This window comes from Streptomyces sp. NPDC006384, from assembly GCF_042870695.1.
In the GTDB taxonomy this organism is placed as follows: Bacteria; Actinomycetota; Actinomycetes; order Streptomycetales; family Streptomycetaceae; genus Streptomyces.
In genome coordinates, this window is the sequence record NZ_JBIAHR010000008.1 from 282,442 (window position 1) to 331,059 (window position 48,618).

At 72.2% G+C, this 48,618-nt stretch carries 48 protein-coding genes and 2 tRNA genes (1 of these 50 only partly in view); 24 read left to right on the plus strand and 26 right to left on the minus strand.

Features of this window, described 5'->3' with window-relative positions:
- Nucleotides 1–887 carry the 3' portion of an EAL domain-containing protein gene (locus ACFYOJ_RS13620; RefSeq protein WP_356557596.1) on the plus strand. It extends 991 nt beyond the left edge of the window, so the window shows 887 of its 1,878 coding nt (coding positions 992–1,878); the start codon falls outside the window, past its left edge; the stop codon is at nt 885–887.
- Here ACFYOJ_RS13620 and ACFYOJ_RS13625 read toward each other — a convergent pair.
- The 3 genes from ACFYOJ_RS13625 to ACFYOJ_RS13635 form a co-directional block, all read right to left on the minus strand.
- Entirely contained in the window at nt 863–1,963 is a 1,101-nt protein-coding gene (locus ACFYOJ_RS13625; RefSeq protein WP_356557595.1) for an LLM class flavin-dependent oxidoreductase, read from the minus strand. The two genes, ACFYOJ_RS13620 and ACFYOJ_RS13625, sit on opposite strands and share 25 nt — an antisense overlap.
- An 84-nt stretch (nt 1,964–2,047) precedes the next feature.
- A complete protein-coding gene (locus tag ACFYOJ_RS13630; RefSeq protein WP_356557594.1) occupies nt 2,048–2,242 on the minus strand; it encodes a DUF397 domain-containing protein in 195 nt (64 codons plus the stop codon).
- An 8-nt stretch (nt 2,243–2,250) separates the two neighbouring features.
- Complete coding sequence (locus ACFYOJ_RS13635; RefSeq protein ID WP_356557593.1) at nt 2,251–3,102, minus strand: DUF5753 domain-containing protein; 852 nt, start codon at nt 3,100–3,102, stop codon at nt 2,251–2,253.
- A 223-nt stretch (nt 3,103–3,325) separates the two neighbouring features.
- Here ACFYOJ_RS13635 and ACFYOJ_RS13640 point away from each other — a divergent pair, with 223 nt between their 5' ends.
- Nucleotides 3,326–3,760 carry an ATP-binding protein gene (locus ACFYOJ_RS13640; protein ID WP_356557592.1) on the plus strand — a complete coding sequence of 145 codons (435 nt, stop codon included), beginning with the start codon at nt 3,326–3,328 and terminating at the stop codon, nt 3,758–3,760.
- An 86-nt stretch (nt 3,761–3,846) separates the two neighbouring features.
- Here ACFYOJ_RS13640 and ACFYOJ_RS13645 read toward each other — a convergent pair whose 3' ends face one another.
- Both ACFYOJ_RS13645 and ACFYOJ_RS13650 read right to left on the minus strand, forming a co-directional pair.
- Nucleotides 3,847–4,683 carry an alpha/beta fold hydrolase gene (locus ACFYOJ_RS13645; protein WP_356557591.1) on the minus strand — a complete coding sequence of 279 codons (837 nt, stop codon included), beginning with the start codon at nt 4,681–4,683 and terminating at the stop codon, nt 3,847–3,849.
- Between the two features lie 269 nt (nt 4,684–4,952).
- A complete protein-coding gene (locus ACFYOJ_RS13650; protein WP_356557590.1) occupies nt 4,953–5,426 on the minus strand; it encodes a pyridoxamine 5'-phosphate oxidase family protein in 474 nt (157 codons plus the stop codon).
- Nucleotides 5,427–5,583: 157 nt separating this feature from the next.
- On the opposite strand from ACFYOJ_RS13650, the gene ACFYOJ_RS13655 reads away from it, so the two are divergent.
- Nucleotides 5,584–8,508, plus strand: a complete 2,925-nt coding sequence (locus ACFYOJ_RS13655) for a LuxR C-terminal-related transcriptional regulator (protein WP_356557589.1) — start codon at nt 5,584–5,586, stop codon at nt 8,506–8,508.
- A gap of 24 nt (nt 8,509–8,532) precedes the next feature.
- Here ACFYOJ_RS13655 and ACFYOJ_RS13660 read toward each other — a convergent pair whose 3' ends face one another.
- Complete coding sequence (locus ACFYOJ_RS13660; protein ID WP_356557588.1) at nt 8,533–8,985, minus strand: DUF1801 domain-containing protein; 453 nt, start codon at nt 8,983–8,985, stop codon at nt 8,533–8,535.
- Between the two features lie 198 nt (nt 8,986–9,183).
- Nucleotides 9,184–9,918 carry a decarboxylase gene (locus ACFYOJ_RS13665; RefSeq protein WP_356557587.1) on the minus strand — a complete coding sequence of 245 codons (735 nt, stop codon included), beginning with the start codon at nt 9,916–9,918 and terminating at the stop codon, nt 9,184–9,186.
- Between the two features lie 428 nt (nt 9,919–10,346).
- Here ACFYOJ_RS13665 and ehuB point away from each other — a divergent pair, with 428 nt between their 5' ends.
- From ehuB to ACFYOJ_RS13695, 6 genes are all read left to right on the plus strand, one after another.
- Complete coding sequence (gene ehuB / locus ACFYOJ_RS13670) at nt 10,347–11,144, plus strand: ectoine/hydroxyectoine ABC transporter substrate-binding protein EhuB (RefSeq protein WP_356557586.1); 798 nt, start codon at nt 10,347–10,349, stop codon at nt 11,142–11,144.
- Nucleotides 11,141–11,845 carry an ectoine/hydroxyectoine ABC transporter permease subunit EhuC gene (ehuC, locus tag ACFYOJ_RS13675; protein WP_356557585.1) on the plus strand — a complete coding sequence of 235 codons (705 nt, stop codon included), beginning with the start codon at nt 11,141–11,143 and terminating at the stop codon, nt 11,843–11,845. Before ehuB ends, ehuC begins: the two co-directional genes overlap by 4 nt.
- The gene (gene ehuD, locus ACFYOJ_RS13680; protein ID WP_356557584.1) at nt 11,842–12,492 is read left to right on the plus strand and encodes an ectoine/hydroxyectoine ABC transporter permease subunit EhuD; all 651 of its coding nucleotides are present in this window, start codon (nt 11,842–11,844) and stop codon (nt 12,490–12,492) included. The genes ehuC and ehuD overlap by 4 nt, the downstream gene beginning before the upstream one ends.
- Nucleotides 12,482–13,267, plus strand: a complete 786-nt coding sequence (gene ehuA, locus ACFYOJ_RS13685; RefSeq protein ID WP_356557583.1) for an ectoine/hydroxyectoine ABC transporter ATP-binding protein EhuA — start codon at nt 12,482–12,484, stop codon at nt 13,265–13,267. Before ehuD ends, ehuA begins: the two co-directional genes overlap by 11 nt.
- Nucleotides 13,268–13,501: 234 nt before the next feature.
- Nucleotides 13,502–14,266, plus strand: coding sequence for an IclR family transcriptional regulator C-terminal domain-containing protein (locus ACFYOJ_RS13690; protein WP_356557582.1), 765 nt, complete (start codon nt 13,502–13,504; stop codon nt 14,264–14,266).
- Nucleotides 14,267–14,359: 93 nt separating this feature from the next.
- Nucleotides 14,360–14,433, plus strand: a tRNA-Lys gene (locus tag ACFYOJ_RS13695).
- A 55-nt stretch (nt 14,434–14,488) separates the two neighbouring features.
- Here ACFYOJ_RS13695 and ACFYOJ_RS13700 read toward each other — a convergent pair.
- From ACFYOJ_RS13700 to ACFYOJ_RS13710, 3 genes are all read right to left on the minus strand, one after another.
- On the minus strand, nt 14,489–15,094 hold the full coding sequence (locus tag ACFYOJ_RS13700; protein ID WP_356557581.1) for a lytic polysaccharide monooxygenase auxiliary activity family 9 protein: 606 nt from the start codon (nt 15,092–15,094) through the stop codon (nt 14,489–14,491).
- Between the two features lie 139 nt (nt 15,095–15,233).
- A complete protein-coding gene (locus ACFYOJ_RS13705) occupies nt 15,234–16,418 on the minus strand; it encodes an SPFH domain-containing protein (RefSeq protein WP_356557580.1) in 1,185 nt (394 codons plus the stop codon).
- 100 nt (nt 16,419–16,518) lie between these two features.
- Nucleotides 16,519–17,598: a peptidoglycan-binding protein gene (locus ACFYOJ_RS13710; RefSeq protein WP_356557579.1), complete on the minus strand. Its 1,080-nt coding sequence runs from the start codon at nt 17,596–17,598 to the stop codon at nt 16,519–16,521.
- Between the two features lie 200 nt (nt 17,599–17,798).
- Here ACFYOJ_RS13710 and ACFYOJ_RS13715 point away from each other — a divergent pair.
- From ACFYOJ_RS13715 to ACFYOJ_RS13725, 3 genes are all read left to right on the plus strand, one after another.
- Nucleotides 17,799–17,872 (plus strand) — tRNA-Lys (locus tag ACFYOJ_RS13715).
- 279 nt (nt 17,873–18,151) lie between these two features.
- Nucleotides 18,152–20,185 carry a glycosyltransferase family 2 protein gene (locus tag ACFYOJ_RS13720; RefSeq protein ID WP_356557578.1) on the plus strand — a complete coding sequence of 678 codons (2,034 nt, stop codon included), beginning with the start codon at nt 18,152–18,154 and terminating at the stop codon, nt 20,183–20,185.
- A complete protein-coding gene (locus ACFYOJ_RS13725; RefSeq protein ID WP_356557577.1) occupies nt 20,182–22,119 on the plus strand; it encodes a kelch motif-containing protein in 1,938 nt (645 codons plus the stop codon). The genes ACFYOJ_RS13720 and ACFYOJ_RS13725 overlap by 4 nt, the downstream gene beginning before the upstream one ends.
- Before the next feature lie 121 nt (nt 22,120–22,240).
- Here ACFYOJ_RS13725 and ACFYOJ_RS13730 read toward each other — a convergent pair whose 3' ends face one another.
- The 12 genes from ACFYOJ_RS13730 to ACFYOJ_RS13785 form a co-directional block, all read right to left on the minus strand.
- The gene (locus tag ACFYOJ_RS13730) at nt 22,241–23,275 is read right to left on the minus strand and encodes a glycoside hydrolase family 6 protein (RefSeq protein WP_356557576.1); all 1,035 of its coding nucleotides are present in this window, start codon (nt 23,273–23,275) and stop codon (nt 22,241–22,243) included.
- 49 nt (nt 23,276–23,324) lie between these two features.
- Complete coding sequence (locus ACFYOJ_RS13735) at nt 23,325–24,062, minus strand: class F sortase (RefSeq protein ID WP_356557575.1); 738 nt, start codon at nt 24,060–24,062, stop codon at nt 23,325–23,327.
- Between the two features lie 2 nt (nt 24,063–24,064).
- On the minus strand, nt 24,065–24,631 hold the full coding sequence (locus ACFYOJ_RS13740) for a hypothetical protein (protein ID WP_356557574.1): 567 nt from the start codon (nt 24,629–24,631) through the stop codon (nt 24,065–24,067).
- Nucleotides 24,632–24,734: 103 nt separating this feature from the next.
- Nucleotides 24,735–25,514 (minus strand): HAD-IIA family hydrolase, encoded by a 780-nt coding sequence (locus ACFYOJ_RS13745; RefSeq protein ID WP_356557573.1) that lies wholly within the window; start codon nt 25,512–25,514, stop codon nt 24,735–24,737.
- Between the two features lie 77 nt (nt 25,515–25,591).
- A complete protein-coding gene (locus ACFYOJ_RS13750) occupies nt 25,592–26,668 on the minus strand; it encodes a 2-aminoethylphosphonate ABC transporter substrate-binding protein (protein WP_356557572.1) in 1,077 nt (358 codons plus the stop codon).
- Nucleotides 26,669–26,732: 64 nt separating this feature from the next.
- The gene (locus ACFYOJ_RS13755) at nt 26,733–27,530 is read right to left on the minus strand and encodes an ABC transporter permease subunit (RefSeq protein WP_356557571.1); all 798 of its coding nucleotides are present in this window, start codon (nt 27,528–27,530) and stop codon (nt 26,733–26,735) included.
- Nucleotides 27,517–28,389 (minus strand): 2-aminoethylphosphonate ABC transporter permease subunit, encoded by an 873-nt coding sequence (locus ACFYOJ_RS13760; protein WP_388596864.1) that lies wholly within the window; start codon nt 28,387–28,389, stop codon nt 27,517–27,519. Before ACFYOJ_RS13760 ends, ACFYOJ_RS13755 begins: the two co-directional genes overlap by 14 nt.
- A 25-nt stretch (nt 28,390–28,414) precedes the next feature.
- Complete coding sequence (locus ACFYOJ_RS13765) at nt 28,415–29,473, minus strand: ABC transporter ATP-binding protein (protein WP_356557570.1); 1,059 nt, start codon at nt 29,471–29,473, stop codon at nt 28,415–28,417.
- Entirely contained in the window at nt 29,473–30,186 is a 714-nt protein-coding gene (locus ACFYOJ_RS13770; RefSeq protein WP_356557569.1) for a phosphonatase-like hydrolase, read from the minus strand. The genes ACFYOJ_RS13765 and ACFYOJ_RS13770 overlap by 1 nt, the downstream gene beginning before the upstream one ends.
- A gap of 8 nt (nt 30,187–30,194) precedes the next feature.
- Nucleotides 30,195–31,319 carry a TIGR03364 family FAD-dependent oxidoreductase gene (locus tag ACFYOJ_RS13775; RefSeq protein WP_356557568.1) on the minus strand — a complete coding sequence of 375 codons (1,125 nt, stop codon included), beginning with the start codon at nt 31,317–31,319 and terminating at the stop codon, nt 30,195–30,197.
- A gap of 140 nt (nt 31,320–31,459) precedes the next feature.
- On the minus strand, nt 31,460–32,215 hold the full coding sequence (locus tag ACFYOJ_RS13780; protein ID WP_356557567.1) for a GntR family transcriptional regulator: 756 nt from the start codon (nt 32,213–32,215) through the stop codon (nt 31,460–31,462).
- A 122-nt stretch (nt 32,216–32,337) separates the two neighbouring features.
- Complete coding sequence (locus tag ACFYOJ_RS13785; RefSeq protein WP_356557566.1) at nt 32,338–33,192, minus strand: hypothetical protein; 855 nt, start codon at nt 33,190–33,192, stop codon at nt 32,338–32,340.
- A gap of 185 nt (nt 33,193–33,377) precedes the next feature.
- On the opposite strand from ACFYOJ_RS13785, the gene ACFYOJ_RS13790 reads away from it, so the two are divergent.
- The 4 genes from ACFYOJ_RS13790 (at nt 33,378) to ACFYOJ_RS13805 (ending at nt 36,559) form a co-directional block, all read left to right on the plus strand.
- Nucleotides 33,378–34,469, plus strand: a complete 1,092-nt coding sequence (locus ACFYOJ_RS13790) for a Gfo/Idh/MocA family oxidoreductase (protein WP_356557565.1) — start codon at nt 33,378–33,380, stop codon at nt 34,467–34,469.
- Nucleotides 34,466–34,969, plus strand: a complete 504-nt coding sequence (locus ACFYOJ_RS13795) for a heme-degrading domain-containing protein (RefSeq protein WP_356557564.1) — start codon at nt 34,466–34,468, stop codon at nt 34,967–34,969. Before ACFYOJ_RS13790 ends, ACFYOJ_RS13795 begins: the two co-directional genes overlap by 4 nt.
- 93 nt (nt 34,970–35,062) lie before the next feature.
- Entirely contained in the window at nt 35,063–35,935 is an 873-nt protein-coding gene (locus ACFYOJ_RS13800) for an LLM class F420-dependent oxidoreductase (RefSeq protein WP_356557563.1), read from the plus strand.
- Between the two features lie 102 nt (nt 35,936–36,037).
- Nucleotides 36,038–36,559: a hypothetical protein gene (locus tag ACFYOJ_RS13805; protein WP_356557562.1), complete on the plus strand. Its 522-nt coding sequence runs from the start codon at nt 36,038–36,040 to the stop codon at nt 36,557–36,559.
- Nucleotides 36,560–36,697: 138 nt separating this feature from the next.
- On the opposite strand, the gene ACFYOJ_RS13810 is transcribed toward ACFYOJ_RS13805, so the two are convergent.
- From ACFYOJ_RS13810 to ACFYOJ_RS13820, 3 genes are all read right to left on the minus strand, one after another.
- Nucleotides 36,698–37,555, minus strand: a complete 858-nt coding sequence (locus ACFYOJ_RS13810) for a fumarylacetoacetate hydrolase family protein (protein WP_356557561.1) — start codon at nt 37,553–37,555, stop codon at nt 36,698–36,700.
- Between the two features lie 209 nt (nt 37,556–37,764).
- Nucleotides 37,765–38,484 (minus strand): membrane protein insertase YidC, encoded by a 720-nt coding sequence (locus ACFYOJ_RS13815; protein ID WP_356557560.1) that lies wholly within the window; start codon nt 38,482–38,484, stop codon nt 37,765–37,767.
- A gap of 266 nt (nt 38,485–38,750) precedes the next feature.
- A complete protein-coding gene (locus tag ACFYOJ_RS13820; protein ID WP_356557559.1) occupies nt 38,751–39,062 on the minus strand; it encodes a DUF6412 domain-containing protein in 312 nt (103 codons plus the stop codon).
- Between the two features lie 139 nt (nt 39,063–39,201).
- Between ACFYOJ_RS13820 and ACFYOJ_RS13825 the strand changes: the two genes are divergently transcribed.
- Both ACFYOJ_RS13825 and ACFYOJ_RS13830 read left to right on the plus strand, forming a co-directional pair.
- On the plus strand, nt 39,202–40,218 hold the full coding sequence (locus tag ACFYOJ_RS13825) for an SEC-C domain-containing protein (protein ID WP_356557558.1): 1,017 nt from the start codon (nt 39,202–39,204) through the stop codon (nt 40,216–40,218).
- Between the two features lie 376 nt (nt 40,219–40,594).
- A complete protein-coding gene (locus tag ACFYOJ_RS13830) occupies nt 40,595–41,236 on the plus strand; it encodes a MerR family transcriptional regulator (RefSeq protein WP_356557557.1) in 642 nt (213 codons plus the stop codon).
- 130 nt (nt 41,237–41,366) lie between these two features.
- On the opposite strand, the gene ACFYOJ_RS13835 is transcribed toward ACFYOJ_RS13830, so the two are convergent.
- Nucleotides 41,367–42,014 (minus strand): methyltransferase, encoded by a 648-nt coding sequence (locus ACFYOJ_RS13835; protein WP_356557556.1) that lies wholly within the window; start codon nt 42,012–42,014, stop codon nt 41,367–41,369.
- A gap of 226 nt (nt 42,015–42,240) precedes the next feature.
- Here ACFYOJ_RS13835 and ACFYOJ_RS13840 point away from each other — a divergent pair, with 226 nt between their 5' ends.
- The 6 genes from ACFYOJ_RS13840 to ACFYOJ_RS13865 all read left to right on the plus strand — a co-directional run bounded on the left by ACFYOJ_RS13840 (nt 42,241) and on the right by ACFYOJ_RS13865 (nt 48,552).
- Entirely contained in the window at nt 42,241–42,879 is a 639-nt protein-coding gene (locus tag ACFYOJ_RS13840) for a VTT domain-containing protein (RefSeq protein WP_356557555.1), read from the plus strand.
- Between the two features lie 105 nt (nt 42,880–42,984).
- Nucleotides 42,985–43,338, plus strand: a complete 354-nt coding sequence (locus ACFYOJ_RS13845) for a hypothetical protein (RefSeq protein ID WP_356557554.1) — start codon at nt 42,985–42,987, stop codon at nt 43,336–43,338.
- On the plus strand, nt 43,332–44,774 hold the full coding sequence (locus ACFYOJ_RS13850; protein WP_356557553.1) for an MMPL family transporter: 1,443 nt from the start codon (nt 43,332–43,334) through the stop codon (nt 44,772–44,774). The genes ACFYOJ_RS13845 and ACFYOJ_RS13850 overlap by 7 nt, the downstream gene beginning before the upstream one ends.
- Nucleotides 44,775–45,171: 397 nt before the next feature.
- Nucleotides 45,172–45,624, plus strand: a complete 453-nt coding sequence (locus ACFYOJ_RS13855; protein WP_356557552.1) for an SRPBCC domain-containing protein — start codon at nt 45,172–45,174, stop codon at nt 45,622–45,624.
- A gap of 660 nt (nt 45,625–46,284) precedes the next feature.
- On the plus strand, nt 46,285–46,752 hold the full coding sequence (locus ACFYOJ_RS13860) for a very short patch repair endonuclease (RefSeq protein WP_356557551.1): 468 nt from the start codon (nt 46,285–46,287) through the stop codon (nt 46,750–46,752).
- Between the two features lie 174 nt (nt 46,753–46,926).
- Nucleotides 46,927–48,552, plus strand: coding sequence for a DUF262 domain-containing protein (locus ACFYOJ_RS13865; RefSeq protein WP_356557550.1), 1,626 nt, complete (start codon nt 46,927–46,929; stop codon nt 48,550–48,552).
- Nucleotides 48,553–48,618: the final 66 nt, after the last annotated feature.

Below are 48,618 nucleotides of genomic sequence, written 5' to 3' on the forward strand. Positions count from 1 at the left end.
ACGCCAGCCGCATGACCCGCCAGGCCCTCGCCGCCACCCTGCGCCCCGCCATCGACCGGGGCGAGTTCGCGCTCGAGTACCAGCCGCTGGTGGGCATGGACGACGGCCGGGTGCGGGGCGTCGAGGCGCTCATCCGCTGGAATCATCCTCAGTTCGGCGTACTGGCGCCGAATCGGTTCATCGCACTGGCGGAGGAGGACGGCTCGATCGTCCCCCTCGGCCGCTGGACCCTGCGCACCGCCTGCCGGCAGGCCCGCCGCTGGCAGCTCGACCACCCCGCCGGGCCGCCCCTCTTCGTCAGCGTCAACGTCGCCGTCCGCCAGGTGTGGGACTCCGACCTGGTGGCGGACGTGGCGGCGACCCTGAAGGAGACGGGCCTGGCCCCGCACCTGCTCCAGCTGGAGCTGACGGAGTCCGCGGTGATGGGCTCGGCGGGCCGCCCGCTGGAGGTCCTCAAGGCCCTCAGCGACATGGGCGTCCGCATCGCCATCGACGACTTCGGCACCGGCTACTCGAACCTGGCCTACCTCAGCCGGCTGCCGGTCTCCGTCCTGAAGCTGGACGGCGCCTTCGTGCGCGGCTTCCAGTACGGCGGGGTCTCCGCCGGCGCCCCGGACGCGTCCGGTACCGCCGACGCCGCCGACGCGTCCGCGAGCCCGGCCGACGAGGTCATCGTCGAGGCGATGGTCCAGCTCGCCCACCGCCTCGGCCTCACCGTCACCGCCGAGTGCGTGGAGACCTCCGACCAGGCGACCCGGCTGCGCCGCATCGGCTGCGACACCGGCCAGGGCTGGCTGTACTCCCGGCCGGTGGCGCCGGACCGCATCTCCGCGCTGCTGGACGCCTCGGGGACGCCCGGGATTCAGGCCGGCGCCGGCAAGCCGTAGGCGTCGGCGATCAGCTCGTAGGAGCGCAGCCGCACGTCACCGCCGTGGGCGTTGGCGGTGAGCATCAGCTCGTCGGCGCCGGTGCGCTTGTGCAGGTCGTCGAGGCCCGCGCGGACCTCGTCGGCGGTGCCGTGGACGACGTTGGCGTTCCAGGACCGCACGAACTCCCGCTCCATCGGGCTGAAGTCGTACGCCTCCGCCTCCTCGGGCGTCGGCACCAGCCCGGGGCGCCCGCTGCGCAGCCGGACCATGTTCAGCGCAGCGGCCAGCACCTGCCGGCGTGCCTCCTTCTCGTCGTCGGCGGCGAGCGCGGCGACGCCGATCAGGGCGTACGGCTCGTCCAGCACGGCCGACGGGCGGAAGGACTCGCGGTACAGGTCCAGCGCCGGGATCGTGTTCTGCGCGGAGAAGTGGTGCGCGAAGGCGAAGGGCAGCCCCAGGGTGCCGGCCAGCCGCGCGCTGAAACCGGACGAGCCCAGCAGCCACACCGGCGGCCGGTGCGGGGACTGCACGCCCCCGGGGGACGTGGCCTGCACGGGGCCCGGCACGGCGTGGATCCGGCGGTAGGGGTGCCCGTCGGGGAAGTCGTCGTCCAGGAACCGGATCAGCTCGGCGAGCTGCTGGGGGAAGTCGTCGGCGCCCTCGTGCAGCCGGTCGGTGCGGCGCAGCGCGGCGGCGGTCGCCCCGTCGGTGCCGGGCGCCCGCCCGAGCCCCAGGTCGACGCGCCCCGGCGCCATCGCCTCCAGCGTGCCGAACTGCTCCGCGATCACCAGCGGCGCGTGGTTCGGCAGCATCACGCCGCCCGAACCGAGCCGGATGCGCCCGGTGTGCGCGGCGAGGTGCGCGAGGATCACGGCGGGCGAGGAGGAGGCCACGCCCGGCATCGAGTGGTGCTCGGCCACCCAGTACCGGTGGTACCCGCGGGCCTCGGCGAGCCGCGCGATGTCCACGCTGGTCCGCAGCGCGTCCGTGGCGGTACGGCCGGCCCCGACGGTCACCAGGTCCAGCACGGAGAGGGGTACGGGAGCGGTGCCGTGGGCGGTGCCCCGGATCTCCTCTGCGGCGTCTGCGGCCATGGCGGGGTGCCTCCTGTGTGTCGTACCGGTTCGCTGCGGGTCGCTGCGCTGGCTAACAGGAGGGTGCCTCCGCTTATTCCCCGGTCATTCCCCGGCGGGGTCCTTGAGGCTGTCCAGGAACGCGGCGAAGGCGGGGGCGGGGAAGGCGAGGGTGGCGCGGGCGGGGTCCTTGGAGTCGCGTATGGCCACCCGGACGGGTCCCTCCGCGATCTCCACGCAGGAGTCGCCGTCTCCGGGACCCGAGTAGCTCGACTTCCGCCAGTTATCGAGGGTGTCCACGAGATGCCTCACAACTCTTTCGCCAGCTTGTGGATGAGCTCACGCGACCGTCCGGGTTCGAGCGACGCATCCTCCACCTTACGGAAGAGTGTTCGGAAAGAGGCGAGTTGCGCTTCGGAGTCCAGGAAGGCCGCGCCGTGCGGCGCATCGCGCACGACGGTGTCCAGCTTGGACACCGGGCCCTCCGCATACGTCATCGCACTGCCGGCCCCCGCGAAGCCCTCCAGCTCGAAGGGGATGATCCGCACGGTCACGTGTTCCGCTTCGGAGAATTCGGCAAGGTGCGCGAGTTGAGAGCGTGCAGCGGCACGGTCGCCGACCATGACGCGCAACGCCGCCTCGTGGATGACGGCCCAGTACGGGGTGGGAGCAGGGCGTTCCAGGATCACCTTGCGCTGCATGCGGTGCCGGACGCGCAACTCGATGTCCCCGCAAGGCAGTTCTGGAACCCGGTAGGAGTAGACCGCGCGGGCGTAGTCCTCCGTCTGCAACAGGCCGGGTACGTAGAGGAACTGGACCTCCCTCAGCGAGACCGCGTAGTGCTCCAGCTCCGCGAGGTCGAGGAAGGGTGTGGGCAGCACCCCTCGGTACTGCTCCCACCAGCCGCGCTCCCGACCGGTCGCCATGACGACCAGGGCATCGATCAGCGCTTCGTCCGAGCACATGTAGTGGGCCGCGAGACGGCGCAGCCTTTTCTCACTCACACCCGCGAGGCCCGCTTCGATCTGGCTGATCTGCGCCGAGCTCACCCCCAACAGAGCGGCAGCCTCACGGGCCGCGAGACCGGCCGCGTCACGCAGCCGGCGCAGCTCGACCGCCAGACGCATCTGTCGCGCCGTCGGCTCCCGCCTCAGTGCCATCCGCAGATCCTCCCAACGCGCCTGCGCGCGCTACTCGTTCGAGGGGCAGATTACGCGACCGGCTTGCCAGACTTAAAATTCTAGGTCTACCGTCGGTGACACGCCGCGCACTCTGCGACACTCCGGGGCACCGGAAGCGCACCGCTCCGTCGTGCCATGACGGACGCGGCACTGCCACCGCGCCCCACCCCCCACCCCTCCGCCGTCTCGACAGGAGCGAGCCGTGCCCGAAAGCGAACCGTGGGAGTACTCCCTCCACATCCCCAACGACCCCAGAGCCGTCACCGTCTGTCGCCGCACCCTCCGCCTGATCCTCACCGTGCACGGACTGATCCGCCTGGTCGACGTGGCGGAGCTGCTCGCGACGGAGCTGGTGGGCAACGCCGTCCGGCACACCAAGGGGCCGGCGGCCCTGCGGGTGCACTGGTCGGGGACGGGAGTCCTCCGCCTCGGTGCCTGGGACGCGGACCCGTCCCCGCCCGAGCCGCCGCAGCCGCTGGACCACGCCCTGGACCGGGAGGACGGGCGGGGCCTGGCACTGGTGCGGGCCTGCGCCGACACGTGGGGCTGGCAACCGCTCGGGCGAGAGGGCGGCCAGGGCAAGTACGTCTGGTGCGAGCTCGGCACGGCGCCGGCTGCCGTGCCCCTCACGGCGTGACCCACCGCCCCTTCTCAGGTCACCCCTCGGCGGGGCGGCCTCCCCCCGCACCCGTGCGGGCCCGCCGAACCGCTCGAACCACAAGCTCACCCCTTGATGAATTCGGTGATCCGGGGGGCGATTTTCCTCGGGGCCATGACGACGGCGCCGTGGTTGAGGCCGGGCAGGGTGCGGTGGTCTGCCTGCGGCAGGATCTCCGTGAGGGCGCGGGCGGCGCGCTGGAAGGCCGCCGGGCTCTTGCCGCCGGTCAGTACCCGGGTACGCGCGGTCACCCCCTTCCACTCCTCGGCGTCGAGCGGCCTGCCCTGCTGGGTGTCGCCCATGACCGCGATGTCGTAGGGCAGGGTGCGGGCCAGCCCGGTGAGGTTCGCCCATGTCTTCGGCATGAGCCTCATGAAGGACACGGCTATGCCGGGCATGCCCTGCACCTTGGTCATGAAGTACTTGACCGCGTCGCTGTGCCGGCCTTCCGCGAGCAGTGCGGTGATCTGCTGCGCGAGATCCCCGGGCGGCGCCTCGTCGCCTTCGGCGACGACGAACGGCGGCTCGTACAGGGCCAGGCGGTCGACGTTCAGTCCGGCAGCGGCCGCGCGCAGGGCGAGGACCGCTCCGGAGGACGAGCCGAACAGCGACGCCGAACCGCCGACGTGTTCGATCAAGGCGGCGATGTCCTCGACCTCGCGGCCGGGGGCGTATGCGTCGGCGTCACCGCTGGCCCCCCGTCCACGCCGGTCGTAGTTGATGACGGTGAAGTGCCGGGCGAGGAGGGCCGCGAGTTCGGCGGTGTCGGAGCGGTCGGCCAGCGCTGAGGCGACCAGGACGACGGCCGGCCCGCTTCCCGACTGCTCGAATGCGATCTCGGTGCCGTCGGCGGAGACGACGCGGGACTCGGCCATGGCCGACTGCTCTCGAGCTGTTGTCATCTTCCCTCTCCCGGTTCACGTAAGAGCCGTGCTGTTGTGGCGTGCGTTGCCGCCGGTGAGACTCCCGCGGGACAGAGAACTCATCGGTGCCCGCGGACTGAAGGCGCCCTCGGTCCACGGGGGTTGGCACCTCCTTACGGGGACCCGAACCAGTCGATCCCCTCGACGCCGCCCAACCGGTACACCGACGCCGTCGCGTCGCCCCCCAGCCGAAGCCGCCGTCCGTCGCCATGCCGGGCAGCCTGGCTTCCGGCACCGGCACCGGGGTGTCAGGCGAGCCAGTGGCCGTCGCGCATCAGGAGGCGGCCGGTCAGCTCGTTCTCCTCGCGCCAGGCCTGGACGCGGCGCGGGACGAGCCGGAACCAGCGGTACGCCGTGGCCGACGCGCGCGGGTCGAAACCGGTGCGCGCGGCGAACCTGTCGGCCCGCTCCGGCGGCAGCGCGTCGAGCTCCAGGACCTCGGCATCGGCGTCGATCACCGTGACGTCACGGGTGTGGCCGAGGGCGAGCCGGGCGGTCCGGGTGGCGGCCAGGTTCCTGCCGGTGGGGCTGTCCGCCGGTGTGGCCACCAGCAGCGCCTCGCCGTCCCGGTCGAAGGAGAGCGGTACGAGGTGCGGGGCGCCGTCCGCCGAGGCGCTGGCCACCCAGACGTCGACGTCGTGGGCGAGCCGGTGCTCGGTGTCCTCGCGGCGCCGGGCGCGGGAGCGAGGGGCGGCGGTGGCGGTGGCGGTGGCGGTGCTCATGGTCGCTCCTGTCGGTCGCGGGTCGCGGGTCGCGGCCGCCCGGTTCCGTCCGGGCGGGCCGTCGTGGTCCGAGCCTCTCCCGGGCCGGGTGCGGGGCGCTTCCGTGCCGGCCACGGAAACCGCCACGGACGGTGAACCGCCCCCGGATAATGGCCCGGTGACCAGTCCAGGGATATCGGCGCGGGAAGCGGAAGTGCTCGCGCTGCTCGGAGAGCACCTCAGCAACGCGGAGATCGCGGCCCGGCTGGTCCTCTCCGTACGCACCGTCGAGTCGCACGTCTCCTCGCTGCTGCGGAAGACGGGACTGCCGGACCGGCGAGCGCTCGCCCGGCACGCGGGCGAGACGGCGCGGGCGGAGCGGTCGCGGACGGCGCCGCCCCTGCCGGCGCCGTTGACGGCGTTCGTCGGCCGGGTGCGGGAGCGCGGGGAACTCGCCGAGGCGGTGAGGACGCACCGGCTGGTGACCGTCACCGGTCCGGGCGGGGTCGGCAAGACGCGGCTCGCGCTGGCGGTGGCGGCGGACGTGGCCGGTGACTTCGCGGACGGCGTGTGGTTCGTCGACCTCGTTCCCGTGACCGAGCCGGACCGGGTGGGGGCGGCGGTCGCGGTGGCCGTCGGCGTGGGCGAACAGCCCGGGCGTGGTGTCGACGACGCGGTGCGGGCGGCGCTGGCGGACCGCCGGGCGCTGCTGGTGCTGGACAACTGCGAGCAGGTCCGCGACGGTGTGGCGCCGTTCCTGGAACGGCTGTTGGCCGCGTGTCCAGGGCTGCGGGTGCTCGTGACGAGCCGGGTGCGGCTGACGGTGCCGTTCGAGCGGGTGCTGCCGGTGCCGCCGCTGTCCGTGGAGGGCGGTGAGGCGTCGGAGGCGGTGGCGCTGTTCACGGACCGGGCCGCCGCCGTCGGGCAGCCGCCCGGTCCGGCGGCGGGCGACGGGGTCGTGGCGATCTGCGAACGGCTCGGCGGCATGGCGCTGGCGATCGAGCTGGCCGCGGCACGCTGGTCCACGCTCGGGCTGGACGGTCTGACGGCCGGGCTCGCCGATCCGCTGCGGCTCCTCACCGGCGGGCCGCGCGCCGACGAACGGCACCGGTCGCTGCGGGCGGTGCTGGACTGGAGCCACGACCTGCTGGACCCGTGGGACCGGGCGCTGCTGCGCCGGGTGTCGGTGTTCGTCGCCCCGTTCACCGCCGAGGCGGCCACCGAGGTCGCCGGGTTCGCCGCGGAGGCGGCCGACGACAGCACCGCGGAGACGGCCGACGACAGCACCGCCGAGACAGCCACCGGCCGCACCGCCGAGGCGGCCCACGACGGCGCCGGAGCGCCCGCCCCCGGCACCGGAAGCGTCCCGCCCGACCTCGCCGCGGTCGTCGACGGGCTCGGCCGGCTCGCCGAGCACAGCCTCCTCACCGTGGTGCCGACGGCCACCGGCACCCGGTACCGGGCGCTGGAGCCCATCCGCCGGTACGGGACGGAACGGCTCGCCGACGCCGGTGAGCTGACCGGGGTGCGCCACCGGCACCTGCGCTGGTGCCTGGAGGCCGCGACCGTTCTCGGGGACGTGTCGGACAAGGACTGGCGGGCCCGGTTCGACGCGCTGGCGGACGACCTGCGGGCCGCCCTCGCCTGGGCCGCCGGCCGGCCCGAGCGGCGCGCGGACGCGTACCGGCTCGCCGTGTCGCTGGCCGGCCTCGCCTTCTCCCGCACCCTGCTCGGCGAGTCCCAGCGGCGCCACGAGCAGGCCGCCGCCCTCGCCGCCGACGACGGCGCGCGGGCCGAGGCGCTGCGGCAGGCCGCCGCGGTGGCCGGGTGCCGCCGGCTCGGCGACGACATGTACCGGCTGCACCGCGCCGCCGCCGAGGCCGCCCTCGGCGCCGGGGACCGTGCGGGCGCGTGCCGCGACCTGGCGGCGGCCGCCATCGTCGCGTACCGCTTCTCCACCCTGTTCACGCGGATTCCCCCCGTGGCGGAGGCGACGGCCCTTCTCGCCGGGGCGCGCGAGCACGCCGACGGCACCCCGGCCACCGAGGCGGCCGTCGCGCTGGCCGAGGCGGCGGTGCTCGGCGACGCGTACGGCGCGGTCCAGGGCGCCGCGGAGAACACCGTGGACGACACGGTCGTACGCGCCGAACGGGCCGTCGCGCTCGCCCGGCGCACGGGGGACCCGGTGGCGGAGTCCGCCGCCCTCGACGCGCTGTCCGGCGCCCGGAGCTGGACCGGTGACGCCTTCGCCGCCGCGGCGGCCGCCCGGCGCCGGGTGGACCTCCTCGTCTCCCTCCCGCCGGATCCCGCCCGTACGCACGAGGCGATGGACGCCCTCGCCATGGCCGCCGGCACCGCCGTCGGCGTGGGCGGGCTGCGGGACGCCCGGCGGTGGGGGCGGCAGCTCGCCGGGCATCCGCTGCTGGCCGGGGCGGGCCACCACGCCACGTCCTGGCTGCTGGTCGCGGACGCGTTCGCCGGGCACGGCCACGAGGTGCTCGGCCGCAGCGGGCGGTTCCTGGAGGCGTGGGAGCACAGCGGTCGCCGGCCGTCGCTGTCCCTGGGCGCCGCGGCCGCGTCGGTCGCCATGGTGCACGGCCTGCGCGGCGACCACGACGCCCGGACGGCCTGGCTCGCGGTCGTCGGCCGGGCGGACACGGCCCGGGAACAGCACCGCCTGGGGTACGGCGCCGTTCTCGACGCCATGGTCATGCTGCACCACGGGGACGCGGACGCGGCGCTGGACCGGCTCGCGCCGGAGGCCGAGGAGGTGTGGAAGTGGGTGTGCTGGATCTGGCTGCACTGGTACGTGGCGCTCCGGGCGGAGGCGGCGGTGCTCGCCGGACATCCGGACGCCCGGGACCGGGTCGCCGCCGCCCGGAGGACGGTCGCCGGCAACCCGGTCGCCACCGCCCTGGCGGACCGCGCCCGGGCGCTGCTCGACGGTGACCTGCCGGGGCAGCTCGCCGCGGCGGCGGCCCTCGACGCGGCCGGCTGCCCCTACCAGTCGGCGCGCACCCTGCTGCTCGCCGGCGGGGAGCACGCCGCCGCGGGCCGGGCCGCGCTCACCGGGCTGGGCCTCACGGCACCGCCCGCCCGGTGACCGCCCGCCGACGCGCCGCGGTCCTCAGCTCACCGCCTGCTTCACGAGGGCGGCGATGCGGGCCTCCACCTCGGGCGTGACCTCGGTCAGGGCGAAGGCGGTCGGCCACATCGCGCCGTCGTCCAGCCTGGCCGGGTCGTTGAAGCCGAGCGTGGCGTAGCGTGCCTTGAACTTCGCCGCGCTCTGGAAGAAGCAGACGACCTTGCCGTCCAGCGCGTAGGCGGGCATCCCGTACCAGAGCTTCGGCGCGAGCTGGGGGGCGGTGGCCGTGACGACGGCGTGGACGCGCTCGGCCATGGCCCGGTCGGCGCCCTCCATCTCGGCGATCTTCGCGAGCAGGTCCCGCTCGGCCTCCGCCGCCTTGTCCGCCTTGGAGCCGCGGCGGGCCGCCTTCTTCTGCTCCTGCGCGTGCTCCTTCATCGCGGCCCGCTCCTCGGCGGTGAAGCCTTCGTACGCGCCGTTCTCGATGGTGGTCATGGTCGCTCCCCTGGTCGTGGTTCCCCGCCGGCCGGTGTGGACGTACCGGCCCGGCCGCTGTGGTCACAGTCTTCCGCGGCCGGGGCACGCACGCCTCCGTGCCGACCACGGAAAGCACCACGGAGGCGCTACGGGAGGCACCGCGCGGAGCACCGCGGAGCTCCCCCGGTCCCGTCGGCGGGACCGGGGTGCCCCGTCTCACATCTGCACCACCGGCTCCCGGGTGAACAGCGCCCCCAACTGCGGTGCGTTGACGCGCCGGTCGGCCAGGCGCAGCCCCTCCCAGACGGTGACCTGGTTGGCGGTGAGGACCGGCTTGCCCAGCTCCTTCTCCAGGAGCGGGATGTGCGCCGCCGTGTGCAGGGCCGTGTCGGGCAGGAGGACCGCCTCCGCCTCGGGGCGGTCGGCGGCGCGGGCCAGCGCCAGCACCTCGGCCCCGGTCCAGGCGGCGACCTCCGCCGCCGTGCCGACGCCCGAGCCGGCGACGGCCACGGTCTCCAGTCCGGCGGCGGCCAGGAAGTCCGCGAAGAGCCGGGCCACGTCGTCCGGGTACGTCGCGCCGACCGCGACCCGGCGCACTCCGATCTCCCGCGCCGCGTGCACGAAGCCGAAGGAGGTGGAGGAGGCCGGCAGGCCCGCCGTCCGGGCCAGGTGGGTCACCTGTTCCTGGGCGCCCTCCCAGCCGTGGACGAAGCCGCCGCTGGTGCAGGCCCACACCACGGCGTCGGCGCCGGCCAGCCGCAGCCCGGCCGTGCCCTCCTCCAGCCGCTGCGGGGAGCCCATCTCGCGCAGGACGTCCAGCTCCCGGTGCGCGCCCTCGCCGATGTCGGTGTGCACCAGGTCCACCCGGACGTCGCTGCCCAGGAGCTGCTCGATGCGCGGGTAGTCGTCCTCGCCGGAGTGGCCCGGGTACAGGAATCCCAGTGCTGTCATGTTCACCCTTCCCGCTGCTGTTCCGTGCCGGTGCCAGGAACGTCCGGTGTCCCTCGCGTACGGGACCGGCCGGTCCGGTGCCCGCCGCGGTCCCACGGCACGGGTACCCCGCCGGCGCGGTGCCGCCCCCCTCGTCACCGGGTTGGCCGAGATCCCGCCGGGCGGACGGCTGTGCCGTCCGGGAAGCCGAGGGGGTGCCGTGACGTGGGAGGACTCGGCCCCGTATCGGACCGAAAAAGATCGGCATAACCTCCGGGGCTTCGGGTAGCTGCGCGCCCATGGCTCCACCACACAGAACCCCTCCATGGGGCATATCCGTAAATGAACAAGGGACCTCGAGGACTTCGGGGATCGCACGCCCCGCACGCCGGTCGCTGCTCGCGGGGGTCGCGGCGCTCGGCGCGACGGGGGCCGTCGGCTGCTCACGGGTGGCCACCGCGTCGGACGTGAAGGGCGGCGACCTGCTCGACCGGCTGCGGGCCCAGGGCGTGGCCCGGCTCGGCATCGCCGGCGAGATCCCCTTCGGGTACATCGACAAGGACGGCGAACTGACCGGCGAGGCACCGGAGTTGGCGAAGGTCATCTTCAAGCGGCTCGGCGTGGACCGGGTGCAGCCGGTGCCCACGGAGTTCGGCTCTCTCATCCCGGGCCTGGCGTCACAGCAGTTCGACGTCGTGGCGGCCGGGATGTACATCAATCCGGACCGCTGCGCACAGGTCGTCTTCTCCGACCCCGACTACCAGATGCTCGACTCCTTCATCGTGCGCAAGGGCAACCCGCTCGGGCTGCACGACTACGAGGACGTCGTCGCGAAGAAGGCCAGGTTCGCCACCGGCACCGGTTACGCCGAGATCGCCTACGCGGTGGAGGCCGGCTACAAGGAGAGCGACATCCTGATCGTCCCCGACCAGGTGGCCGGCCTCAACGCCGTCGAGGCCGGGCGCGTGGACGTCTTCGCGGGCACGGCGCTGACCACCCGCGAGGTGGTGAAGAAGTCCAGCAAGGCCGAGGTGACCGAGGCGTTCAAGCCGATCGTGAACGGCAGACCGCACGTCGACGGCGGCGGTTTCGCCTTCCGGCCGACCGAGACCAACCTGCGGGACGCCTTCAACGTCGAGCTGCACAAGCTCAAGAAGAGCGGTGAACTGCTCCGCATCCTGAAGCCGTTCGGGTTCACCGAGGACGAGATGACCGATCTGACCGCGAAGGAGCTGTGCGGCGGATGACATCCGGACTGTGGGAACTCGTGCTCCGGGGCGTCTGGGTCACGCTCCAACTGCTGGTGTACAGCGCGCTGCTGGCGACGGCCGTGTCCTTCACGGTCGGTGTCGCGCGCACCCACCGGCTGTGGATCGTCCGCTTCCTCGCGGGCTTCTACACCGAGGTGTTCCGTGGCACCTCCGCGCTGGTGATGATCTTCTGGGTGTTCTTCGTGCTGCCGCCGGCCTTCGGCTGGCAGCTCGTGCCGATGTGGGCGGGCACCCTCGCGCTGGGCCTGACCTACGGGGCGTACGGCGCCGAGATCGTGCGCGGCGCGCTCGCCGCCGTGGACCCGGCGCAGCGGGAGGGCGGCATCGCCCTCAGCTTCACGCCCTGGCAGCGGATGAAGCTGATCCTGCTGCCGCAGGCGGTGCCGGAGATGATCCCGCCCTTCTCCAACCTGCTGATCGAGCTGCTCAAGGGCACCTCCCTGGTGTCGGTCATGGGCATGGGCGATCTGGCGTTCAGCGGCAACCTGGTGCGCCTCGCGCTGCAGGAGAGCGCGGAGATCTACACGTACGTCCTGCTGATCTACTTCGTGATCGCCTTCCTGCTCACCCGGATGATGCGCGGTCTGGAGAAGAAGCTGAAGGCGGGCGTCGGCAGGGCGGCCCCGAGGCGGAAGGCCGTCGCCCCCGAGCCGGCCGGGATCGGGGGTGTCCGATGACGTGGGACTGGAACGCGGTCTCCGAGTTCATGCCGCACTTCCGGGACGGCCTGCTGGTCACCCTGCAGATCCTGGTGCTGGGCTCGCTGATCTCCTTCGTGCTCGGCCTGGTGTGGGCGCTGCTGATGCGGATGCCGTCCCGCTTCGTGACCTGGCCCGTCGGGGTGGTCACCGAGTTCGTGCGCAACACCCCGCTGCTGGTGCAGCTGTTCTTCCTCTTCTACGTGCTGCCCGAGTGGGGCGTGACCGCCTCGGCGCTGACCACCGGCGTGATCGGCATCGGCCTGCACTACTCGACGTACACGATGCAGGTCTACCGGGCCGGCATCGAGGCGGTGCCGGCCGGGCAGTGGGAGGCGGCGACGGCGCTGAGCCTGCCGCCGGGCCGGACATGGACCGCGGTGATCCTGCCGCAGGCCGTCCGCCGGGTGGTGCCCGCCCTCGGCAACTACGTGATCTCGATGCTGAAGGACACGCCCCTGCTGATGGCGATCACGGTGCTGGAGATGCTCGGCGAGGCGCGCCTGTTCTCGCAGCAGAACTTCCAGTTCACCGAGCCCCTGACGGTGATCGGCGTGGCCTTCGTCATCGTCTCCTACCTGGCCTCCCTTGCCCTGCGAGCCCTGGAGCGACGCCTTGCCCACTGACACTCTCCCCCACCCCGAGAAGAGCCCCGAGCGCAGCTCCGGCGAGCTGATACGCCTGGAGCAGGTCACCAAGCGGTTCGGGGACAACACCGTCCTCGACCATCTCGACTTCTCCGTCGACGCCGGCAAGCACGTCACCCTGATCGGCCCCTCCGGGTCGGGCAAGACGACGATCCTCCGGCTGCTGATGACGCTGCTGAAGCCCGACGAGGGCACGATCACCGTGGACGGGAAGAAGCTCTTCCCGGCGACCGAGAAGGAGCGCCGCGAGGCCCGCAAGCAGATCGGGATGGTGTTCCAGCAGTTCAACCTGTTCCCGAACATGAGCGTGCTGCGCAACATCACCGAGGCGCCGGTCACCGTGCTCGGCATGTCCAGGGACGAGGCCGTGGAGCGGGCCGAGGGGCTGCTCGACCTGGTGGGCCTGGCCGACAAGTGCGACGCCCGCCCGGCCCAGCTCTCCGGCGGTCAGCAGCAGCGGGTGGCGATCGCACGCGCGCTGGCGATGCGGCCGAAGGTGCTCCTCCTCGACGAGGTGACCTCGGCGCTCGACCCCGAGCTGGTCGCGGGCGTCCTCGACCTGCTGCGGGACATCGCGCGCAGCACCGACATCACCATGCTGTGCGTGACCCACGAGATGAACTTCGCCCGGGACATCTCGGACCAGGTCCTGATGTTCGACTCGGGCCGGGTCATCGAGGCCGGCGCGCCGGAGAAGATCTTCAGCGAGCCGGAGCACGACCGCACACGGGAATTCCTCAGCGCGGTGCTGTGACGGCGGAACACACTCGCCCCCGGCGTTCGACGTCGGCCGTCAGTCGTCAGTCGTCAGTCGTCCGAGGTCGGAACGCCGGGGCATTCCTCTGGCATATGCCAGAGGGTCGGCGCCGCAGTTGGGAGGGCGCACGGACTCCCCAACAACCCCTCGCCCCAAGCCGCTTGGCGGTTATCGTGAAGAGGACCCGCTGACCGGACAGGGCCTTCGAAGCGAGCGCAGGGGGAGACCACCGTGGCGCTGCAGCACAAGCCGACCGCGCCGCACCACTCGGCCCAGGACGCCCTGCGCGCCCTGGAGGCGGTGGCACGGCGCGGCACCGGGATCACCGGCACCGAACTCGCCCGGCACACCGGCCTCGGCCCGGAGCGCCTGGCCCCGCTCCTGCGCATGCTGCGCCGCGAGGGCTACGTCGAGCAGGCCGCCGACGGGACCTACGTCACCGGCGACGTCCTGGCCCGCCTGGGCTCGGCGCACGACCGCGCAAAGGCGCTGCGCGACAAGCTCCGGCACACCCTGGGCCGCCTGCGCGACTCGGTCGGAGCCGCCGTCTACCTCGGCCGGTACGTCGACGGCGAGGTCAGCGTCGCCCAGTACGCCGACGGCCCGGCCACGCCCCGGGTGCACGAGTGGGTCGACTTCCGCGTCTCGGCGCACGCCACCGCGGCCGGCAAGAGCCTGCTGGCCCAGCTGGACCCCGCGGGCCGCCGCGACCACCTCGCCCGGCACCGGATGGTCCGGCTGACCTCGCACACCCTCACCAGCGACCGTCTGCTGCTGTCCCGCCTGGAGTCCCAGCCGCCCACCGCGCCCGTCCTCGACCTCCAGGAGTACGCGGTCGGCACGGTCTGCGCGGCCGTCCCGCTCACGTCGGCTTCCGCCACGGGCTGCCTGGCCCTGTCCCTGCCGGTGGCGCACGCGCACCGGCTGCGGCGGGCGGCGGAGGCCCTGAACCGGGGCGCGGCGCCGGTCCTGCTGTCGCTGGCGATCCAGGGGTGACCCGGACCGCGCGGGCGGTGGTCGTGAGCACCCCCTCGGACCGGGTAGTATTTTTGTCGTCGCCGGCCGCGGGAAGCGGAAGGCGGGAGTCATGCGCCGCTAGCTCAGTTGGTTAGAGCAGCTGACTCTTAATCAGCGGGTCCGGGGTTCGAGTCCCTGGCGGCGCACAGAAGAGGGCCCCCTCGCACACGCGAGGGGGCCCTCCTTCGTACGGTGGGCCGCTCAGAAGGTCACGTCCGAGCAGGCGTAGAACGCGTTGCCCGTGTCGGCGACCGTCCACACCGAGAGGATCACGTGGTGCCCGCTCAGCCCGGACGGCAGGGTGCCGCTGTGGGAGAGGGTGGCCGGCGGCCGCTGACCGCCGTAGGGCACCGTGAAGAACGGCGTGAGGTTGAGGTCGGAGCGGGACAGGTTGTGGTCCTGGTTCCAGCCCGGCTTGGTGATGTAGTACCGGAAGTCGGTCGTGGCGTGCCGGGCGGTGAACTGCCAGCGGAAGGTGTAGTTCTGTCCGCCGTTCACCTTGGTGGTCGGCCAGGCCTGGCCGTTGGGTTGCCGGGGCGCGTCGAGCGCGGAGAACGGTCCGTTGCCCGCCGAGCAGATCCTGCCGTCGGCCGGTCCGGCGGCGGGGAAGCCCTTGGGGCCCTCGACGCTCTGCGGTTCCCACTGGATGGCGCCGCAGCCGCTGACGGTGCCGTTCTGGCACAGCTTCTGCCGGCTGACCGGGAGGTCGGTGTAGCCGTGGCCGCTGGCGCCGCCGGACGAGAGGACGAGGGCTCCGGTGGTGGCTATGCCCACCGCGGCGGCGGACAGCTTGGTCCTTGTGCGCATACTGCTTCTCCTGTGACGTGGGGGAAGTGCAGCGAGCTTCTTGGTCTAGACCAAGTCTCAGATTATGGGTGACGGTTGAACATGTCCATACCAATCGCAGAACTCGGCGCCGGCCTCGCTCACGGCCTCCGCCCGCCGCTCACGGCCCCGCCTCGCCCCGTCCCGCGCAGAACGCCACCGTCAGGTCCTTCACCAGCGCCTTGCGCTCGTAGTCGTCGAGCTCGACCAGCCCGCGCGTCGTCAGCCGGGTCACCGTGTCCTCCACCGAGTCCACGACCGAGCTGAGCACGCTCGCCCGCTGCGCCGCGTCCAGCGCCGCGATCCGCCGCCGGTGCATCGCGGCGGCCACCTCCGGCGCGTACTCCACCCGCACCGGCCGCACCGAGAACACCTCCAGCCCGACCGGCGCCGCGTCCGCCGTCACCAGCCGCGTCAGCGTCTCGCCGGCCACGTCCGCCGCGCCCCGCACCGTGCCCGGCGGCTCCACCGGCACCCGGGCCAGCGCCGCCTCGACGCACTCGCGCAGATACGTCTCGTGGTCCTCGACGCCCAGCGTGGCCTTCGCGGTGTCCCGCACCCGCCACACCACCAGCGTCACCGCCCGCAGCGCGACGCCGTTGCCGTCCGCCGCGGGCATCGGCTCGCTGCGCCAGTGCCGCAGCCGCACGTCCACCCGGCGGCGCAGCAGCAGCGGGTTGACCCACATCAGGCCGGTGCGCCGCACCGTCCCCCGGTAGCGGCCGAACAGGCCGAGCACCCAGGCCCGCCCGGTCCGGCCCCTGGCCAGCCCGCCGAAGCCGAACAGCCCCAGCGCCCCGGCGGCCGTGTACGCCGCCCACTGCGCGGGCCCGAGCCCGGCGCCCGCCTGGGCCGGCAGCCCCAGCGCCTCGACGGCGAGCGGCGGCACGATCCCCGCCCACCAGGAGGTGGCCGCGCAGCCCGCCGCCCCGCAGGCCCCGGCGGCGACCCCCGCCGCACCGGGCAGCACCCGTGCCGGACGCTCCGCCAGCTCCGGGTCGACCACCGGCGCCGGACGCTGCCGCGCCGCGGTGGGACGACCCGGCCGCGGGTGCTCCCCCGCACCCTGCCGGCGTCCGGCGACCGCGGGCCGCGGCGGCACCGGGTCCGCCGCCGGCACCGGTTCGGGGTCGTCCCGGAACAGCAGGTGGACGGGGATCTCGGTGGTGGCCTCGTTGTGGATCAGCCGGACGGACCGGACCGCGCCCTCCGCCCGCTCACCGCCCCCGGGAGCCGTGGCGGACGCCGGCGCCGGGGCGGACGCGGGAGACGTGGTCGAGGGGGTCGTCGAAGAGGTCGTACTCATGCGTGCTCCAGCCTCCGCGCCAGATGCGCCATGCGTCATGTGTCATGCGCCGTGCGACATGAACGGGTGGTCACGAGCGGTGGCCCCGCCGGGCGGACGGTCAGGAGAAGAGCCGCCGCCAGGTCTCCGGACCCGGGTGGCCGTCCGCCGCGCCGCCGCGCCAGCCCTGGGCGCGCTGGAAGGCCTGGACGTTGCGCCGGTCCGCCTCGCTCCAGCGCGGCCCCGGACCGCTCGTGTAGTGCGTGCCGAACCCCTTCCTCACCAGTTGCCGGCCGAGCCGGGTGACGTACTCGTTCTCCGCGCCCGGCCTGAACAGCGCCCGTCCCGGATAGCCGGGCACCCCGTGCGAGGCGGGGCCCGCCGCGCCGGACACGGCGCCCGCCGCGGTGCCCGCCCCGGTGCTCGTGGTGCCGGAGGTGAGTCCTTTGTAGCGGTACGGCACGTACCGGGCGGAGTTGTTCCAGTAGGCGTAGGGCGTGGACCGCGTGCGGGTGTGCGGCGGGGTCTGCTCGTAGGCCGTGTAGGAGGTGCGCGCGGCGTCCGTCCAGCCGCCGAAGATCACCACGTGGGAGCCGTTCTGCGGGTCGGCCGCGTTGTGGAACAGGAGGATGTCGCCGGGCTGGAGCTCCTCCTTGGTGATGCGGTCCGCGAAGGCGGGGAGGCTGCCGGTCCACTCGTTCGTCGTCAGGTTCCACGCCATCGAGACGTAGCCCGAGCAGTCCTGCCGGTAGCCGTCGGACCAGTAGGCGGTCGTGCTGTAGGGGACCTTCGCGGTGACCCAGGTCCGGGCCCGGTCGATGATCTCCGTGCGGGTGACGGCGGGCAGTACCGCCCCGGCCTCGGGGAGCGCCGGCCGGCCCGCCGGGCCGTACAAGGGCGCCCTGGTCCCCTGCGGCGTGGCGGGCACCTCTTCCGCGGGCACCTCTTCCGCGGGCGTCCCGCCCACGGGAACGCCCGGCCGGTGCGGGGCGTGGACGGCGGCCGGGGCCGCCGCCGCCTGGCCCGCGCCGAGGACGGCCACCGCCCCGGCGGCGGTGGCCGCGAGCAGGACGCGGTACGCGGCCGGATGGGCGGGGGCGCGGCCCGCCGGGGAGTGCGGCAGGACGCCGCGCCAGTGCCGGCACCCCGGACAGTCGCAGTCGCTCGCGGGATCGATCTCCTCGAAAACCGGAGTCTCCATGCGATTCCCCTCACACTCCAGGCGAAAAAACCCGCGGCGATGTGTGCGTCGGCGCACGGTCGTCAGTTTCTCAACCGTCTTGCCCGCCCGCATGTTGACGGTCCGAATGATGTACCCGGGCGGTGCGCGGACCCGCGCGCACCGCCCGGCGGTGGTCCGGGGCACCCGTCGGCGTCCGGTAGAGTTCTCCAGGTCAGCAGGCGCCGCTAGCTCAGTTGGTTAGAGCAGCTGACTCTTAATCAGCGGGTCCGGGGTTCGAGTCCCTGGCGGCGCACAGACGGTCGCAGGCCCCTCGTTCAGCACGGGGGGCCTGCGGCGTACCCGGGCTTCGGCCCCTTGCGATCATGCCGAGGGGCGTAGAACCCTGGACCGGTTGCGGGCCCGGATGCCGAGGGGGGCATCATGCAACCGGGGGTCGCTGTTCCATGTCTATAAAGTGTGGATGCCGTGGTGACAGCAACCCACCACTGTGACGTCCGTGAAGGTCGAGGGGGACCGCACGGATCAAGGAAGCGACGGAACACGCGCTGATCCGCGTGTGGGGGGATGACTCATGACGTCGACGCCGACGGGCGCCGGGCAGGACAACGACCCGTCTCAGACGACCCAGCTCCGGGTGCCTTCGCACCGGACCTGGAACACCGGCGCGTTCCGGCGGATACGCACGACACTGCCGAAGTACGACTACGAGCACTACAGCCGACTCGCGGGCCCCCTCACCCAGCCGGATCCGCACAAGCCGTACAAGGTGCAGTACCGGTCGCTGATCTCGCAGGAGCCGCACCGCATCGGTGTCGCGCTCATGCTGGCCGCGGCGCCGATCCTGTCGGTGGTGCTGCTGGTCTGGCTGCTCCAGCCCCAGCACTGGACGGAGCGCGACTACCCGGCCTTCGACTGGCTGCCCGCGCTCGACATGGTGATGCTCGTCTCGATCGGCCTGATCGAGCTGTTCCGCTGCCTGAACGTGCTGTCGAACGCGCACGCCACACTGGTCGCCCGCGATCCCATACCCGTGGTCCCCGAGACCGGCACCCGGGTCGCCTTCCTCACCTCCTTCGTCCCCGGCAAGGAACCGCTGGAGATGGTGACGAAGACCCTGGAGGCGGCCGTCAAGATCCGCCACCGCGGCCTGATGCACGTCTGGCTCCTCGACGAGGGCGACGACCCCGAGGTGAAGGCGGTCTGCGAGCGCCTCGGCGTGCACCACTTCTCCCGCAAGGGCATCGCCAAGTGGAACCAGCCCAAGGGCCCCCACCGCGCCAAGACCAAGCACGGCAACTACAACGCCTGGCTGGACGCGCACGGCGACGACTACGACTTCTTCGCCTCCGTCGACACCGACCACGTGCCGCTGCCGAACTACCTGGAGCGGATGCTCGGCTTCTTCCGCGACCCGGACGTCGGCTTCGTCATCGGCCCGCAGGTCTACGGCAACTACGACAACCCGATCACCAAGGCCGCCGAGTCGCAGCAGTTCCTCTTCCACGCGCTGATCCAGCGCGCCGGCAACCGCTACGGCTCCCCCATGTTCGTGGGCACCTCCAACGCGGTGCGCATCAAGGCGCTGAAGCAGATCGGCGGCCTGTACGACTCGATCACCGAGGACATGGCGACCGGTTTCGAGATCCACCGCCACAAGAACCCGGCCACCGGCCGCAAGTGGCGCTCGGTCTACACCCCGGACGTGCTGGCCGTCGGTGAGGGCCCCAACGCCTGGACGGACTTCTTCACCCAGCAGATGCGCTGGTCGCGAGGGACGTACGAGACGATCCTCAAGCAGTACTGGAAGGGCTGGTACTCGCTGCCGCCGAGCAAGCTCTTCAACTACACGATGATGATCATCTTCTACCCGATGTCGGCCCTGAACTGGATCCTGGCCGCGCTGAGCTGCGCGCTGTTCCTCGGCGCCGGCGCCTCGGGCGTCAACATCGACCCGACGGTCTGGCTGATGCTCTACGGCAACGCCTCCGCCCTGCAGATCGGCCTGTACATCTGGAACCGCCGCCACAACGTCTCCCCGCACGAGCCCGAGGGCTCCGGCGGTGTGGCCGGCATGGTGATGTCCGCGCTGTCCGCGCCGCTGTACGCCAAGGCGCTCATCGACTCGATGCTGCGCCGCAAGAGCAAGTTCGTGGTCACCCCGAAGGGCGACTCCGCCAGCCCCGACACCCTGTTCGGGACCTTCCGGTACCACTGGTACTTCATCCTCATCTTCGGCGCCTCGATCACCGCCGGCCTCGTCCTCGGCCACTCGCACCCCGCGATGATCATCTGGGCGACGTTCGCGCTGCTCATCACCGCCTCGCCGATCTTCGCCTGGCGGTACTCCCTGCGGGAGGCGAGGAAGAAGCCCGGCTCGGCGGCTCCCGCGGAGCCGCACACCCAGCCCGAGGACGCGGCGCCCGCGGGGCCGTACCAGCCGCGCCCGCTGCCGGGGCAGGACATGCCCCAGGGAGCGCAGGGAGCGCCGGGCGCCCAGGGAGCGCACGCGCCGCAGCAGAAGCCCAGCTGGGCCGCCACCCCCGACGGTGGCAGCGACCAGACCATGCAGATCGCCCTTGGTGGACTTGGGGGACGTAAGGAATGAAAGACCGTGCCGGCCGCCGCCGCGCCCGTCGCTTCGCGATAGGCACGGCGGTGGTAGTAGCGCTGGCCGGGATGAACGGGCCGTGGCTCTACCGCTTCGGAACCGAGAAATACCACCAGTACAAGATCAACAAGCCGGAGTACAAAGCCGCCAACGGCAAGTGGGAGATCATCGAGTTCCCCAAGGAGTACCGGCAGAACACCATCCACGCGGCGCTGCTGCGCACCGGCAAGGTGCTGCTCGTCGCCGGGTCGGGCAACAACCAGGACAACTTCGACGCGAAGAAGTACGACACCCGGATCTGGGACCCGGTCAAGGGGACCATCAAGAAGGTGCCGACGCCCACCGACCTGTTCTGCACCGGCCACACCCAGCTCGCCAACGGCAACCTGCTGATCGCGGGCGGCACCAAGCGGTACGAGAAGCTCAAGGGCGACGTCACCAAGGCCGGCGGCCTGATGATCGTCCACAACGAGAACCCGGACAAGCCGATCACCCTGCCGGCCGGGACCAAGTTCACCGGCAAGGAGAACGGCAAGACGTTCGTCTCCAAGGACCCGGTGCTGGTGCCGCGCGCCAAGAAGGTCTTCGACAAGGAGACCGGCAGGTTCCTGCGCAACGACCCGGGCTTCGGCCGGATCTACGTCGAGGCGGAGAAGAGCGGCTCCAAGTACGAGACGGGCACCCAGGACAACTACAGCGTCGTGGGCCTGACGGGCGAGGACGCCCGCAACACGTACGGCATCGCGGAGAAGCTCGCCCTCGACAAGAAGGACTTCCAGGGCATCCGGGACGCCTTTGAGTTCGACCCGGTCGCCGAGAAGTACATCAAGGTCGACCCGATGAACGAGGCCCGCTGGTACCCGACGCTCACCACCCTGAGCGACGGCAAGATCCTCAGCGTCTCCGGCCTCGACGAGATCGGCCAGATCGTGCCGGGCAAGAACGAGGTCTACGACCCGAAGACCAAGAAGTGGTCCTACACCGGCAAGATCCGCCAGTTCCCGACGTACCCGGCGCTGTTCCTGATGCAGAACGGCAAGATCTTCTACTCGGGCGCCAACGCCGGCTACGGACCCGCCGACGTGGGCCGCGACCCGGGCATCTGGGACCTGGACACCTACAAGTTCACCAAGGTGCCCGGCATGAGCGACGCCAACATGCTGGAGACCGCCAACACCGTGCTGCTGCCCCCGGCGCAGGACGAGAAGTACATGGTGATCGGCGGCGGCGGCGTCGGCGAGTCCAAGCTGTCCAGCAAGAAGACCCGCATCGTCGACCTCAAGGCCGACAACCCGAGGTTCGTGGACGGTCCGTCGCTGGACAAGGGCACGCGCTACCCGCAGGCCTCGATCCTGCCCGACGACAGCGTGCTGGTCTCCGGCGGCTCGGAGGACTACCGGGGCCGCAGCGACTCCAACATCCTCGAGGCCCGGCTCTACCACCCGGACACCAACCGGTTCGAGAGGGTGGCCGACCCGCTGGTGGGCCGCAACTACCACTCCGGTTCGATCCTGCTGCCCGACGGACGTCTGATGTTCTTCGGCTCGGACTCGCTCTACGGCGACAAGGCCAACACCAAGCCGGGCAAGTTCGAGCAGCGCATCGAGATCTACACGCCGCCGTACCTGTACCGGGACTCGCGGCCGGACCTGTCCAGCGGTCCGGAGACCATCGAGCGCGGTGAGTCGGGCACGTTCACCTCGCGGGCGGCCTCGACCATCAAGAAGGTGCGGCTGATCCGGCCGAGCGCCTCGACGCACGTCACCGACGTCGACCAGCGGTCCATCGCGCTGGACTTCAAGGCGGACGGGGACAAGCTGACGGTGACCGTGCCGGAGAACAAGAACCTGGTGCAGTCGGGCTGGTACATGATGTTCGCCACGGACGGCGAGGGGACGCCCTCCAAGGCGCAGTGGGTGCACGTGCCGTAGCACTCCCGCAGGTGGTGGGACGAAGGGCGCGGGGAGCCGGGCGACAAGCCGCGGCGCTCCCCGCGCCCTTCGTTCTCTTCTCCCCGCGGGGCTTCCTCCCCCGCGGGCCCCTGCGGGTCTCTTATCCCCGCGCCAGCTTCAGCGCGTAGTCCGTCCACCACTGGCCGGCCTTCGGGCCGCCCTTGCACTCGCCGTCGGACTCGCCGGGGCGCTTGATCCACAGGTAGGCGTCGACCAGCGGGTCGGCCGTCTCGGTGGTCGGCGTCTCGCCGAGGGCGCGGCCGGGCGGGTTGCACCAGCGTTCGGCCGGGTCGCCCTCGGTGTAGGGGCCGTTGCCGTTGCGGCTGGTGTCGATGACGAAGGGCTTGCCGCCGACCTTGGCGGAGAGCTTCTTGCCGTAGGCGATGGAGTCCTCGGTGGTGTAGAAGTTCGACACGTTGACCGAGAAGCCGTCGGCCTGGTCGATGCCGGCCCACTTGAGCGGCTCGAAGATCTGGTCGGGGTTGCCCCAGCCGGCGTTGCCCGCGTCCAGGTAGACCTTGGTGTTCTCCAGCGCCGTGAGCTTGGCGATGGCGCCCTTGAGGAGGTCGTAGCGCTCCTCGTGGTACTGGTCCGGGGTGCAGCCGTCGACCAGGTGGAGCACCGCGTCCGGTTCCAGGATGACGGTGGCGGAGCGGTCGCCGATGCCCTTGGCCACGCCGTCGATGAACGCGCGGTAGGCGTCGCCGTCGGCGGCGCCGCCCTGCGAGTACTGGCCGCAGTCGCGGTGCGGGATGTTGTAGAGGACGAGCAGCGCGGTGCGGCCGGCCTTGTCGGCGGCCTCGGTGAAGCCGCGGGCCTGCTCCTCCGGGTTCTCCGGGCTGATCCACTCGCCGGTCGGCTGCTGGGCTATCTTGCGGACCAGTTCGGCCTGGTCCTTCTTGCCGGCCTTCTCCAGCTCCGCCACCTGCCGGGCCGCGTTGCCGTCGGGGTTGACCCAGAACGGGTCGGTCCCCTTGGGCTGCTGGGTGATCCCGGCCGCGCCCTTCTTGCGGTCTTTCTCCCCGTCCTCCCCGTCCCCGGACGTGGAACAACCCGTGACCAGCAGTGCCGCCCCCAGCATCGCCGCGGACACCCGCCTCGCGGTCACCCTTCCGGCCCGCCTGCCGCCGTACATCCAACCCCCCAAGAGCACTGTTCGAAGACCCAATCCTGACATACGAGGGTTATGGAACGGTGCCCGTGAGATACGCCGAGACGACGACGTTGGCGGTGTAGCCGCCGGAGGCCCGGTCGAAGGTGCCGCCGCAGGTGATCAGGCGGAGTTCGGCCCGTCCGGTGGTGCGCGGACCGTAGGCCTGCCGGGCGTCGAAGCCCTCGCGTGCGAGGACCTGGACGTCGTCGACGGTGAACTCGGCGGTCTCGTCGCCGGCGCGGACCACCCGGATCGTCTGGCCGGGTTCCAGGGTGCTGAGCTCGTAGAAGACGGCGGGCCGGGTGTCGGTGTCGACGTGTCCGACCATGAGGGCGGTCCCGGCCGCGCCCGGTGCGACACCGGCCGCGTACCAGCCGACGGCGTGGGCCCGCTCGTAGGGGGGTGCCTCGATCGCGCCCTCGGCGTCGAGGCCGCTGGCCGTCACCGGGGCGCTGATGCCGAGTGCGGGGACGTCGAGCCGCTCGGGCGGGGACGCGCCGAGGGGGGCGTGGGCGGCGGGCAGCGGTATGTCGGGGGGCCGTCCGGCCGCCGCCATGTCGCCGGTGGCCGGACGGGACACGCCCTCGCGCACGTCGGTGGCCTCGCGGCCCCACAGCCACAGCCCGAGCAGCAGCACCACCCAGGCGGTGCCGCTCACCAGACGGCCGGGCCCGGCGACACGGGCGTGGGGTTCTTCGGGAGACGGGTCCTGGCGCTCTTCGGGAGACGGGTCCTGGCCCTTCTCCGGGGGCCGGTCCTGGTCGGGCATGGTCAGTCCGTCCTGCGGCTCCGGCTGCGGACCCCGCGCAGCGCCACGGCCACGGCGGCGATACCGGCGAGCACGAGACCGGTCACCGTGTGCGCGGTGCCGGGGGGTTCGGCGCGCGCCTCGTCGCCGGTGCCGTCCGCGGCCAGCTCGGCGGCGCCTCCGCCGCCCGCGTCGACGGGGGCGACGGGCGAGGCGGGCGCGGCCGGCCGGTCGGCGGGGCGGTGCCGTCCGTCGACGGTGATGGTGCCCCCGCGGGCTTCCTTGCCGCAGGTGACCCGCACGGCGTAGGCACCGGCCTCCGCCGAGGAGCGGACGCGGCCGGCGCCGGCGAGGACGCCGTCCCGCGCGGCCGGGGACAGCCGTACGTCCGAATCGAACGCCGCCGACACGGCGAGGGCCGACTTCTCGGTGCAGTCGGGCACGCGGAGCCGGACGTCGGTGCCGGGCGCGGGCGAGGCGGGGGTGACGGTGACGCCACCCCCGTCCGCCGCGTACGCCGCCGGGGCGGCCGGCACGGACACCGCGGCGAGCGCGGCTCCGGCACAGAGGGTTGCCTTCAGTGAGCCCATCGTGTACCTCCAGTCACCTGGAGACTCCCCCGCGCGGACCTCCCCCGCATCCGGCACGGGGGTGACACTGCTCCGAACGGGTCACACGATCGGCGTACGGGTTTCAGATCCGGTCGACGAGGTCCGCGATGGAGTCGACCACCTGGGAGGGCCGGTACGGGAAGGCCTCGACCTGCTCGGGCCGGGTCAGGCCGGTGAGCACCAGGAAGGTCTGCATCCCGGCCTCCATGCCGGCCAGCACGTCGGTGTCCATGCGGTCGCCGATCATCGCGCTGGTCTCGGAGTGGGCGCCGATCGCGTTGAGGCCGGTGCGCATCATCAGCGGGTTGGGCTTGCCGGCGAAGTAGGGCTGCTTGCCGGTCGCCTTGGTGATCAGCGCGGCCACGGCGCCGGTCGCCGGGAGCGGGCCCTCGGTGGAGGGGCCGGTCTCGTCGGGGTTGGTGCAGATGAAGCGGGCGCCGGCGTTGATCAGCCGCACCGCCTTCGTCATCGCCTCGAAGGAGTAGGTGCGGGTCTCGCCGAGGACCACGTAGTCGGGGTCGTGGTCGGTGAGGATGTAGCCGATGTCGTGCAGGGCGGTGGTCAGCCCGGCCTCGCCGATGACGTACGCCGAGCCGCCCGGCCGCTGGTCGTCCAGGAACTTGGCGGTGGCCAGCGCCGAGGTCCAGATGGCCTCGACGGGCACCTCCAGGCCCATGCGGCGCAGCCGGGCGTGCAGGTCGCGCGGGGTGTAGATCGAGTTGTTGGTCAGCACGAGGAAGGGCCTGCCGGACTCGCGGAGCCTCTTGAGGAAGGCGTCGGCACCGGGGATCGGTACGCCCTCGTGGATGAGGACCCCGTCCATGTCGGTGAGCCACGATTCGATGGGCTTGCGGTCTGCCATGTGCGGGTTCTCCTGCCGTACGCGGTCCAGCGTGCGCCCCAGCCTAGACAAGTCCGGATCTTGGGGGAACGGGTGTCTCAGCTTCCGGTGGCGCGCTTCCAGGCGTCGACGTAGGAGGTGAGGTTCTCCTCGATGTCGTTCCAGTCGGGTTCGAAGATCTCCACGCCGGTCATCAGCCTGCCGAGCGCGACGGCGTCGGCGTCGGCGGCCTTGATGTCCTGGCGGGCCGCGAAGCCGCCGCCGATCTCGCTGACCTGCGCCTGCGCCTTCTGGCTCAGCAGGTGGTCGAGGAGCTTCCTGCCGTTGTCGCCGTGCGGGGCCCCGGTGACCAGGCCGGCCGCGTAGGGCAGGGCGAAGGTGGTGGGCCTGCCGCCCTCGCGGGCCGGGAACCAGATGCCGAGGTTGGGCATGGTCTTGGACTGGGCGTAGTTCATCTGGACGTCCCCGTTGGCGACGAGCAGCTCGCCCTTGTCGACCTTGGGGGCGAGTTTGCCGGTGGAGGCGGAGGGGCCGACGTTGTTCTTCTGGAGCTTCTTCAGGTACTCCATGGCGGGCTTCTCGCCGCCGAAGTCGTGCATGGCCTTGACGAGGACGGCGGTGCCGTCGCCGGCGACGCCGGGGGTGGAGTACTGGAGCTTGTTCCCGTACCTGTCGTCGAGCAGGTCCTCCCAGGTGGTGGGGGGCTGCTTCAGCTCCTTCTTGTTGTGGACGAAGCCGAAGTAGTTGTTGACGACGGCGGTCCAGGTGCCGTTCGCGGCCTTGTCGCCGCGGGCGACCCGTTCGGCGCCCCGGGGCGTGTACTTCTGCAGCAGGCCCTTGGTGTCGGCCTGCTGGATGAACGGCGGGAGGGTGACGAGGACGTCGGCCTGCGGGTTGCTCTTCTCGCGGGCGACGCGCTGCACCATCTCGCCGGAGCCGCCCTCGACGTACTTCACCTTGATGCCGGTCTCCTTCTCGAAGTCCTCGAACACCCGGTCGTACCAGCCATCGCCGTGTTCGCCCTTGAGGCCGTCGGCGCTGTAGACGGTGACGACCTTCTCGTCGGAGGCGGCGGAGGTGCCGGAGCAGGCGGTCAGCGGGAGGGCGAGGACGCAGAGGGCGGCGACCGGCCCGAGGACGGTCCGGCGGGCGGGCTTGCGGGCGGAGGCGGACATGGCGGGGTGAACTCCTTGCGTGGAATCGGGTGAGGGGCGGGGGTGGGGACGCGACGGCCGGGGTCTAGCGGTACGCGGCGCGGGTGCGGACGCGGGAGACGGCGAGCAGCACCAGCAGCGTGGCCGCCATCAGGACCACGGCGACGGCGGAGCCGGCGAACAGGGCGCCGCGGTCGGTGGCCGCGTGGATCAGGACGGGCAGCGGGGTCCAGTCGGGCGGGTAGAGCATCATCGTGGCGCTCAGTTCGCCCATGGACAGGGCGAAGCAGAGTCCGGCTGCGGCGGTCAGCGACGGCAGCAGCAGCGGCAGCCTCACCCGCCACAGCACGTACGCCGGGGAGGCGCCGAGGGAGGCGGCGGCCTGTTCGTAGGCCGGGTCGAGGCGGGTGATCGCGGCGGACACGGACTGGTGGGCGAAGGCGGTGACCAGGACGGTGTGGGCGGCGATCACGATCCAGCGGGTGCCGTTGAGGAGCATCGGCGGCTGGGAGAAGGCGACCAGGGTGGCGAGGCCGACGACGACGGAGGGCACGGCGAGCGGCAGCACGAACAGCGCGTCGAGCACCTTGCGGTGCCGTCCGCCCAGTGCGGCGGCGGCCAGCGCGGCCCAGGTGCCGGCGGCCAGCGCGAGGAGGCTCGCGGTGACGGCGGTGACCAGGCTGGTGGTGAGGGCCTGGAGGGCCTCGCCGCGGGTGGCCGCCTCGTAGTGGGCGGTGGTGAAGCCGGAGGGCAGGACGCTGGACCAGTTGGTGGCGAAGGAGGCGCCGAGGACGACGAGGAGCGGGAGGGCGAACAGGGGGACGAAGAGGAGGAGGAAGACCGCCCACAGGGCCCACTTCGCTCCGCGGCTATGCACCAGCACGGCGGCTCACCACCCGGTAGAGGCCGTAGAGGCCCACGGAGATCAGGACGTTGACGACGGCGACCACGCAGGCGCCGGGATAGTCGGACTCGAGGATCGCCTTGCCGTAGACGAGGGTCGGCAGGGTCGTAACGCCCTTGGCGCCGGTGAACAGGACGATGCCGAACTCGTTGAGGCACAGGACGAGGACGAGGCTGCCGCCGGCCGCGAGGGCGGGCAGCGCCTCCGGCAGGATGATCCGCCGGACGATGCGGGGCGCGCGGGCGCCGAGCGAACCGGCCGCCTCCAGCTGGCCGGTGTCCAGCTGGGAGAAGGCGGCGAGCAGCGGGCGCATCACGAACGGCGTGAAGTACGTGATCTCGGCGAGCAGTACGCCCCAGGGCGTGGTCAGGAACCGGAACGGTCCCTCGGCGGCGCCCGTGACGCCGGTCCAGGCGCCGTTGGCCATGCCGACCGTGCCGTAGACGAAGAGCAGGGCGAGCGTGATCAGGAAGGACGGGAAGGACAGGAAGACGTCGATGAACCGGGCGACCGCCCGCGCCCCGGGGAACGGCACGAAGGCGATGACCAGCGCGAGGACGAAGCCGAGCACGAGGCAGCCGGCCGTGGCGGCCAGTGCCAGCCAGACGGTGGTCCACAGGGCCTCGCGGAAGGCGGTGGAGGCGAAGACGTCGGCGTAGGGCTGGAGGGAGGTGCCGCCGGAGTCGGGCCGGAAGGACTGCTGGACAACGAGGGCGAGGGGGTAGAGGAAGAAGACGGCGAGCAGGGCGACGGGGGGCAGCGCCCACAGCAGCGCCCGGTGGGAGCGCGCGGCGGTGCCCGGACTGCGGCTGCCGTCGGACGGGCGCGCCGGGCCCACGGCGGCCCGCGGCTCGTGGAGGACCTCAGTCACGGTCACCCACCCCCGCGGGCAGCAGTACCGCGTCCTCGGGCGCGAAGTGCAGGGTGACGGTCTCCCCGTGGCCCGGCGGTGTCCTCAGTTCGCGCAGGTCGGCCATCACGCGGTGGCCGTCCACGTCGACGTGGAGCCGGTGGGTGGAGCCGCGCCACTGGATCTCGGTCACCGTGCCGGTGAGCCGGTTGGGTCCGTGGCCGAGCCCGACGAGATGGGGCCGTACGCACAGGGTGGCCGACGCGCCCGGTGCGGCGCCCGCCGTGTCGACCTCGAACTCGGCGTCCGCGAAGGAGACCCCCTCGGTGCCGACCCGTACGGGCAGCAGGTTGGCGTTGCCGACGAAGGAGGCGGTGAACTCGTCGGCCGGGGACCGGTACAGCTCCCGCGGGGTGCCGCAGGCCTGGAGGCGGGCGCGGTTCATCACGGCGATCCGGTCGGCCAGGGTGAGCGCCTCCATCTGGTCGTGGGTGACGTAGAGGATCGACACGTCGGGCAGTTCGCGGTGCAGGCGGGCCAGTTCGGCGAGCATGCCGGAGCGCAGCTGGGCGTCGAGCGCGGACAGCGGCTCGTCCAGGAGGAGGACGTCGGGGCGGATGGCGAGGGCGCGGGCGATGGCGACGCGCTGCTGCTGGCCGCCGGAGAGTTCGCGCGGGTGGCGGCGGGCGTAGGCGGCCATGCCGGTCATCTCCAGCGCCTCGAGGACGCGGGCGCGGATCTCGGCCTTGGGTGTTTTCCGTGCTTTCAGGCCGAAGGCGACGTTGTCCTCGACCCGCATGTGCGGGAAGAGGGCGTACTGCTGGACGACCATGCCGATGCCGCGCCGGTGCGGGGGCAGGCCGGTGACGTCGCGGTCGCCGAGGAACACCCGCCCCGAGACGGGCCGGACGAATCCGGCGACGGCCCGCAGCGCGGTGGTCTTGCCGGAGCCGGACGGCCCGAGGAGCGCCATGACCTCGCCGGGTTCGACGGTGAGGTCCAGGGCGTCGAGGACGGTGTTGCCGTCGTAGGCGACGGTGACGTTCTCGAAGCGGATGCCGCCGCCGCTCATCAGCGGGCTCCCCGCAGGAGGGCGGGCAGGGCGGCGACGGAGTCGAGGACGTGGGTGGCGCCCGCCTCGCGGAAGGCGTCGTCGCCGTGGGCGCCGGTGCGCACCCCGGCGACCAGTCCGGCGCCGGCGCGCACGCCGCTGAGCACGTCGTAGGAGGTGTCGCCGACGACGGCCACCTGGCGTACGGCGTCGGCGGCCTTGGTGCGCAGGAAGGCCTCCAGCACCATGTCCGGGTACGGCCGTCCGCGCCCGCCCGCGTCGGCGGGGCACAGGGTGAGGGGGACAAGGTCGCGCCAGCCGAGGGCGTCCAGGATCGCGTCCTGGGTGACGCGGGCGAAGCCGGTGGTCAGGACGACGGTGCGGCCATCGGCGAGGAGTTCCTCGACGGCCTCGCGGGCGCCGGGGACGGGGGCGATCAGGCCGCCGTCGACGAGTTCGCCGTACGCCTTCTCGAAGGCGGCGTTGGCCCGCCGGGCGCGGTCCTCGTCGCCGAACAGGTGCCGGAAGACGGAGATCTTGGACTCGCCCATGGTGGCGCGGACGTAGGCGAGCTTGTCGGCGTGGTCGTCGGTGCCGGGCTCGACGCCGAGTTCGCGGGCGGCGGCGAGGAAGGCGCGCTCGACGAGGCCGCCGTCGGCGACGGTGGTGCCTGCCATGTCGAGGACGACGAGGCGGATGTCCGGCGTGGTCCGTGTCGTGGTCGTGGTGGTCATGGGTGTTTTCACCAGCCCAGTTCGTTCGCGGTGGCCTCGGCTATCGCGGGCGAGCAGGTCATGCCGCGCCCGCCGGGCCCGGTGACCAGCCAGACGCCGTCGCGGACCTGCTGCCGGTGCACGACCCGGCTCTTGTCGGTGCACTGCGCGTACACCCCGGCCCAGCGGCGGCGGATCTTCGGCAGGGGCCGGCCGAGGAAGGACTCGACGACTCCGGTGAGGTGCTCGTAGGGGTCCTCGAGGGTGTCGAAGGCAAAGGGGTGCTCGTACTCGTGGGTGTCGCCGATGGTCAGGCCGCCGTCGGCGCGCTGGACCATCAGCAGCTGCATCCTGTGCTCCGCGGCCGTGGCGGGCTGCGGCTGCCGGGCGTTGAGCTCGTCCAGGGCCGGCGAGCCGTAGGTGGGGTAGTAGCGGAAGCTGTCGGCGTCGGCGACCGAGGTGGTCAGCGGTTCGCCCAGCGGATCGGTCTGCATCATCTGGAGGCGGACCCGGCGCACGGGCAGGCCGGGTCCGGCCAGTTCGCGCACGAGGCCGCCGAGCCAGGCGCCGGTGGCGAGGACGACGACGTCGCCGGTGTGGACGTCGCCGTGGTCGTCGCGGACGGCCCTCTCGCCGACGACGTCGCGGACCTCGCGGCCGGGCAGGAAGGTGTAGCGCGGCGACCCGAGCAGCTCGGCGCGCAGGGCGAGCTGGGCGGTGCGGGGTTCGACTGCGGCGTCGCGCTCGCAGTACAGGGCGGCGTCGAACGCGCCGCGCAGGGCGGGATTGAGGGCGCGGGCCTCCTCGGGGGTGAGGAGCTTGTGACCGCGGGCGGCGGCGTCCGGGCGGGCCACGGCGGCCTCGGCGACGGCGCGTTCGAGGTCGCCGCACAGCGGGGTCAGGGAGCCGTTCGGGCGGAAGCCGAGCGCCGGGATCCGGGCGCCGATCTCCTCCCACAGCTCCCGGGCCCGCAGCGCGGTCTCCAGTTCCTCGCCGCCCGCGCGGCCACTGACCCATATCTGGCCGAAGTTGCGCAGCGAGGCGCCGCGCGCCTCGGTCTCGCGCTCGATCTGTACGACCTCGTGGCCGCGTTCCACTGCGTGCCAGGCGTGCATGGTTCCCACCACGCCGGCTCCGACGACTATCACTCTCACGACCGCCACGCTCCTCGCCACCGGGGAACCGGAGGGATCCGGCTGACGACGGGAGTGTGAACCGGCCGCCACATTTGGGCTAGACCCGTTACCTTTCCGTTATCTCACTGGCCGAGGGGAGAGGAGAGCCGCTCAGCCGCTCAGCCGCTCAGGTGGGCCGTGAACGAGAAGCGGTCGCCCCGGTACAGCGTCCGCACCCGTTCCAGCGGGCGGCCCTCCGTGTCCCGGGAGACGCGGTGGATGAGCAGCATCGGCAGGGCCGGCGGGGTGCCTATGAGGAGGGCCTCGCGCGGGGTGGCGAGCACGGTCTCGATGCGTTCGTCGGCGTTCCCGAAGGCGATGCCCTGGGCGGCGAGGTAGGCGTAGAAGGACGAGTCCGGGTCGAAGCCGGTGTCCAGGCCGGGGACGCGGGCCACGGAGACGTAGGTGCTCTCCAGGCCGATCCGCTCGTCGTCGGCGAGCAGCACCCGCTCCAGGTGCCAGACGGGCTCCCCGCGCACGAGGCCGGTCTCGGCGGCGAGCGCGTCGGGGCAGGGGAAGCGGTCGAGGGTGACGAGCGTGCGGCCGGGCGTACGGCCCTGGCGGCGGACGCCCTCGGTGTAGCTGGCCAGGGACAGCGGCTGGGCCAGCTTGGGGCCGGCGACCACCGTGCCCCGTCCCCGCCGCCGCAGCTTGCCCTCCAGCACGAGTTCGCGCAGGGCCTGCCGTACGGTCTCGCGGGCGACCCCGTACCGCTCGGAGAGGTCCCGCTCGGTGGGGATGACGCCACCCTCCCCCAGTTCGCCGACGAGACGGTCGATCCGTGCCTTGACGGCGTAGTACTTCGGTACGCGGCCGTGCTCGGGGATCCCGGAGCGCACGGGGGCACCGGGGGCCTGGTCGTTCGGGTAGTCCACGCAGGGGATGGTCGCAGACCCGGGTGTACGGACCGCGGGGGGCCGCGAACGGCGCGGCGGGGCGGCCGGGTTCGCGGTGCGCGCGTCCGTGGTGCCGGTACCGGTACCGGTGGCGTGCGGCGTCAGCGGCGCCCCCGGGCCAGCAGTACGGCCGTGGCGCCGGCGGCGACGAGCAGGGCGGCGGCCGCGAGGGCCGTGCTCGGGCGGCCCCTCCCGGTGCCGGCGAGCTCGTCGGCGAACGGGAATCCGGTGCCCCGGCCGTCGGGGGTGGAGGCGACCGACGGCGTGACGGGCTCGGAGCTGCCCGCGGCGGCGGACTCGCCGGCCGTGGCACCGGTACCGGCACGGGGGCCGGAACCGGCGCCGACGCGGAAGCGGTAGTCGCCGGACTGGCCGATCCACTCGCCGTCGTCGCCGCGGCGCTGGACGACGGCCGCGTTGGCGGTGACCTCGCCCGGCGCGGCGTCCGGGGTGAACGCGAGCCGCACCTTCACGGTGAGGGTCCGGCCGGGGCCGACGGTGAAGCCGGGGAAGGCCCCCACACCCTCCCCCTCCCCGAAGGCGCCGATCAGCTCGTCGCGACCGGTCGCCTCCAGGACGACGGGGCGGAGGCGCTCGCCGTCGTGGAACTCCAGGCGCACCTGCGCGGGCCCGAGGGCGTGCCGGTCGTCGAAGAGGACGACGACCGGGTGGACGGCCTCGCAGGTGCGGGAGGTGGTGTTGGTGAGGTCCAGGTACCAGACGCCGGGGCCGCCGCCGGGCGCGTAGGCGCTCGGGCCGCCGTGGACGCGGGTGGTGAGCGGGAAGGTGTGGTCGTCGGGGGCCGTGCAGGAGGGCAGCGGGGCGCGGACCGCGTGCGCGGGGACGGCGTGCGCGGGGACGGCCGGGGTCAGGACGGCTGCCGTCGTGGGCGCGCAGGCGGCGAGGAGGGCGGCTGCCGCCACCGGACGGGGGGACGCGGGCGTGAACAGTCGCATGAACACATGAGCGTGTCGGGCCTCTCGCCCCCACGGAACCGCCGTTCGGGGCAGGCCCCCCGAACGGCGGCGGCCGGTCACCCGGACACCGCCCACTCCCCCCTTTCCCCTCCCTCCCCCGACGACTCCCCGACGACCCCCGGGCCGCGTCCGCCCCTCACCCGGCGCAGTGCGAAAGTGGAGGCATGACTGGTACTACCCCCGGCACTCCCCTGCGCCCCCCTCTGCGCGTCGGCCTCATCGGTTACGGCCTCGCGGGCTCCGTCTTCCACGCCCCGCTGATCGCCGCCACCGAGGGCCTGGCCCTGGACACCGTGGTCACCTCGAACCCCGACCGTCAGCGGCAGGCCCGCGACGAGTTCCCGGACGTGCGGACCGTCGCCACGCCGGACGAGCTGTTCGACCGGGCCGCCGAACTGGACCTGATCGTCATCGCGTCCCCGAACAAGACGCACGTACCGCTCGCGGAGCGCGCCCTGCGGGCCGGTCTGCCGGTCGTCGTGGACAAGCCGGTCGCGGGCACCGCGGCCGAGGCGCGGGAGCTGGCGGCGCTGGCCGAGGAGCGCGGCCTGCTGCTCTCCGTCTTCCAGAACCGCCGCTGGGACAACGATTTCCTCACCCTCCGCAAGCTCCTGGACGAGGGCGCGCTCGGTGACGTGTGGCGCTTCGAGTCCCGTTTCGAGCGCTGGCGGCCGAAGCCGAAGGGCGGCTGGCGCGAGTCCGGCGACCCGGCGGAGATCGGCGGTCTCCTCTACGACCTCGGCAGCCACGTCGTCGACCAGGCGCTCGTCCTGTTCGGCCCGGCCACGCAGGTGTACGCCGAGTCGGTCGTGCGGCGCGCGGGCGCGGAGGCCGACGACGACACGTTCATCGCCCTCACCCACGCGAACGGCGTCCGCTCCCACCTCTACGTCTCCGCCACCGCCGCCCAGCTCGGCCCCCGTTTCCGGGTGCTGGGCTCGCAGGCGGGTTACGTCAAGTACGGCCTGGACCCGCAGGAGGCGGCCCTGCGCGAGGGCAGGCGGCCGGGCCCCGGCTGGGGCGAGGAGGACGAGTCGCTGTGGGGCCGCGTCGGCGCCGGGGAGTCCCCGCTGACCGGCGGCGGACGCGTGGAGGCGACCGTGCCGGGCGACTACCCGGCCTACTACGCGGCGGTGGCGAAGGCCCTGCTGGACGGCGGCCCGAACCCGGTCGGCGCCCGCGAGGCGGCCGCCGCCCTGGACGTCCTGGAGGCGGCCCGCAGGTCCGCCCGCGACGGAGTGGCGGTGGCCCTGTGACGCGCGAGCGGACCCCCGCACCGGCCTCCGCCCCCGCCCCCGTCCCGTCCGTGGCGGAGCTGGAGGAGCAGGAACGCCGCCTGGTCTTCCGCCGGTTCACGAACGACGACGCGTGGGCGCTGGGCTCCCTCCTGGTCGAGCTGGCCCGGAAGCGCGGGGCGCCGGTCGCCATCGACATCCACCGCGCCGGCCAGCAGCTCTTCCACGCCGCCCTGCCCGGCTCGGCCCCCGACAACGACGCCTGGATCGCCCGCAAGCGCCGGGTCGTGGAGCGGTACGGTTCCGCGTCGTACCTGGTGGGCGCCCGTTTCCGGGCCAAGGGCACGACCTTCGAGGACTCCTCGCGGCTCGACCCGGACACCTACGCCGCGCACGGCGGTTCGTTCCCCGTCACCGTGGAGGGCGTGGGCGTGATCGGCGCGGTGACGGTCTCCGGCCTCCCCCAGGTCGAGGACCACCGGCTGGTGGTGGAGGCCCTGGAACGCTTCCTCGGCGTCTGACCCGGACGGCCGTCCCCCGGGAATCACCACCGGCTCCCTCCGGTTGGCACGCGTCATACGACGACCACCCGCCGACCGGAGGGACCGCGACCGATGAACGACACGAGGACCGCGCTGAGGAAAGCCGTCGGACGGTACGGGATCTGGAGTCCGCACCTGCGCGCCGAGGACCCGGCGGGCCGTGACGAACGCGCCGAGGCGGCGGCCGAGCTGGAGCGGCTCGGGTTCGGCGCCCTGTGGCTGGGCGGCAACAGCGCCGCCCGGCACGCCGCCCCGCTGATCGAGGCGACCTCGCGCATCGTCGTCGGCACCAGCATCCAGAGCATCTGGGACCACGAGGCCTCCGCCGCCGCGGCGGGCTTCGCCGAGCTGGAGGTCTCCCACCCCGGCCGCTTCCTGCTCGGCCTCGGGGTGAGCCACGGCCCCCTGGCGAAGGACTACCACCGTCCGTACTCGTCGATGGTCGGCTACCTCGACGAACTGGACCGGGCCGGGATGCGGGCCGGGCACCGGGTGCTGGCCGCGCTCGGCCCGAAGATGCTGGAGCTGTCCCGGGACCGGGCGGCGGGCGCGATCCCGTACCTGGTCACCCCGGAGCACACCGCGCGGGCCCGCGAGACGCTCGGCGAGGGCCCGCTGCTGGCCCCCGAGTTCAAGGTCGTCCTCGACACCGACCCGGCCCGCGCCCGCACGACGGCCCGCGCCTACCTCGCCATGTACCTGAAACTCCCCAACTACACCCGGAACCTCCTCAGCCTCGGCTTCACCGAGGACGACGTCGCCGGCGGCGGCAGCGACCGCCTGATCGACGCCGTCTTCGCCTGGGGCGACGAGGACACGATCCGCACCCGCATCGACGCCTTCCACACCGCGGGCGCCGACCACGTGGCCCTCCAGCTCGTGGAACCCGACACGACATCCGCCCCGAGGGAGGGCTGGCGCCGGCTGGCCACCCTGTTGGCGTAAAGGTCCGGCCGGGCCGTGTCCCGGGAGGGCGGTGATCGTTGCGTAGCCGGGTGCCATATGCGCCCGGCAAGAGCCGATCTCTCTCAAGGAGTCCCACCCGTCATGGTTCTCTCCCGCACCCTCCAGCGTGCCGCGCTCACCGCGGTGGTCGTGTCCGTCTCCGCGCTGGCCCTGCCCGCCTCCGCGCAGGCGGCCGCGCTGCCGCCCGCCTGTCAGACGGCGCTGCTCGAGACGCTCGGCAAGTTCCCGGTCACGGACTTCACGGTCCCCGAGAAGGTCCAGAACACCGCGATGGTCGAGGTCCTCAACCTGAGCGAGGCCGACCAGGCCGCCTTCACCGAGGCGGCGTGCACGGCCTGGAACAACTGGGCCACCGCGAACGGCCAGGCCGTGGCCGCCGACCTGGACACCGGCTACCGGAACGCCGCCGCGCCGGTGTGCAACAAGTTCGCCCGGTCCGCCCTGGCGACGATCAAGAAGTACGCGCCCAACATCCCGGCCGAGACGCGGGAGCTGGAGAAGGTCGCCAAGAAGGTCTGGACGAACACCATGCAGAAGCTGGAGAGCGAGGCCACCAACGCCAGCTGCCAGACGGCCTACGGCGCGGTGAAGGCCGGCTGGTAGGGCTCCGTCCTCACGCCGGCCGGCGCGTTGAAGCGGAAGGGCCCCGGGGCACCTGCGGCAGGTGCCCCGGGGCCCTTCCCGGTACGGAAGCCGGAAGCCGGCCACGCACCGCGGTACCCCGCGCCCTTGGCGGGGCGCCTACGCGTCCTTCAGTTCCTGCCGCTGCCGCCCCAGCCCCTCGATCTCCAGCTCGACGACGTCCCCCGCCCGCAGGTACGGCTTCGGCTCGGGCTGCCCCATGGCCACCCCCGCCGGCGTCCCGGTGTTGATGACGTCACCGGGCCGCAGCACCATGAACTGGCTGACGTAGCGCACGACTTCGCCCACCGGGAAGATCTGGTCGGCGGTCGTGCCGTCCTGCTTCAGCTCGCCATTCACCCACAGCCGCAGCGACAGCCGCTGCGGGTCGGGCACCTCGTCGGCGGTCACCAGCCACGGGCCCAGCGGGTTGAACGTCTCGCAGTTCTTGCCCTTGTCCCAGGTGCCGCCCCGCTCGATCTGGAACTCCCGCTCGGACACGTCGTGCGCGACCGCGTACCCGGCGACGCACGCGAGTCCCTCCTCGGCCGACTCCAGGTAGCGGGCCGTACGCCCGATCACGACCGCCAGCTCCACCTCCCAGTCGGTCTTGACGGACCCGCGCGGCACCAGCACGGTGTCGTCCGGTCCGACGACCGTGTCCGGCGCCTTGAAGAAGACGACCGGCTCGGCGGGCGGCTCGGCGCCGGTCTCGCGGGCGTGGTCGTGGTAGTTGAGCCCGATGCACACGATCTTGCCGATGCTTCCCACGGGCGGTCCGACGCGCAGCCCCGTGGCGTCCAGGGCGGGCAGCTCGCCGGCGTCGGCGGCGGCCCGTACCCGGTCGAGCGCCGCGTCGTCGGCGAGCAGCGCGCCGTCGATGTCCGTCACCAGGCCCGACAGGTCACGCAGCGTCCCGCCGTCGTCGAGCAGCGCGGGCCGTTCCGACCCCGCCGTACCGACTCGCAGCAGCTTCATGATCCCCAACTCCCTCTGTCGCGGGCGCCCGCCCGATGAGGTGCGGTCTGGTTGCGGCAGCGCGCAGCCATCGGAGGACTGGTCGATCGTCCAAGGCCGGGTTCCACTCCGCAAGACCCCGTTCACGTACTGGACCGTCACCACACCGTCGCCACGGGGCCCCGGACACGTCGTCCCGCACCGGTCCCGCCGGCCTCGCAGCCCCCGCCTCACCGGTACAGGACGGCCCGCTCGACGACGCTCCAGGCCGTGCTGGTGACGATGTAGAGCGCGGCGGCCAGCGGGACGACGGCCACGGAGACGAGCGTGAAGAAGGACAGGAACGGCATGACCTTGAGGGCCGTGGCCAGCCCCGGCACCTGCGGCTGGCCGTCCCCGGCGGCGGGCAGCACCGGCTGCTCGGCCATCCGGCGCCGGGTGAGCCGGTAGCTGAAGACGGCGACGCAGGTGACGAGCGCGAACAACCCCGCGTACACGAGGCCGGCCGCGCCGAACACCCCGCCGTCGCCGAGGGCGTCGGTCCACCGTCCGCCGAGCGGCGCGGCGAACAGCTCGTGGGTCAGCAGGGTGTTGGTCTCGCCGCCGATGGAGCTGCTGGAGAACAGGTGGTAGAGGAGGAAGAACGCGGGCAGCTGGCACAGGCCGGGCAGGATGCCGGACAGCGGCGACACCTTCTTCTCGACGTGCAGTTCCAGGACGGCCCGCCGCAGCCGCTCCGGGTTCCTGGCGTGCCTGCGCCGCAGCTCGGCGATCTTCGGCTGCAGTGCGGCGCGCGCCTTCTGCCCGCGGGCGGCGGCCCGGGACAGGGGGAGGACGAGGAGGCGTACGAGCGCGGTGAACAGGACGATGGCGGCAGCGGCGGCCGAGGCGCCGAACAGCGGCTGGAGCAGGTCGGCGAGGTGCTCGACCAGAGTGGCGAAAACGGACATGGGTGCGGAGCCCTCCGGGGGTCTCGTCGTGCCGGGGAAGACCGGGCGACCGGGACGGACCGGGGCGACGGGGACGACCGGGGCGATCAGGTGATCGCGGGGTCGCGAGGTCGCGGTGGTCGCGGGGATCGCGTGGTCGGGACGTGCGGCATGACGACCCGCGCGGGGCATCGGCCCTGCGAGATGAGCCTCGCGAGGTGGGCCCTGCGAGATGGGCCTCGCTAGGTGGGCCTCGCGAGGTGAGCCTTGCGAGGTGCGGGGATGCCCTACGCGGCGGTCGCCGTGAGGGCGTGTCCGGGTGCCCGGGGCCGGCGGCGGCCGGGGGCGTCGGGATCGCGTTGCGGCAGGAAGGCCGTACGCCGGTCCCGGTCCCTGATGGCCGTCCGCACCCGTGTGGGCGGCACGGCGGGCACGCAGCGCGCGGCGATGACGGCGCAGACGGCGAGCGCGGCACCGGCCGCGGCGGTCGCGGCGAGCGCGACGGTGGCGGAGAGGCTGCCGACGTCGACGAACGCGACGGGCAGGAGCACGAGCAGCAGAACGAGCAGAGGACGCGGCCCGGCCGGCTTCCGGCTCATCGGCGACTCCCCCCTCCCGTACGCTCGTTCGCCCAGTTATACCGCAACAGCCCCCGCCCCCGCTCCTCCTTCTCCCCACCCGGGACCGTGGCCGGACGGCCCCTGACCTTCGCCACCTCGCGGCAGTACCGTGTCATCCATGCGCCCCGACACGCCTGCCGAGAACGTCGACCACACCGCCGAGGCCGCCCGTCTGGAGCGGACCGCCGGCCTGTACCCCGAGGACGCCGAGGCACTGCTGGTGCGCGCCGCGGCCCACCTGGAGCTCGCCGGCGACCGCCCCTCCGCGACCAAGCTCTACGACCGCCTGCTGTCCTCCGCCGGCTCCCTGGAGAACCCGGCCCTGGTCCGCGCCCTGAAGGCGTCGAACCTGTGGGAGTACGGCCACGAGGCCGAGGCCAGGGCGATCATCGACGGCGTCCGCGCGGCCGCCCCCCTCGACCCGGCGCCCTGGGTGATCGTCGCCGAGGCCCTGGAGGCCCACGACGAGCTGGCGGCGGCCCAGGAGACCTTCACCGAGGGCGCCCGCCTCCTGCTGACGGACGTCGCCGAGCCCCCGTACTCCACGCATCCGCTGCTGTACGGGCGGCACCGGGTGCGGCGCATGCTGGGCGCGCCCCACGACGACTGGGACCGCCTGGCGGACACCCTGCACAGGATGCCGGTCTCCCTGGACGAGCTGCACGACCCGAAGCGCGTCTGGTCCCTCGGCTCGGACGACCCGGCCGACCTGGAGGCGGAGATCCTGCGCCTGCGCGCCGAGCTGGGCGCCTACCGGGAGGCCCTGTCCCGCCCCTTCCCCGTGGCCCTGCTGCACTGGCCGGCCGGCGAGCTGGCCGAGCTGGTGGAGGCGTATCCGGTGCTGGCCGACGAGTACCCCTCGTACGAGGAGCACCTGGCCGCCGTGGAGCGGGCCCTGCGCGAGCTGGCCTCGTCGGGCACCCCGAACCTGGGCGTGGTCCGCGGCACGGTCCCCTCCTACGAGGCGTTCGCGGCCTCCGAGGGCGCGTCCCCGTCCGACGCGGCGCTGCTGCCGCAGTACGCGACGACGCTGGCGGCCCGGGGCCGTGCGGCGGCGTGGCCCCCGCAGCGGGGCGCGGCCTGCTGGTGCGGTTCGGAGCGCCCCTACGGGCAGTGCCACGGAACCGGGGCGTGACGGGGACGCGTCCTCCCGCTCGGCCGTCCCGCTCGGCCGTCCCGCTCGGCCGTCCGCACCCAGAAGACGTTCGTCCCGGCGACGTACCTGGTGTGCGGGCTGCTGCTGTGCCTGTTCGCGGGCGGCCCGGCGGCGCCGGCGCTGGTCTGAGCCGCTGTCCGCCCCGGCTGCGAGACCACGGCGGCGGCCGTGACCGGGGTCTGTGGGCACCGTGGAAGGATCCGGACCCACGTCTGTGGTCACACCTGTTTCCTTCGGCAGGGGAATGGCCCTGATCCGGCAGCGTTGCAGCGCCCGGTGGAACGGGAATGGCAGCGGAATTCAACGCCGGTAAAAGCGGCCAAGGGCGCGCCGGCGTGAACGGTACCCTCGTGGAATGCGTATCGGAGAACTGGCGCGGCGGACTGGAGTTCCGGTGCCGACGATCAAGTACTACTCACGCGAGGGCTTGCTGCCCCCGGGCGAGCGCACCAGTCCGAACCAGGTGGCGTACGACGACAGTCATGTGCGCCGGCTCAAGCTGATCCGCGCCATGCTGGAGGTCGGCGGCCTGTCCATCGCCGCGGCCCGCGAGGTGCTCGCCGAGGTCGACTCCCCGCACCGCACGGTGCACGGCGCGCTCGGCGTCGCCCAGTCCGCGGTCACCCGGTCGGCCTCGGAGCGCGGCAGCCAGGAGGACTGGGAACGCGCCGAGGCCGAGGTCTCCGACCTGGTCCGCCGCCATGGCTGGACGGCGAAGCCGGAGAATCCCGGCTGGCAGGCGCTGGTGCAGATCGTGGTGACCTACCGGGATCTGGACCGCGGCGATCTGCTGGTCCTGCTCGACAGGTACGCGGCGGCGGCGGGGGAGCTCGCCGTCGCCGAACTGGCCACCCTCGCGGACACGCCGTCCACGGACGGCAAGGTGGAGGGTGTGGTGCTCAGTACGGTGCTGGGGGACGCGGCGATGTCCGCGCTGCGGCGTATCGCCCAGGAGGACGTGTCGGCCCGGCTCCCGGGAAGCCTCCGCTCGACCTGAGGCGCCCGCCGCCATGGGGGTGTCCGTGCGGCGGCGGGCGCGTCGTGGCCGCTCGCACGGCTCCCCGCGCCCCTGAAGGCCGCGGTTTCGCCACGGGGCGCGACCAGGTACGACGAACTCCGTCCCGGCGTCAGGCGAAGGCCCCGACGGCGGTCACCCCGGCCCCCGGCGCGACGGGAGCCAGATGGTGGACGTGGGCGGGCGGCAGGTTCCCGAGGACGGTCTCCGTGCGGAACCGGTGTCGCGCCAGCACCCGTCCGATCACGGACTGCAGCTCGAGAACCCGTAACCGGGCCCGCCCCGTGGTCAGCGCCCGCCGCAGCGGCGGCATCCCCGCGTAGGCGAAGTACGACAACGTCCCCCCGGGCCGCAGCGCACCGACGAGCCGCCCCAGGACCTCCCCGGCCGTGGCCGCGTCGAAGTTGGCGAACGGCAACCCGCACACGATCGTGTCGTACGAGCCGAGCTCGGCGTCCTGGACGAGCCCGGTCAGCACCCGCACCCGCCGGTCCCCGGCGTACGTCTCGGCGAGCAGCGCGGCGAACCGCGGATTCGCCTCGACGAGGTCCAGGGTGTCCAACGGTCCCAGCGACTCCCTCACATGCCGGGTCACCGCCCCCGTCCCGGGCCCGACCTCCAGGACAGCCCGCGGCGTGCCGGGGCTCGGGATGACATAGCGGGTCAGAGCCCTGGCCAGGCGCGGGCTGCTGGGCGCGACGGCCCCGGTGGCCCGTCGGGTGCGGGTGAACTCGCGGAAGAACAACGTCACTTCGGTCATGAACCCACCTGAGTACGTCGGAAGCGGCAGTGCGGATCACTAGTGATAGTACAACTATCGATAGTGTAAGTTACCGTTGAACCGCAGGGGGTGCCGTCACCCGTCACCGCGGCGCCGACGGGACTCCGGCCTGCGGACACGACTCACCCATGGCCCACGCACACGCCTCCAAGGAGGTAGTGCCGGCCAGCTGGAACGGACTCGCGAAAGGGAAAGGAGGGGGGCCATGGACATCGACCTGGGCTCGCTCGTGTCATGGGTGGACGTGACCTCCGGCCTGTCCTCCTCGCTCTCCGGAGCGGCCTGCTGGGCGTACGCGATCCTCGCCCTGACCACGCTCCCGCCCCTGCTCCCCAACACCGTGCTCCTGGCCACGGGCGGCATGCTCGCCGCCCGCGGCGAGATGTCCCTGCTGCTCGTCCTCGCCTCGGTGGCGGGCAGTGCGGTCCTCGGCGACCTGCTCATCCACCGTTTCGGCCGGGCCACGGGCGGCCGGATGCGCGGCTCCGTCCGCACCGGGGGACGCAAGGGCGAGCTGTTCGACTGGGCGTCGCGCCGCGTGCACCAGGGCGGACTCGCCTTCGTCGTCGGCGTCCGCTTCCTGCCCAGCGGCCGGCTCCTCGCGGGGCTCACGGCGGGTGCGGCCCGCTACCCGGCCCGTAAGTTCGCCCTGGCCGCAGCCCTCGCCGAGACGGTGTGGGCGGGCTACTCGGTGGGTGCGGGCTACTTCGGCGGGACGGTCAGCGACGACCCGGTGTTCTCGCTCGCGACAGGGGTCGGGCTCACGGTCCTGGTGGGCGTCGCCGCCGCGCTCCTGCAGCGCAGGTCGGCAGCCGGGCGGACCCCTGTATCGAAAGAGGCATAGCGGGTTCCCCGGAGTGGGAATATCGCATGCCCGGAAATTCGGCGAGGCTGATGGGCAGGGTTCCCGGATGTTCCGTCAATTCGTCGAAGAATTCAGGAGAGAGAAGTGTTTGCCGCAATCGGAAAATTCACCGCGCGGCGTCGCAAATGGGTTGTCGTCGCGGCAGTCGTCTTCACCCTCTTCGCCGGCGTCTGGGGCACCCGGGTCTTCGCTTCGTTCACCGGCGGCGCCGGTTTCGACGACCCGGCCAGTGAATCCGTCCAGGCGGACAAGGTCCTGCAGGGCCCGCTCGGCAGGGAGTCCAACGACCTGATCGTGGTCTACGAGGCCGAGCAGGGCAGCGACGCCACGGTCGAGGACTTCGGCCCCGCCGTGCGCTCCGCCCTCGACGGCGTACCGCGCGCCGGCATCGAACGGCTCGACTCGTACTGGCCATCGACTACGCGCTGTTCATGGTGAACCGCTTCCGTGAGGAACTGCACGCGGGCGCCGACGTCGACACGGCGGTGCAGCGCGCCACCGCCACGGCGGGCCGCACCGTCGCCTTCTCCGGTGTCGCCGTGGCGATCTCCTTCGCCGGACTCCTCTTCTTCCCGTCCCGCTTCCTGTCCTCCATGGGGTACGCGGCCGTGGCCGTCGTCGCCTTCGCGGTCGTCGGCGCCCTCACCCTGCTGCCCGCGCTGCTGCGCTACACCGGCCACAGCATCGACAAGTGGCGTATCCCGCTGCCCGGTTCGGGCCGGCGCACCCCCAGGCCCGAGACGCAGGGGCGCTGGTACCGCACCGCCCACGCCGTGATGCGCAAGCCGTTGGTCTCCACGCTCGCGATCGTCGCCGTCCTGGCCGGCCTCGGCGCGCCGCTGCTCGGTGTGAACTGGGCCCGCCCCGGCGAGTGGGTGCTGCCCTCGGACGCCGACGCGAAGGTCGTCAGCAAGGAGCTCTCCACCGACTTCGAGACCGACCCCGGCCGGATCATGACCTCGGTCGTCCGCTTCGACGGCCCCGCGCAGCCCTCCCAGGTCGCCTCCTACGCCGACGAGCTGGCGAAGATCGACGGAGTGGCGTCGGCGGTCCCGACGAACATCGCGGGCAACGACGCCCGGGTCACCCTGCACTACACGCCGGACCCCATGTCCGACGCCGCCCGCGCCCTGGTCGGTGACGTGCGCGCGGTCGATCCGCCCGACGGCGCCGAGACCCTGGTCACCGGCATGCCCGCCTCCCGCGTCGACATCGTCGACATGGTCGGTGAACGCCTGCCGTGGATGGCGCTGTTCGTCGCGGTGGTCTCCTTCCTGGTCCTGTTCCTGGCGTTCGGCTCCCTGCTGCTGCCGCTCAAGTCGGTGGTCCTGAACCTGCTCTCGCTCCTCGCGGCCTTCGGCGCGATCAAGTGGATCTTCCAGGACGGCCACCTGTCCGGCCTGCTCGGCTTCGAACCGATCGGCGCGGTGGACGTCAACTTCCCCGTCCTGGTCGTCGCGATCGCCTTCGGACTCGCCATGGACTACGAGGTGTTCCTGCTGTCGCGGGTGCGTGAGGAGTACGACGTCAGCGGTGACGTCGTGCAGTCCGTGGCGCTCGGTGTGCAGCGCACCGCGAAGATCATCACCAGTGCGGCGCTGCTCCTGGTCGTGGTCGTCGGCGGCTTCATGGCCTCCTCCATCCTCTTCATGAAGATGATCGGTGTCGGCCTGGTCATCGCGGTCCTGGTCGACGCGACCATCGTGCGCGGGCTGCTCGTACCGGCCACGATGGCGCTGCTCGGCAAGTGGGCCTGGTGGGCACCGGCACCGCTGGCACGCTGGTGGGCGAAGTACGGCCTGCGCGAGGGCTCCGACGCCCCGCCGCCGGCCCCCGTGCCCGCCCCGGCCTCCCACGCCGGGGTCACCCGGTGACCACCCCCAGGTCCGCACCGCGCTCCGAGCCCGTCCGCCCCCCGTCGGCGGTGTCCCGGGGCGCGGTGCCCTTTTCCCCGCATCGGCTCACCACGCGGCGACCGGTGACACCACCCGGAACGGCGGACGCCCCGGACCGCTCCGGCAGCCGGGGTGCCGCCCCCGTCGTCGCGGCCGGCGTCACCACCGTGCTCGCCGCCCCTTGGCGGAAGGACACCCCGGGGGAGCGGCACCGCTCCCCCCGTCTCCGCTCACCGTTCGGCGGGCTCGACCAGCCGTCCGGGGTTCCCGTCCGTCGGCCCCGGTCCACCGATGAGTTTCCGCGCCCGCGCCGGTCCATCCCTGCGACAGCCCCGCACGGAACCGTGCGGGGGGACCCGAGCAGAAGGAGACGGACATGAGCACCGACCGGACCACCGCCGCCGACGGCTTCCCCTACACCCTGACCCGCACCCTGGAGGCCCCCGCGGCACAGGTCTGGGAGGCCTGGACGACCCCCGAGCAGTACGCCCAGTGGGCCCACGCCGTCCCCGGCTCCGTCGAGATGGACGTACGTCCCGGCGGCGCCTGGAAGTCGACGATGCTCACCCCCGACGGCACCGCGATCCCCCTGACCGGCTCCTACCTCGAGGTGGCCGAGCCCCGCCGCCTGGTCCTCGGCATGGACGTCCCCGGCCGGCCGGACCCGGTGGCGATGACCGTGGAACTCACGGAACAGGGCCCCCGCAACACCGTGATCACCCTCTCCCAGACCTGCGACACGGCGGAGGAACGGGACATGGCGGAACAGGGCAGCGGCATGCTGCTGGACGGCCTGACGGCCTTCCTGGCGAACGGCACCCGGGGCTGACGCCCTTCCGCCGCCCCTCCCCGCCAGGGCGTCCGCCTCGCGCGGTGCGTGCACTTCCCGGCGGAGTGCCCGCACCCCGCTCCTACGAGCCCGGCCGGCCACCCTAAGGCTGTCCCGTAACTGATCTTCGAGGTTGCCAGTAGCGAGTCCGTCGGGGCGCTCGCAGCTCGGGCGGCGAAAGGTAGCCCTCGTGGGTGAGGCGGATCATCTGTGCGGATGACGCACGTCGACACGGTCCGGATCAGGAACGAGTCATGTCAATCAGGCACTCTTTGGGTGACACAGTGTGCCCCGTCCCGCGCCAAGCAGACCGTGTCCACCTGAGCAGATACCGAGGCCGCCGACTACAGCCGGCTGGTCCAGGCCCAGGAGAGCCAGCAAATCAGCGGCGCCCTGGGCGTCCTCACGATCCTCGGCCTCGCCCTGGGCACGGCCCTCGGCATCCTCCAGGTCCTGGACGACGACTCCCTGTCCCACCTCCTCATCGCCCTGGCCCTGTCGGTGGTGGTGACGACAGGTGCGCTGACTACGCGGTACGGGCGGCTGGTGCTGTCGTCCCTGCGGGGCGGGCGGAAGGAGCGGTAGACCGTCTGAGGGATTGGCTAAGCGGTGCAGCAGGACATGTGCGCTCCCGGGTCCCTCCGGACTACCCTCTGTGGTATGTCAGAGGCCCCCGTATGGGAAGCACCAGCCGGTTCCTGGGCATCGTCGGCAGCTCGCCGACGCAATATGCAAGCGATTCGCAGCCGGGATACCAAGCCGGAGAGACTGATCCGTCGGCTGGTCCACGCCCAGGGACTGCGATACCGCGTCGCTGCGCGTCCTCTGCCCGATCTTCGTCGGACTGCGGACATGGTGTTCCGTCCAGCCAAGGTGGCCGTCTTCATCGATGGCTGCTACTGGCACGGGTGCCCCGAGCACTACGTTCCGCCGAAGACGAATCAGGGTTACTGGTCCGAGAAGGTACTGCGCAACGTAGAACGCGACCGCGACACTGACCAGAAGCTCAGGGAAGCAGGGTGGCTCGTACTCCGCTTCTGGGAGCATGAGCCGGCGGAAAAGTGCTCTCTCGCTGTCTGCCAGGCGGTGTCTGCCAGAAGGACAGAGACGGGAAAGGCGACGGACTGAGGCGCCTACCCTCGTGAGCTTCTTGCTGGGACAGCTCCTCAATCGACAGCAGAAGAGGCCAGGGCACACGCTCTCCGCCCTCGCCCTTACTCTGTCTCTAGCGGGTACGGCAGTGTAAGCAGCTTCTGTGGGGGAGGCTGGCTGGGCTCGCATCGAGCACAGCGGGGCGGGCGTGTGGCCACGACCGCCCGGAAAGTTGGGGGCAAGGTGGCGGTCGAGCGCACGAACCGTGATGTTCGGACACTCATCACACAAATCGCTGACGGGGAGATCATGCTCCCTGAGATCCAGCGTGGGTACGTATGGAAGGCGTCCCAGGTAGCCAGACTCATTGAGTCGCTGTACCGCGGCTACCCTGCCGGTTCACTTCTCTTCTGGAAGACCGGTCAGCCCGCCGAGACCCGCGGGGCAGCGATTGGCAGGCCGCAAGATCTGCCCAGCGCCATGCCCCTGTACCTGCTTGATGGTCAGCAAAGGCTCACTTCGCTCTTCCGAGTGCTCACCGATCACCCAGACGCTCAGGTCGTCTTCAACATCGAGACAGAAGCCTTCCAGAACCAGAGTGCCGCTACCCGGCGCAACAAAAAATGGATCAAAGTCTATGACGCTGTAAGCCCGAATTCGGACGTCTTTGCTATCCACAGAGAACTTACGGAAGCCGGACTCGCTATCTCAGATACCGAGGTTGGAATCCGCCTCAGCGCTCTGCAGAAGATCAGCCAGCGTGACTTTCACATGGAAGTCCTGCATGACTTCGAGTACGAAGAAGTCGCCGACATCTTCGTACGGGTGAACAGCGGCGGACGGGCCCTCAAGACCACGGACCTCGCGCTTGCGACACTCTCGGCACGCATCCCGGGATTCCTGGGACAACTGGAAGCGGAATCAGCCCGCTGGGCCGACCGGGGGTACGGGGGCCTTGATGTCAACTTCCTCATCAAGGCCCTGACTTTGAGCTTGTCAACCTCAGGGAAGCGCCTGGCATCTGTAGCCAAATTGACCGCCGCCAGCAAGGAAACGGTCGAAGCTGGGTGGGAAAAGGTCCAGCGAGGGCTTGCCCGAGTGGTACCTCTTCTTGAGGAAAAGGCGCTGATCCCGACTACGGCTCTGATTCCCTCGCTTGCTGCTCTTTACCCGTTGGTCCTCTATTACGGGCAGCAGCCAGAGGTGACCGAGGTCCCCGAAGAGCTGGAGAACGGCCTACTTTATTGGTTCTTGGCCGCTACCGCGCGGAACCGATACGGTGGCGCTTCGGACACCGCGCTCACTCAGGACATCCGAATGCTCGACACCGAAGACCCTGTCGCGTCACTGCTTTCCAACCTCGGCATCCATAAGGGCGGTATTTCCGTTACCGCCAGCGACTTGGCTGGCCGTAACCACCAGAGTCCATACCTGATGTTCTGCTATCTCGCGGCCGCTCACGCTGACGCAACCGACTGGTGGGATGGCGGCCCAATCTCGCGGGGTGTCAACAGGTCCGGGAAGCCGCAGTACAGCCTTGTCCACCCGGCTGCGAAGCTGCGTAACTGCAACAACAAGTACACGTCTGCAGAAATCAACGAACTGGCAAACATTGTGTTCGTGTCCGAGCAGACAGCGAAGAACATCATCGGTAACCGGACCCCGGCTGCCTACATGCAGAATGTCGGAGCCAGCGATCGTACTGCGCACGCGATCCCAAGCGATCCAGCAACCCTCGAGCCTGAGGGGTACAGGCACTTTCTGGCGGCGCGTCGAGCTTTGCTGGCCGGGTTGATCACAGGGCTTCTTACTGATGTTGAACTCGTGGAGTCGTAGGGGCTGACGGCTTGTCGACTGTGCGGTATCACCGGGACATGCGGTATCCACAAGGGGGCGGGCTGA

Coding starts and splice junctions, on each gene's coding strand:
- ACFYOJ_RS13770 (WP_356557569.1), bottom strand. CDS start 30,186: ATGACCACCACGACCACGACACGGACCACGCCGGACATCCGCCTCGTC.
- ACFYOJ_RS13750 (WP_356557572.1), bottom strand. CDS start 26,668: ATGTCCGCCTCCGCCCGCAAGCCCGCCCGCCGGACCGTCCTCGGGCCG.
- ACFYOJ_RS13820 (WP_356557559.1), bottom strand. CDS start 39,062: ATGAGCCGGAAGCCGGCCGGGCCGCGTCCTCTGCTCGTTCTGCTGCTC.
- ehuD (WP_356557584.1), top strand. CDS start 11,842: ATGACGTGGGACTGGAACGCGGTCTCCGAGTTCATGCCGCACTTCCGG.
- ACFYOJ_RS13625 (WP_356557595.1), bottom strand. CDS start 1,963: ATGGCCGCAGACGCCGCAGAGGAGATCCGGGGCACCGCCCACGGCACC.
- ACFYOJ_RS13745 (WP_356557573.1), bottom strand. CDS start 25,514: ATGGCAGACCGCAAGCCCATCGAATCGTGGCTCACCGACATGGACGGG.
- ACFYOJ_RS13825 (WP_356557558.1), top strand. CDS start 39,202: ATGCGCCCCGACACGCCTGCCGAGAACGTCGACCACACCGCCGAGGCC.
- ACFYOJ_RS13650 (WP_356557590.1), bottom strand. CDS start 5,426: ATGAGCACCGCCACCGCCACCGCCACCGCCGCCCCTCGCTCCCGCGCC.
- ACFYOJ_RS13735 (WP_356557575.1), bottom strand. CDS start 24,062: ATGCCCGACCAGGACCGGCCCCCGGAGAAGGGCCAGGACCCGTCTCCC.
- ACFYOJ_RS13720 (WP_356557578.1), top strand. CDS start 18,152: ATGACGTCGACGCCGACGGGCGCCGGGCAGGACAACGACCCGTCTCAG.
- ACFYOJ_RS13810 (WP_356557561.1), bottom strand. CDS start 37,555: ATGAAGCTGCTGCGAGTCGGTACGGCGGGGTCGGAACGGCCCGCGCTG.
- ACFYOJ_RS13850 (WP_356557553.1), top strand. CDS start 43,332: ATGGTGAACCGCTTCCGTGAGGAACTGCACGCGGGCGCCGACGTCGAC.
- ACFYOJ_RS13705 (WP_356557580.1), bottom strand. CDS start 16,418: ATGAGTACGACCTCTTCGACGACCCCCTCGACCACGTCTCCCGCGTCC.
- ACFYOJ_RS13805 (WP_356557562.1), top strand. CDS start 36,038: ATGGTTCTCTCCCGCACCCTCCAGCGTGCCGCGCTCACCGCGGTGGTC.
- ACFYOJ_RS13665 (WP_356557587.1), bottom strand. CDS start 9,918: ATGACAGCACTGGGATTCCTGTACCCGGGCCACTCCGGCGAGGACGAC.
- ACFYOJ_RS13730 (WP_356557576.1), bottom strand. CDS start 23,275: ATGTACGGCGGCAGGCGGGCCGGAAGGGTGACCGCGAGGCGGGTGTCC.
- ACFYOJ_RS13835 (WP_356557556.1), bottom strand. CDS start 42,014: ATGACCGAAGTGACGTTGTTCTTCCGCGAGTTCACCCGCACCCGACGG.
- ACFYOJ_RS13660 (WP_356557588.1), bottom strand. CDS start 8,985: ATGACCACCATCGAGAACGGCGCGTACGAAGGCTTCACCGCCGAGGAG.
- ACFYOJ_RS13710 (WP_356557579.1), bottom strand. CDS start 17,598: ATGGAGACTCCGGTTTTCGAGGAGATCGATCCCGCGAGCGACTGCGAC.
- ACFYOJ_RS13800 (WP_356557563.1), top strand. CDS start 35,063: ATGAACGACACGAGGACCGCGCTGAGGAAAGCCGTCGGACGGTACGGG.
- ACFYOJ_RS13725 (WP_356557577.1), top strand. CDS start 20,182: ATGAAAGACCGTGCCGGCCGCCGCCGCGCCCGTCGCTTCGCGATAGGC.
- ACFYOJ_RS13855 (WP_356557552.1), top strand. CDS start 45,172: ATGAGCACCGACCGGACCACCGCCGCCGACGGCTTCCCCTACACCCTG.
- ACFYOJ_RS13740 (WP_356557574.1), bottom strand. CDS start 24,631: ATGGGCTCACTGAAGGCAACCCTCTGTGCCGGAGCCGCGCTCGCCGCG.
- ACFYOJ_RS13790 (WP_356557565.1), top strand. CDS start 33,378: ATGACTGGTACTACCCCCGGCACTCCCCTGCGCCCCCCTCTGCGCGTC.
- ACFYOJ_RS13765 (WP_356557570.1), bottom strand. CDS start 29,473: ATGAGCGGCGGCGGCATCCGCTTCGAGAACGTCACCGTCGCCTACGAC.
- ACFYOJ_RS13645 (WP_356557591.1), bottom strand. CDS start 4,683: ATGACAACAGCTCGAGAGCAGTCGGCCATGGCCGAGTCCCGCGTCGTC.
- ACFYOJ_RS13840 (WP_356557555.1), top strand. CDS start 42,241: ATGGACATCGACCTGGGCTCGCTCGTGTCATGGGTGGACGTGACCTCC.
- ehuC (WP_356557585.1), top strand. CDS start 11,141: ATGACATCCGGACTGTGGGAACTCGTGCTCCGGGGCGTCTGGGTCACG.
- ACFYOJ_RS13860 (WP_356557551.1), top strand. CDS start 46,285: ATGTCAGAGGCCCCCGTATGGGAAGCACCAGCCGGTTCCTGGGCATCG.
- ACFYOJ_RS13635 (WP_356557593.1), bottom strand. CDS start 3,102: ATGGCACTGAGGCGGGAGCCGACGGCGCGACAGATGCGTCTGGCGGTC.
- ACFYOJ_RS13830 (WP_356557557.1), top strand. CDS start 40,595: ATGCGTATCGGAGAACTGGCGCGGCGGACTGGAGTTCCGGTGCCGACG.
- ACFYOJ_RS13815 (WP_356557560.1), bottom strand. CDS start 38,484: ATGTCCGTTTTCGCCACTCTGGTCGAGCACCTCGCCGACCTGCTCCAG.
- ACFYOJ_RS13785 (WP_356557566.1), bottom strand. CDS start 33,192: ATGCGACTGTTCACGCCCGCGTCCCCCCGTCCGGTGGCGGCAGCCGCC.
- ACFYOJ_RS13700 (WP_356557581.1), bottom strand. CDS start 15,094: ATGCGCACAAGGACCAAGCTGTCCGCCGCCGCGGTGGGCATAGCCACC.